Source organism: Streptomyces sp. NPDC053432 (genome assembly GCF_055585365.1).
In genome coordinates this window covers 7,173-64,381 of record NZ_JBVJKF010000006.1, presented here as the reverse complement: position 1 = coordinate 64,381, position 57,209 = coordinate 7,173, and the positions used below count along the sequence as shown (strand labels likewise).

General features: G+C 74.4%; 45 protein-coding genes, 1 tRNA gene and 2 pseudogenes (1 of these 48 only partly in view). 24 read left to right on the top strand and 24 right to left on the bottom strand.

Annotation, left to right across the window (positions count from 1 at the left end; all coding sequences use genetic code 11):
* From ACZ6Y1_RS12540 to zapE, 4 genes are all read right to left on the bottom strand, one after another.
* On the bottom strand, positions 1-281 hold the beginning of the coding sequence (locus ACZ6Y1_RS12540) for a polysaccharide deacetylase family protein (RefSeq protein ID WP_469626805.1). It extends 637 nt beyond the left edge of the window; only the first 281 of its 918 coding nucleotides appear in the window; its start codon is at positions 279-281; the stop codon falls past the left edge of the window.
* A 96-nt stretch (positions 282-377) separates the two neighbouring features.
* On the bottom strand, positions 378-1,739 hold the full coding sequence (locus ACZ6Y1_RS12535; protein ID WP_469626802.1) for an alkaline phosphatase PhoX: 1,362 nt from the start codon (positions 1,737-1,739) through the stop codon (positions 378-380).
* 190 nt (positions 1,740-1,929) lie between these two features.
* Entirely contained in the window at positions 1,930-2,355 is a 426-nt protein-coding gene (locus ACZ6Y1_RS12530; RefSeq protein WP_376656940.1) for an OsmC family protein, read from the bottom strand.
* A gap of 62 nt (positions 2,356-2,417) precedes the next feature.
* Positions 2,418-3,521 carry a cell division protein ZapE gene (gene zapE / locus ACZ6Y1_RS12525; RefSeq protein WP_469626799.1) on the bottom strand — a complete coding sequence of 368 codons (1,104 nt, stop codon included), beginning with the start codon at positions 3,519-3,521 and terminating at the stop codon, positions 2,418-2,420.
* 36 nt (positions 3,522-3,557) lie between these two features.
* On the opposite strand from zapE, the gene ACZ6Y1_RS12520 reads away from it, so the two are divergent.
* From ACZ6Y1_RS12520 to ACZ6Y1_RS12480, 9 genes are all read left to right on the top strand, one after another.
* Positions 3,558-4,340, top strand: a complete 783-nt coding sequence (locus ACZ6Y1_RS12520) for a pyrimidine reductase family protein (protein WP_469626796.1) — start codon at positions 3,558-3,560, stop codon at positions 4,338-4,340.
* Between the two features lie 149 nt (positions 4,341-4,489).
* Complete coding sequence (locus tag ACZ6Y1_RS12515; RefSeq protein ID WP_469626792.1) at positions 4,490-4,957, top strand: indole-3-glycerol phosphate synthase; 468 nt, start codon at positions 4,490-4,492, stop codon at positions 4,955-4,957.
* A gap of 85 nt (positions 4,958-5,042) precedes the next feature.
* Complete coding sequence (murC, locus tag ACZ6Y1_RS12510; RefSeq protein ID WP_469626789.1) at positions 5,043-6,437, top strand: UDP-N-acetylmuramate--L-alanine ligase; 1,395 nt, start codon at positions 5,043-5,045, stop codon at positions 6,435-6,437.
* 15 nt (positions 6,438-6,452) lie between these two features.
* Positions 6,453-6,860, top strand: coding sequence for a peptide-methionine (R)-S-oxide reductase MsrB (gene msrB / locus ACZ6Y1_RS12505; protein WP_469626785.1), 408 nt, complete (start codon positions 6,453-6,455; stop codon positions 6,858-6,860).
* Between the two features lie 114 nt (positions 6,861-6,974).
* Positions 6,975-8,765: a TerD family protein gene (locus ACZ6Y1_RS12500; RefSeq protein WP_469626782.1), complete on the top strand. Its 1,791-nt coding sequence runs from the start codon at positions 6,975-6,977 to the stop codon at positions 8,763-8,765.
* 303 nt (positions 8,766-9,068) lie between these two features.
* Positions 9,069-11,459: a sensor histidine kinase gene (locus ACZ6Y1_RS12495; protein ID WP_469626778.1), complete on the top strand. Its 2,391-nt coding sequence runs from the start codon at positions 9,069-9,071 to the stop codon at positions 11,457-11,459.
* Positions 11,456-11,875 carry a roadblock/LC7 domain-containing protein gene (locus tag ACZ6Y1_RS12490; protein WP_469626775.1) on the top strand — a complete coding sequence of 140 codons (420 nt, stop codon included), beginning with the start codon at positions 11,456-11,458 and terminating at the stop codon, positions 11,873-11,875. Before ACZ6Y1_RS12495 ends, ACZ6Y1_RS12490 begins: the two co-directional genes overlap by 4 nt.
* Positions 11,875-12,243 (top strand): DUF742 domain-containing protein, encoded by a 369-nt coding sequence (locus tag ACZ6Y1_RS12485; protein WP_469626772.1) that lies wholly within the window; start codon positions 11,875-11,877, stop codon positions 12,241-12,243. Before ACZ6Y1_RS12490 ends, ACZ6Y1_RS12485 begins: the two co-directional genes overlap by 1 nt.
* 1 nt (position 12,244) lies before the next feature.
* Complete coding sequence (locus ACZ6Y1_RS12480) at positions 12,245-12,823, top strand: GTP-binding protein (RefSeq protein WP_469626769.1); 579 nt, start codon at positions 12,245-12,247, stop codon at positions 12,821-12,823.
* 10 nt (positions 12,824-12,833) lie between these two features.
* Here the strand turns inward: ACZ6Y1_RS12480 and ACZ6Y1_RS12475 are convergent, their stop codons facing one another.
* Positions 12,834-17,204 carry an NACHT and WD repeat domain-containing protein gene (locus ACZ6Y1_RS12475; RefSeq protein WP_469626765.1) on the bottom strand — a complete coding sequence of 1,457 codons (4,371 nt, stop codon included), beginning with the start codon at positions 17,202-17,204 and terminating at the stop codon, positions 12,834-12,836.
* A 143-nt stretch (positions 17,205-17,347) separates the two neighbouring features.
* Between ACZ6Y1_RS12475 and ACZ6Y1_RS12470 the strand changes: the two genes are divergently transcribed.
* The gene (locus ACZ6Y1_RS12470) at positions 17,348-18,691 is read left to right on the top strand and encodes an esterase/lipase family protein (RefSeq protein WP_469626762.1); all 1,344 of its coding nucleotides are present in this window, start codon (positions 17,348-17,350) and stop codon (positions 18,689-18,691) included.
* A 121-nt stretch (positions 18,692-18,812) separates the two neighbouring features.
* Here the strand turns inward: ACZ6Y1_RS12470 and ACZ6Y1_RS12465 are convergent, their stop codons facing one another.
* From ACZ6Y1_RS12465 to ACZ6Y1_RS12430, 8 genes are read right to left on the bottom strand one after another with little or no spacing between them, the layout of a single operon-like run.
* Positions 18,813-20,144, bottom strand: a complete 1,332-nt coding sequence (locus tag ACZ6Y1_RS12465; protein WP_469626760.1) for a protein kinase domain-containing protein — start codon at positions 20,142-20,144, stop codon at positions 18,813-18,815.
* A complete protein-coding gene (locus ACZ6Y1_RS12460; protein WP_469626757.1) occupies positions 20,141-21,076 on the bottom strand; it encodes a PP2C family serine/threonine-protein phosphatase in 936 nt (311 codons plus the stop codon). The genes ACZ6Y1_RS12465 and ACZ6Y1_RS12460 overlap by 4 nt, the downstream gene beginning before the upstream one ends.
* A gap of 8 nt (positions 21,077-21,084) precedes the next feature.
* Positions 21,085-21,747 (bottom strand): vWA domain-containing protein, encoded by a 663-nt coding sequence (locus ACZ6Y1_RS12455; RefSeq protein WP_469627451.1) that lies wholly within the window; start codon positions 21,745-21,747, stop codon positions 21,085-21,087.
* A gap of 36 nt (positions 21,748-21,783) precedes the next feature.
* The gene (locus tag ACZ6Y1_RS12450; RefSeq protein WP_469626754.1) at positions 21,784-21,912 is read right to left on the bottom strand and encodes a hypothetical protein; all 129 of its coding nucleotides are present in this window, start codon (positions 21,910-21,912) and stop codon (positions 21,784-21,786) included.
* Positions 21,909-23,555: a TRAFAC clade GTPase domain-containing protein gene (locus ACZ6Y1_RS12445; protein WP_469626751.1), complete on the bottom strand. Its 1,647-nt coding sequence runs from the start codon at positions 23,553-23,555 to the stop codon at positions 21,909-21,911. The genes ACZ6Y1_RS12450 and ACZ6Y1_RS12445 overlap by 4 nt, the downstream gene beginning before the upstream one ends.
* Positions 23,552-26,146 carry a GTPase-associated protein 1-related protein gene (locus ACZ6Y1_RS12440; protein ID WP_469626748.1) on the bottom strand — a complete coding sequence of 865 codons (2,595 nt, stop codon included), beginning with the start codon at positions 26,144-26,146 and terminating at the stop codon, positions 23,552-23,554. Before ACZ6Y1_RS12440 ends, ACZ6Y1_RS12445 begins: the two co-directional genes overlap by 4 nt.
* Positions 26,143-27,429 carry a TRAFAC clade GTPase domain-containing protein gene (locus tag ACZ6Y1_RS12435; protein ID WP_469626745.1) on the bottom strand — a complete coding sequence of 429 codons (1,287 nt, stop codon included), beginning with the start codon at positions 27,427-27,429 and terminating at the stop codon, positions 26,143-26,145. The genes ACZ6Y1_RS12440 and ACZ6Y1_RS12435 overlap by 4 nt, the downstream gene beginning before the upstream one ends.
* A gap of 1 nt (position 27,430) precedes the next feature.
* Positions 27,431-29,875, bottom strand: coding sequence for a hypothetical protein (locus ACZ6Y1_RS12430; protein ID WP_469626741.1), 2,445 nt, complete (start codon positions 29,873-29,875; stop codon positions 27,431-27,433).
* Positions 29,876-30,061: 186 nt separating this feature from the next.
* Here ACZ6Y1_RS12430 and ACZ6Y1_RS12425 point away from each other — a divergent pair, with 186 nt between their 5' ends.
* The gene (locus tag ACZ6Y1_RS12425) at positions 30,062-32,122 is read left to right on the top strand and encodes a phosphocholine-specific phospholipase C (protein WP_469626738.1); all 2,061 of its coding nucleotides are present in this window, start codon (positions 30,062-30,064) and stop codon (positions 32,120-32,122) included.
* On the opposite strand, the gene ACZ6Y1_RS12420 is transcribed toward ACZ6Y1_RS12425, so the two are convergent.
* A complete protein-coding gene (locus tag ACZ6Y1_RS12420) occupies positions 32,109-32,819 on the bottom strand; it encodes a hypothetical protein (RefSeq protein WP_469626735.1) in 711 nt (236 codons plus the stop codon). The two genes, ACZ6Y1_RS12425 and ACZ6Y1_RS12420, sit on opposite strands and share 14 nt — an antisense overlap.
* A 73-nt stretch (positions 32,820-32,892) precedes the next feature.
* On the opposite strand from ACZ6Y1_RS12420, the gene ACZ6Y1_RS12415 reads away from it, so the two are divergent.
* A complete protein-coding gene (locus tag ACZ6Y1_RS12415) occupies positions 32,893-33,648 on the top strand; it encodes an alpha/beta fold hydrolase (RefSeq protein ID WP_469626732.1) in 756 nt (251 codons plus the stop codon).
* Positions 33,649-33,918: 270 nt separating this feature from the next.
* On the opposite strand, the gene ACZ6Y1_RS12410 is transcribed toward ACZ6Y1_RS12415, so the two are convergent.
* Positions 33,919-33,991, bottom strand: a tRNA-His gene (locus ACZ6Y1_RS12410).
* A 74-nt stretch (positions 33,992-34,065) separates the two neighbouring features.
* A complete protein-coding gene (locus ACZ6Y1_RS12405) occupies positions 34,066-34,815 on the bottom strand; it encodes a CTP synthase C-terminal region-related (seleno)protein (RefSeq protein ID WP_469626729.1) in 750 nt (249 codons plus the stop codon).
* Positions 34,816-35,421: 606 nt separating this feature from the next.
* Here ACZ6Y1_RS12405 and ACZ6Y1_RS12400 point away from each other — a divergent pair.
* Together ACZ6Y1_RS12400 and ACZ6Y1_RS12395 are read left to right on the top strand one after the other, a co-directional pair.
* Positions 35,422-36,273 carry a LysR family transcriptional regulator gene (locus ACZ6Y1_RS12400; RefSeq protein ID WP_469626726.1) on the top strand — a complete coding sequence of 284 codons (852 nt, stop codon included), beginning with the start codon at positions 35,422-35,424 and terminating at the stop codon, positions 36,271-36,273.
* Complete coding sequence (locus ACZ6Y1_RS12395; RefSeq protein WP_469626723.1) at positions 36,270-37,409, top strand: M24 family metallopeptidase; 1,140 nt, start codon at positions 36,270-36,272, stop codon at positions 37,407-37,409. The genes ACZ6Y1_RS12400 and ACZ6Y1_RS12395 overlap by 4 nt, the downstream gene beginning before the upstream one ends.
* Before the next feature lie 3 nt (positions 37,410-37,412).
* Here the strand turns inward: ACZ6Y1_RS12395 and treZ are convergent, their stop codons facing one another.
* Positions 37,413-39,164 (bottom strand): malto-oligosyltrehalose trehalohydrolase, encoded by a 1,752-nt coding sequence (gene treZ / locus ACZ6Y1_RS12390; RefSeq protein WP_469626720.1) that lies wholly within the window; start codon positions 39,162-39,164, stop codon positions 37,413-37,415.
* Between the two features lie 111 nt (positions 39,165-39,275).
* On the opposite strand from treZ, the gene ACZ6Y1_RS12385 reads away from it, so the two are divergent.
* Together ACZ6Y1_RS12385 and ACZ6Y1_RS12380 are read left to right on the top strand one after the other, a co-directional pair.
* Entirely contained in the window at positions 39,276-39,839 is a 564-nt protein-coding gene (locus ACZ6Y1_RS12385; protein ID WP_469626717.1) for an FHA domain-containing protein, read from the top strand.
* A 96-nt stretch (positions 39,840-39,935) separates the two neighbouring features.
* On the top strand, positions 39,936-40,415 hold the full coding sequence (locus tag ACZ6Y1_RS12380) for a GNAT family N-acetyltransferase (RefSeq protein WP_469626714.1): 480 nt from the start codon (positions 39,936-39,938) through the stop codon (positions 40,413-40,415).
* A 7-nt stretch (positions 40,416-40,422) separates the two neighbouring features.
* Here ACZ6Y1_RS12380 and ACZ6Y1_RS12375 read toward each other — a convergent pair whose 3' ends face one another.
* On the bottom strand, positions 40,423-41,688 hold the full coding sequence (locus ACZ6Y1_RS12375) for a M14 family zinc carboxypeptidase (protein WP_469626711.1): 1,266 nt from the start codon (positions 41,686-41,688) through the stop codon (positions 40,423-40,425).
* 581 nt (positions 41,689-42,269) lie between these two features.
* On the bottom strand, positions 42,270-44,543 hold the full coding sequence (treY, locus tag ACZ6Y1_RS12370) for a malto-oligosyltrehalose synthase (protein WP_469626708.1): 2,274 nt from the start codon (positions 44,541-44,543) through the stop codon (positions 42,270-42,272).
* A gap of 82 nt (positions 44,544-44,625) precedes the next feature.
* Here treY and ACZ6Y1_RS12365 point away from each other — a divergent pair, with 82 nt between their 5' ends.
* Positions 44,626-45,942, top strand: coding sequence for an MFS transporter (locus ACZ6Y1_RS12365; RefSeq protein WP_469626705.1), 1,317 nt, complete (start codon positions 44,626-44,628; stop codon positions 45,940-45,942).
* Here ACZ6Y1_RS12365 and glgX read toward each other — a convergent pair.
* On the bottom strand, positions 45,927-48,041 hold the full coding sequence (glgX, locus tag ACZ6Y1_RS12360; protein ID WP_469626702.1) for a glycogen debranching protein GlgX: 2,115 nt from the start codon (positions 48,039-48,041) through the stop codon (positions 45,927-45,929). The genes ACZ6Y1_RS12365 and glgX overlap by 16 nt on opposite strands.
* 276 nt (positions 48,042-48,317) lie before the next feature.
* Here glgX and ACZ6Y1_RS12355 point away from each other — a divergent pair, with 276 nt between their 5' ends.
* Positions 48,318-49,577, top strand: coding sequence for an SAV2148 family HEPN domain-containing protein (locus ACZ6Y1_RS12355; protein WP_469626699.1), 1,260 nt, complete (start codon positions 48,318-48,320; stop codon positions 49,575-49,577).
* 115 nt (positions 49,578-49,692) lie between these two features.
* Positions 49,693-50,406, top strand: coding sequence for an exonuclease domain-containing protein (locus tag ACZ6Y1_RS12350; RefSeq protein WP_469626697.1), 714 nt, complete (start codon positions 49,693-49,695; stop codon positions 50,404-50,406).
* Between the two features lie 36 nt (positions 50,407-50,442).
* Here ACZ6Y1_RS12350 and ACZ6Y1_RS12345 read toward each other — a convergent pair whose 3' ends face one another.
* On the bottom strand, positions 50,443-51,003 hold the full coding sequence (locus tag ACZ6Y1_RS12345) for a TetR/AcrR family transcriptional regulator (RefSeq protein ID WP_469626693.1): 561 nt from the start codon (positions 51,001-51,003) through the stop codon (positions 50,443-50,445).
* A gap of 95 nt (positions 51,004-51,098) precedes the next feature.
* Here ACZ6Y1_RS12345 and ACZ6Y1_RS12340 point away from each other — a divergent pair, with 95 nt between their 5' ends.
* A complete protein-coding gene (locus ACZ6Y1_RS12340; protein WP_469626690.1) occupies positions 51,099-51,701 on the top strand; it encodes a DUF2867 domain-containing protein in 603 nt (200 codons plus the stop codon).
* A 28-nt stretch (positions 51,702-51,729) separates the two neighbouring features.
* Here the strand turns inward: ACZ6Y1_RS12340 and ACZ6Y1_RS12335 are convergent, their stop codons facing one another.
* Together ACZ6Y1_RS12335 and ACZ6Y1_RS12330 are read right to left on the bottom strand one after the other, a co-directional pair.
* The gene (locus tag ACZ6Y1_RS12335; RefSeq protein WP_469626686.1) at positions 51,730-52,101 is read right to left on the bottom strand and encodes a hypothetical protein; all 372 of its coding nucleotides are present in this window, start codon (positions 52,099-52,101) and stop codon (positions 51,730-51,732) included.
* A 236-nt stretch (positions 52,102-52,337) separates the two neighbouring features.
* The gene (locus ACZ6Y1_RS12330) at positions 52,338-53,189 is read right to left on the bottom strand and encodes a phosphotransferase enzyme family protein (RefSeq protein ID WP_469626683.1); all 852 of its coding nucleotides are present in this window, start codon (positions 53,187-53,189) and stop codon (positions 52,338-52,340) included.
* 109 nt (positions 53,190-53,298) lie between these two features.
* On the opposite strand from ACZ6Y1_RS12330, the pseudogene mgt reads away from it, so the two are divergent.
* The 3 genes and pseudogenes from mgt (at position 53,299) to ACZ6Y1_RS12315 (ending at position 55,761) form a co-directional block, all read left to right on the top strand.
* A pseudogene (gene mgt / locus ACZ6Y1_RS12325) lies at positions 53,299-54,515 on the top strand (macrolide-inactivating glycosyltransferase).
* A 20-nt stretch (positions 54,516-54,535) separates the two neighbouring features.
* Entirely contained in the window at positions 54,536-55,084 is a 549-nt protein-coding gene (locus ACZ6Y1_RS12320) for a DUF1697 domain-containing protein (protein WP_469626680.1), read from the top strand.
* A gap of 152 nt (positions 55,085-55,236) precedes the next feature.
* The gene (locus tag ACZ6Y1_RS12315) at positions 55,237-55,761 is read left to right on the top strand and encodes a GNAT family N-acetyltransferase (protein WP_469626677.1); all 525 of its coding nucleotides are present in this window, start codon (positions 55,237-55,239) and stop codon (positions 55,759-55,761) included.
* 143 nt (positions 55,762-55,904) lie between these two features.
* On the opposite strand, the gene ACZ6Y1_RS12310 is transcribed toward ACZ6Y1_RS12315, so the two are convergent.
* Positions 55,905-56,444, bottom strand: coding sequence for a winged helix-turn-helix domain-containing protein (locus ACZ6Y1_RS12310; RefSeq protein WP_469626674.1), 540 nt, complete (start codon positions 56,442-56,444; stop codon positions 55,905-55,907).
* A gap of 221 nt (positions 56,445-56,665) precedes the next feature.
* On the opposite strand from ACZ6Y1_RS12310, the pseudogene ACZ6Y1_RS12305 reads away from it, so the two are divergent.
* Positions 56,666-57,209 (top strand): annotated as a pseudogene (locus ACZ6Y1_RS12305) (hypothetical protein); the annotation flags it as partial.

Below are 57,209 nucleotides of genomic sequence, written 5' to 3'. Positions count from 1 at the left end.
TGCTGCTTCGCACGCTCGAACACCGGGGTCAGACCGTTCGGGCCGGGCGCCAGCACCGGGGCCTTGGCGGGGGCTCCGGCCGGCGGGGAGGCCGGGGAGGAGGCGGCCGCCGAGGCGGCCCCCGAGGGGCCGGCGGCCGGCGCGGACGCCGCGGGGGTGCCCATGCGGGCCTGGGAACCGGTGCCGGCCGTACCGGTGGAGCCCCCGCACCCCGAGAGGCAGGCGCCGAGGGCGGCACCGAGGGCGGCCGCGACCGCCGCTTTGCGCACAGAAATGGTCACGCAGGCAAAATATATGACTATGTGGTGAGTGGCCGTCTGCGGCACTCCCGCCCGCCGAAGTCACCCTTCCGGCAGACGGCGGCCGGGGTCGCGGGGTCAGTGCCGCCAGGGCCCGGTCACCGCGAACGTCGTCCCGGGCGCGTACTGGTTGACGTACATCGTCCGCAGGCCGGGCGAGAAGGTGACCCCGGCGAACTCCCCGTACTCCGCGGGGCCTCCGGGCTGTCCGGCGTCCTCCGCGTTGCGGGCCACCGGGTAGACCTCGCCGCTCCGCGTCACACCGAAGACGTACTGGTCCCCGCCGCCGTCCTCGCACACCATCAGGCCGCCGTCCGGAGCCAGGCAGATGTTGTCCGGGGAGTCCCCGGGCAGCGCCACGTCCGAGGCCGGCCCGAAGCGCACCTCCAGCCGGACCGTGCCGCGCACCGGGTCGTGGAACCACACCTGGCCGTGGTGGTCGGCCGCCGAGCCCTCCCCGCTGCGGGCGAAGCTGGAGACGAAGTGGACCCCGCCGAGGGGCCCGCCGCCCCAGTAGCAGCCCTCCAGCTTCTGCGCGTGCGTGATCCCGCCCGGCCCGAAGTCCTGGTGGCGGACCGGGGTACCGGCCGCCGAGGGATCCGGAACCGGCACCCATTCCACCGGGAACTCCGCCCCGGGCTCCTCCACCACCGACAGGTCCGGCAGGCCGGGCACCCGCATGGCCTCCAGCAGGCCCCCGGCCCGCAGCGAGCCGAGTCCGCCGAGCGGCCGCTCCGGCAGGAAGCGGTAGAACAGCCCGAACGGCCGCACGAAGGCGTCCTCGGTCAGGTAGACCGCCCCCCGGTACGGGTCCACGGCGACGGCCTCGTGCGCGAACCGCCCCAGCGCGGTCAGCGGAACGGCGCCCGAGCGCAGCGGGTCGGCGGGGTCCACCTCGAAGACGTAGCCGTGGTCCCGGGTGTAACCGGAGGCGCCCGCCCGGTCCTCGGTCTCCTCGCAGCTCAGCCAGGTGTTCCAGGGGGTGCGGCCGCCCGCGCAGTTGACGGCCGTGCCGGCCAGCGCGACCCGCTCGGCCGTGACCCGCCCGTCCGGGCCGAGTTCCAGGACCGTGCAGCCGCCGAGCCCCTGGGGGTCGTACGTCATCCCCGGGACGGCGGGCACCCGCAGCGCGGCGCCGGCCCGGTTCTCGTGGTTGCGCACCAGCCGCACGCGCCCGCCCCCGGCGCCGAAGGCGGCCATGCCGTCGCAGTGGGCGGGGACGGCGCCCTCGCCGGAGCGCAGCGGGTCCCCGGCGCGCGAGAGCACCCGGTAGGAGAACCCGGCCGGCAGGTCGAGGAGCCCGCGCGGGTCGGGCAGCAGCGGCCCGTACCCCCGCTCGCGCGCCCGGGCGGTCCCGGCGTCGCCGGTGAACAGGGCTCCGAGGGCGCCGCTGAAGGCGATCCCGCCGGCGGCGAGCAGACTGCGTCGGGTGACGGACATCGGCAACTCCCGGCGGTGGCGCAGGACATGTGACCGGGTCGTCCTACCACGCGTCCCGCCGGGCGGCCCGCCGCCGCGAGCCACCGGCCCGCCCGGTCACCCGGGTGGGCTGCCGACGGCGTCCCGGCGCAGCCGCGGCCGCCGCCGGATCCGGTGCCCCGGTGGCGGCCGCGAGGTGCCGGGAACGGCGTCAGGCGAGCTTCGCGCTCAGGGTGATCGTCGTACCGGTCAGGGCCTGGCTGACCGGGCAGTTCTTCTTGGCGTCCTCGGCCGCGGCGACGAAGGCGTCGTTGTCGATGCCCGGGACCTCGCCCTCCACCGTGAGGTGGATGCCCGTGATGCCCTCGCCGGGCTGGAAGGTGACGTCGGCCTTGGTCTCCAGCTTGGTGGGCGGGGTGCCCTTGCCCGCGAGGCCGTGCGACAGCGCCATCGAGAAGCAGCTGGAGTGGGCGGCGGCGATCAGCTCTTCCGGGCTGGTCTTGCCGTTCGCGGCCTCGGCACGGGAGGGCCAGGAGACGTCGAACGAGCCCTGCCCGGAGGAGTCGAGGGTGACCTGACCCTTGCCCTCCAGCAGGTTCCCTTCCCAAACGGTGTGCGCGTGGCGTGTGGTGGCCATGGTGGATCCCTTCGCAGAAGTGGGAACGGCCGGGGACCCCGAAGGACCCGGCGGCCACCAACCTACTGGGACACCAGGGGCTTTGCGTCGCGTGCCAGCGCGGTGAGCCGCGAGATGGCGCGGAAGTACTTCTTGCGGTAGCCGCCGTTCAGCATCTCTTCACTGAACAGGCGGTCGAAGGCGACACCCGAGGCGAGCACGGGTATCTCACGGTCGTACAGCCGGTCCGCCAGGACCACCAGCCGCAGCGCCGTCGACTGGTCCGGCACCGCGCCCACGTCGGTCAGGCAGACCGCCGTGATCCCGTCGGTCAGCGCGCCGTAGCGGCTCGGGTGGACCCTCGCCAGGTGCTCCAGGAGGTGCGGGAAGTCGTCGAGGCTCGCGCCCGGGGTCGCGTACGCGGCCTTGGCGACCTGCTCGTCGGAGAACGGCGCCGGGGCCTCGGGCAGGCCGCGGTGGCGGTAGTCCTGGCCGTCGATGCGCAGCGGCCGGAAGTGCGCCGACAGGCCCTGGATCTCCCGCAGGAAGTCGGCGGCGGCGAACCGGCCCTCGCCGAGCTTGCCGGGCAGGGTGTTGGAGGTCGCCGCCAGCGCCACGCCCTGCTCGACGAGGCGGCTGAGGAGCGAGGACACCAGGACGGTGTCGCCCGGGTCGTCCAGCTCGAATTCGTCGATGCACAGCAGCCGGTGCCCGCCCAGGGTCTGCACGGTCTGCTGGAAGCCGAGCGCGCCGACCAGGTTCGTCAGCTCCACGAAGGTGCCGAAGGCCTTGAGTGCCGGCTCGGCCGGGGTGGCGTGCCACAGGGAGGCCAGCAGGTGGGTCTTGCCGACGCCGTAGCCGCCGTCGAGGTAGACCCCGCGCGGGGCGGCCGCCGTGTTCTTCGGGGCCCTGGAGAACCAGCGCTTCTTCGCGGCGCCGCTCGCGTGCGCCCCGCCCAGCCCCGCGGCGAAGCCGCTGAGCACGGTGACGGCCTCGGCCTGGCTCGGCTGGGTCGGGTCCGGGACGTACGTGTCGAAGCGCACCGAGTCGAAACGCGGCGGCGGGACCATCTCGGCCACCAGCCGTTCGGCGGGTACGTGCGGCTCGCGGGCGCACAGTGCCTGCGGGCCCGCGTCGGCTATCGGGGGCCGGGAGGCGGAACCGGGGGCGGAGAGTGATGTCGGCACAGCCCTTAACTCTACGGGGCGTGTCAGACTGCACCGATGCGACGCCTGCTCCCTGTGACCGATCAGACACCCGCCTCCCCGGAGGTCCCGGCCGACAGGGAGTGGTCCCTCGACGAGCTCGCGGAGGCCTACGCGTACCCCGCGCTCGGCCCGGGAGAGCACTGGCTGCGGGCGAACATGGTCTCCACCCTGGACGGGGCAGGCCAGCACGACGGCCGCTCACAGCCCATCTCCGGCGAGACCGACATGCGGATCTTCGGCACCCTGCGGGCCCTGGCCGACGTGGTGGTCGTCGGAGCGGAAACGGTTCGCCAGGAGGGCTACCGCCCGGCCCGGGCCCGGGAGGCCTTCGCGGCCCGCCGCGCGGCCGCCGGACAGGGCCCCGCCCCGGTCGTCGCGGTGGTCACCGCGAGCATGGACCTGGACTTCACGCTGCCGCTGTTCACCTCCCCGCTGGTGCCCACCCTGGTGCTCACCGGCGCCGCCGCGCCCGCCGGGCGGGTGGCCGAGGCGGCCGCGAGCGGGGCGGAGGTCGTGGTGGCGGGCGAGGGCGCCCGTGTGGACGCGGCCCGCGTCGTACGGGAGCTCGCCGCGCGGGGCCTGCGCCGCCAGCTCACGGAGGGCGGACCGAGGCTCCTGGGCCAGTTCGTGGCCGCCGACGTCCTCGACGAGCTGTGCCTGACGATCTCCCCGTTGCTCACCGCCGGTGATGCTCAGCGCATCGCCGGAGGGCCTTCCGTCACGGTTCCGCACCGGCTCGCGCCCGCCTGCGTACTGGAGGAGGCCGGGTTCCTGTTCACGCGTTACCGTCGGATCTGAACAAAGGCGGAATTTCTCGTTCCACTTAGCTTCCGCAGGGCACATTCCTGGGCACGTATATCTGCGTATGGCCCCGCGAGGGAGCGGGGCAGGATGGTTTCCGCAGGGGGCCGGCCGGCGGGCCTCGGCCCATGAAGGAGAGGGCGTCCGTGTTCACGAGCGTATTGATGATCGAGCAGCCCCTGACCGCGGTGGACGTGGACTTCGTCACCACCCTGCACGGGGACGACTCGGTCTCCTTCGTCGTCCTCATGCAACCCCGTGGCGACCAGGACCGACTGCTGCGCGCCATCGACGACGTAGCGCTCGGTGAGCTTCCCGAGGCCATCCACGAGGGCGACGAACCCGAGGGCGACGCCGCGCGGGGCCCAGCCGAGCAGGCGCTGGCGTACTCGATGGAGGCCCTGAGAAAGAAGGGCGCCAACGTCATCGGACAGATCATCGAGCGCCACCCGCTCGACAAACTGAAGTCGGTGGTGGAGGAGACCGGCGCCGACGAGGTGATCGTCCTGACCGCCCCGCACTTCGTGGAGGAGTTCTTCCACCGGGACTGGGCGTCCCGGGCCCGTCACAAGGTGGGCGTTCCGGTGCTCAAGCTCTTCGCCCACAACGAATAGGCTGGGGTCCGCAGGGCCCAGCCCGCAGAACCACCGCAGCAACCGCACAGCACCACACCGAGCACTCGATCCTGGAGCGACCTGAATGAAGCCCGGCCTGCCGACCGCGATGGAACGGCCCCACTTCATCGGCATCGGCGGCGCCGGCATGTCCGGCATCGCGAAGATCCTCGCCCAGCGCGGCGCCGAGGTGGCCGGCAGCGACTCACGGGACTCCGAGACCGCCCAGGCGCTGCGCGCCCACGGGGCCACGGTCCACATCGGACACGCCGCCGGTCACCTCGCCGAGGACTCCACCTGCGTGGTCGTCTCCAGCGCCATCCGTGCCGACAACCCGGAGCTGGCCCGCGCCGCTGAGCTCGGCATCCCCGTCGTGCACCGCTCCGACGCCCTCGCCGGCCTGATGGACGGGCTGCGGCCGATCGCGGTCGCCGGCACCCACGGCAAGACCACCACCACCTCGATGCTGGCCGTCTCCCTGTCCGCCCTCGGCCTGGACCCCTCGTACGCCATCGGCGGCGACCTGGACGCCCCCGGCTCCAACGCCCACCACGGCGAGGGCGACATCTTCGTCGCCGAGGCGGACGAGAGCGACCGCAGCTTCCACAAGTACGCCCCGCAGGTCGCGATCATCCTCAACGCGGAGCTCGACCACCACGCGAACTACGCGTCGATGGACGAGATCCACGAGTCCTTCGAGACCTTCGTCGGCAAGATCGTGCCCGGCGGCACCCTCGTCGTCGCCCACGGCCAGGAGGGCGCCGCCGAGATCGCCCGCCGCGTCGCCGGCCGCGAGGGCCTCACCGTCGTCACGTACGGCGAGGAGCCCGACGCCGACGTACGCATCACCAAGATCACCCCGCGCGGCCTGACCAGCGAGGTCACCGTCGTCATCGACGGCCGCATGCTCACCTTCACCGTCTCCGTGCCGGGCCGCCACTACGCGCACAACGCCGTCGCGGCCCTCGCCGCCGGTGTCGCCCTCGGCGTCCCCGCGCACAACCTGGCCTCCGCGCTCGGCAAGTACACCGGCGTCAAGCGCCGCCTCCAGCTCAAGGGCGAGGCGGCCGGCGTGCAGGTCATCGACTCGTACGCGCACCACCCGACGGAGATGACCGCCGACCTGGAGGCCATCCGCGGCGCCGCCGGGGACTCCCGCATCCTGGTCGTCTTCCAGCCCCACCTCTTCTCCCGCACCCAGGAACTGGGCAAGGAGATGGGCCAGTCCCTCTCCCTGGCCGACGCCTCCGTGGTCCTGGACATCTACCCGGCCCGCGAGGACCCGATCCCGGGCGTCACCAGCGAGATCATCATCGCCGCCGCCCGCGCCGCCGGCGCCGACGTCACCGCCGAGCACTCCAAGGAAGCCGTCGCCGACGTCATCGCGGGAATGGCCAAGCCCGGCGATCTCGTTCTCACGATGGGCGCGGGTGACGTCACGGATCTGGGACCGCAGATCCTCGCCCGCCTGTCGAGCTGAGGGAGCGGGAACGCCATGTCGTACGAGGTCCAGAAGACGGACGAGCAGTGGCAGGCCGAGCTGACCCCGTCCGAGTACCAGGTGCTCCGCCTCGCGGGCACCGAGCCGGCCTTCCGCGGTGAGTACACCGACACCAAGACGGAGGGCGTCTACTCCTGTCGCGGCTGCGGTGCCGAACTGTTCCGTTCCTCGGAGAAGTTCGAATCGCACTGCGGCTGGCCGTCGTTCTTCGACCCGAAGGACAGCGAGGCCGTCGAACTCCTCGCCGACACCTCCCACGGCATGGTCCGTACGGAGGTCCGCTGCGCGAAGTGCGGCTCCCACCTGGGCCACGTCTTCGAGGGCGAGGGCTACCCGACCCCCACGGACCAGCGCTACTGCATCAACTCGATCTCCCTGCGGCTGAAGCCGAACGAGGGCTGACGGCCGCCTTGGGCCCCGGACACCGATGGTCTCCGGGGCTCTCGCGCTGCGCGCCTTGTCCTGCCCGCCCGGAGGACCGAAGATCCCTTGAGTGATCGATTCAGGGGAGGGGTCATGATCAAGGGGGACAACGCGTTCGTGCCGAGCGTGCCGCTGCGGATCGCCGTGCGGAACGGGCTGGACGCGGTGGCGCTGCTGCTGACGGAGCAGGGCAGGGTCCGGGGGGACGCGGACATCGTGTTCCACGGTGCGCCGGTCCATCCGTCGGGGGCCGTGCGGCTGCTCGGGGACGAGAACGGCACGGCGTGGCTGGAGGCCGCCCTCCCGGCGGTCGAGGAGGAGGTCGTCCGTGTCGTCGTCGTCGGGTCGACGGAGCGCGGGACGATGCGGGACGTGCGCGGGCCGGCGGTGGAGGCGTTCGCGCCGGACGGGACGTCGGTCGCGGAGTACGAGGTGACCGACGCCGGCGGTGAGACGGCGATGGTGCTGGCGGAGCTGTACCGGCGGGCGGGCGGCTGGAAGTTCCGCGCGGTGGGTCAGGGGTATGTGAACGGCCTGGCGGGCCTGGTGACGGACCACGGCGTGGACGTCGCGGACGCGCCCCCGTCCCCGCCGGTCCCGCTCCCGTTCCAGCCGCAGCCGCCGACGCCGGCGCAGGCCCAGACCGCGGTACCGTTCCAGGCTCCGGCCCCGGCGCAGGGCCAGGCGCCGGTTCCGTTCCAGGCCCCGACGCCGGGCCAGGCCGCGGTGCCGTTCCAGGCCCCGGCCCCGGCTCCTGCCCATGTGCCGCCCCCGGCTCCGGTTCCCGGTGGGGTCCAGCCTCCGGCTCCGGTGTCGGCACAGGGCCAGGCCTCCGTGCCGTTCCCGGCCCAGGCCCCGTTCCCGGCCCCCCAGGCCCCGTTCCCGGCCCCGGCTCATGTGCAGCCCCCGGCTGCGGGTTCCGGTCAGGTCCAGCCGCCGGCCCAGGCGCAGGGCCAGGCGCCGGTTCCGTTCCAGGCCCCGGCCCATGTGCCGCCCCAGGCTGCGGGTTCCGGTCAGGTCCAGCCGCCGGTTCCGTTCCAGGCCCCGGCCCATCTCCCGCCCCCGGCTCCGGTCCCGGGTCAGGTCCAGCCACCGGTCCCGTTCTCCGCCCCGGCTCCGGTCCAGGCGCAGCCGTCGGCTCCGGCCCCGGTCCATGCGCAGCCGGCGGCCCCGGTCCAGCCGCAGCCGTCGGCCCCGGCCCCGGCCCCGTCGGACTGGGTGTTCGGGCCCGTCTTCGAGGCGTACGCGCAGAGCGGGCGGGACAACGACGTCATCACCGTCAACGGGCTGCCGCCAGGTCCCGTCGTCGTCGAGCTCGCCGTCCGCGGTGACGGGTACACCGGGCTGTGGCCCCTCACCCGGTTCAACAAGGAGGGCGACACCCTCGTCAACAGCTGCGAGGAGAACTTCCGGGGCCGGGTGCTCACGCAGGTCCCGTCGAGCGGGCGGCTGCGGCTGCAACTGAAGGCGGAAGGGCCCTGGCAGCTGCGGGTACTGCCGCTGGCCGCCGCGACGCGGCTGACCGAGGAGGAGATCGAGGGCGGCGGCCCCGACGTCCTGCTGCACACCGGCGGCACCGCCGACCTCCACCTGCGCTACCGCGGCGACGACAACCTCATCGTCAACCTCTACGAACTGGCGGACCACGACGACCCCGCCGAGCTCCCGACGGAAGAGAACGCCGTCAACGAGATCGGCAAGCGGCGCGAGACCGTGCCCCTGCCCGAGGGCCCGGTCATCGTGCAGCTGGAGAGGGCGGACGGACCCTGGCGCGCCCGGCTGAAGGACCTCCAGCCCCACAGCGGACCCTCGGGGCCCGGCGGCGTCGCGAAGGTGACCGACATCCGCGGGGGTCAGGGACGGTCCTGGTGGGGGCGGTCCTGAGCGGCCGCTGACGGGTCGACAGAGAGCTGAAATCGGAGGATATTTCGGGCTCGGACCCGGCCCCTGCGGCCGGACGGCGGCCGCAGGGGCCCGGCTTGGTGTCGGAGATGTCGCGGTTGGGTTCCGATCGGATCTCTCACGGGTGGTGATCCGCCGCCGATAGCACGCTTTGGGCTCGGAAGACACCTATCTGTTTCCTCGTGGTGGCTGGTTATGATCGGCACCCTCACATCCCGCCACAGTCGGAGCGGTTGATTCCGTTTCGGCTGCCGGCCGCCCCTGCCGCCACGTTCCCGAGGTCCGATGTCTGTCATAGAACCCGAAGGCGTACGCGGGCAGCCGACGGTCCGCCGACGCCGCAGGGTGCGCCTGCGCACCCTGCTCATCTGGCTGGCCGTGGTCCCCACCGTGGCGATGGGCACCCAAGTGGCGGTGACCGCCCAACGGTTGCTCGCGCAGGCGGAGCACCTGCGGGCCGACGTCGCGGCCGCCGAGCAGGTCGGCGCCCCGCTGTACACGCTCATGGTCGACATGCAGGCCGAGCGGACCATGACCGCCTCGCTGTGGGCCGGCACCGCCGGGGCCGAGGAGGAGCTGCGGATCCGGCGGGAGGCCACCGACCGGGGCGCGGCCGAATTCCGCCGGGTGGCGTCCGGCACGAACGCCTCCTTCCAGGAGGTGGAGCAGAAACTGGAGGGCCTGGCGGCGTTCCGTCAGCGCGCGGACGCCCGTACCGGCGCCCCCGACGGCACGCTCGCCTACTACACCGGGGTGATCGGCTCGGTCATCCAGGCCTACCAGCGCGAGTTCAGCCACGCCGACGACGCCGAGATCGTCCAGGAGAGCCGGCCCGTCGTGGCCATGCTCACCGCCACCGAGATGGTGGCGCGCGAGGACACGATCCTCTCCCTCGCCGGGCCGTCCCGGCAGCTGGACACCGCCGCGTTCGACCAGTTCATCAGCGCCCTGGGCGCCCACCGGCACCTGTACGAGACCTGGGTCGTGCCCTACCTCCCCGAGGTCGACAAGCGGTTCTACGACCGGATCACCGCCTCCTCGGACTGGCAGACGAAGATCCGCATCGAGAACGCCGTCGTCTCCAAGCACACCGACACCGGGTCCGGCATCAAGCTGCCCGCGGAAACGGCCCTCTGGCGCTCCGCGCACGAGAACTTCTCCGTGCAGATGGCCTCGCTCAACGTCGACCGCGCGAGGAAGGTGCTCACGAGCGGCGAGGCCAAGGCCGCGGAACTGGACACCGAGGTCGCCTGGCTCATCGGCGGAAGCTCCGGGGGGCTGCTGGTCGTCGTGCTCGTCGTCGTGCTCACCACGCGGTCCGTCCTGCGCCGTCTGCACGACCTCCACGCCCGCACGGTGGCCGTCGCCGAGGAGACCCTCCCCGAGGTCGTCGCCCGGCTCCAGCGCGGGCTGCCGGTCGACGAATCCGTCCTGCCGACGGTGCGCGGTGACGGGGACGAGGTCGGACGCGTCAGCGACGCGTTCGCCCGCGCCGTCGCCGTGTCCGTCGACGGGCACAGGCAGCTCGCCGACGAACGGCACGGGTTCGGCCTGTTCGCCACGGGCATCGCCTCGCGCACCGGGAACCTGGTCAGCCGCCAGCTGAGCCTCACCGAGGAGCTCCAGGACACCTTCGGCCACGACGAGGCGCTGCTGGCCCAGCTGATGCGCTCCGACCAGCTGACGGTGGGCATGCGGCGACAGATCGAGAACCTCCTCATCCTGGCGGGCGGCGAGGTTCCCGACCCGCACACCGAGCCCATGCGCATCGCCGACGTGCTGCGCGAAGCCGCCGCGGAGGTCGAGGACTTCCGCCGCATCGAGCGGCAGGCCCTGGACGAGACCAGCGTGGAACCCGGCGCGATCAGCCAGGTCAGCCACCTGCTCGCGGAGCTCCTCGACAACGCCACCCGGTTCTCCCCGCCGCGCTCCAAGGTGGTCATCCGCGCGGAACTCGTCACGGACGGGCTGTCCGTCGAGATCGAGGACCGCGGGCCGCGGGTGTCCCCCGAGCGGTACGAGGAGATGAACGGGCGCCTGCACGAGGCCCCGCCGTACTCCGTCCTGGCGCAGAACGCGCACCGGCTCGGCCTCTTCGTGGTCGGTCACCTCGCCGACCAGCTGCGGGCCAGTGTCACCCTGCGCCGCTCGGTGTACGGAGGGACCTCCGCCGTGGTGATCCTGCCGGCGGCACTGCTGGTGCCCACCACCACGGCGGCGCCGCGGCGCGAGGCCGTACCCGCTCCCGAGCCCGTACCCGCTCCCGACCCCGTACCCGTCCGCGAGCCCGGACCGGCCGCCCCGGCACCCGCCGACGCCGCCCCCGCGCCCCGCCCGTCCGGGGAACGGCCGTCCGAGCCCGTCGTACGCACGGCCGCCGGACTGCCGAGCCGCACCACGAAGGCGCAGGCGAAGGCCCACACGCAGCCGAAGGCCCACACGAAGGCGCAGGCGCAGGCGCACACGAAGGCCCCGGCCACCGTGCCCGGGGCCCGGCCCGCCCTGCCCGAACGCGTACCGCAGACCCACATCGCACAGCAGCTGCGCGAGCCCCGCGCCGCGGAAACGACCGTCCGGCAGGACGCGGCGACACCCGAAGAGGTCGCCGACGCCTGGGCGGACTACGAACACGGAACCCAGACAGTGGAAGAAGAGCTCCGACGGGATCGGCCATGACTACCTCACCGAACACTGCGACATCCAACGACGCGATCTACAGCGTCCTGGACAACAACCTGAACAGGATCGCCGGCATCCAGGGAGCGGTGCTCCTGTCCAACGACGGCATCAAGCTCAGCGCCTACATGCTCGACGAGCCCCAGGCCGAGCGCATGGCGGCCGCGGCCTCCGGCATCGCGGCCACGATGAAGGCGATATCCCGGGAGATCGACGGGGGCCGCGTCATCCGCCAGCTGGTCGAGATGGACGACAGGTACCTCTGCATCGTCGGATGCGGCGACGGCAGCACGCTCATCGTGGTGACCAGCCGCAAGGCGCGCCTCGGCGAGCTCGGCGGCGAGGCCGTGAGGACCGCCCAGGCGCTCGGCGAATGGCTGGGCACCCCCGAGCGCGGCCAGGTGCCGACCGCGTAATGCCGCAGGACGAGCCCCAGCCGGCGAACCGCCGCCGCACGCGGCTGTACGCCCTCACCGACGGGCGTACGGCCGCCGCGCACACCGTCCTGACCATGGACACCACGATCACGGCGGCGGTGCCCGAGGCCGCCCGGGCCGGGCTGCCCAGCGAGTGGCAGGAGATCCTCGCCATGTGCGCGGCGCCGGGCGGTCTCGCGGTCGCCGAGACAGCGGCGCGGATGCACATGCGCCTCACCCCGATGACGCTGCTCCTCGGCGAGCTCGCCGATCGCGGGCTGATCCACCACCGGGCGCCGCTGGCGGCGACCGAGACCACCGACGTCGACCTGCTCATGAGAATCAGGGACAGCCTTGCCCGGATATGACATGCCCGCCCCCCGGGATTCCGCCCCGGTCAAGATCCTCATCGCCGGTGGATTCGGCGTGGGCAAGACCACCTTGGTGGAGACGATCTCCGAGATCGAGCCGCTGCGCACGGAGGAACGGCTGACGGCCGCGGGCGTCGGCGTCGACGACCTCGACGGCATCGAGTCCAAGGCGGTCACCACCGTCGCCATGGACTTCGGCCGGATCACCCTCACCGACGCCGGAGTCGTCCTCTACCTGTTCGGCACACCGGGCCAGGAGCGCTTCTGGTTCATGTGGGACGACCTGCTGGCCGGGGCCCTCGGGGCGATCGTGCTGGTCGACACGCGGCGCCTCGACCGCAGCTTCCCGGCCGTGGACTTCTTCGAGAGCCGCGGCCTGCCGTTCGTGGTCGGCGCGAACTGCTTCCACGGCGAACAGCCGTACACCGCCGAGGAGATCGCGGCCGCACTGCACCTGCGCGACCCGAACACCCCCGTCCTGATGCTGGACGCCCGCTCCCGTACGGACGTCCGCGCGGCCCTGCTGTCCCTCCTCGACGTGCTCATCGTCAACGCGGAGGCCGCGGTCGGCGTCTGAAGCGGCTGGTTCAGGGCGCGCAGAGCGCGTCCAGGCGCGTCAGGCGCAACAGGGTCCAGTGCTCGTCGACCAGGACGCAGACCAGGCCGGGCGCGGCCGTGGTGAGGTCCTGGGCGGGGCCGGTCAGGGGGATCACCAGCGGCGGCCGGTCGAGGCGCACCGGGTTCCACACCCGCAGGAACTCGTCCTCGCCGGCGCCCACGATCAGGTCCTGGCCCTCGTGGTGCAGCGTGGCCCAGTGGGTGAGGGGACCCGGCAGTCCGAGCTCGGCGGTCTTCGAGCGGAAGGTCCCGAGCCCGTGGATCCGCAGGAGGGTGCGCCCGCCCGTCTCGTGCACGACGCCGAGCCGTGTGTCCCGTTTCCCGCTTCCGGTGAGCAACGCCAGGGGAGGCAGGTGGTCCGGGAGGGGGCCGACGCGCAGCCCCGCCGGCTTCCGGGGGCGCGAGTCGGGCGTATCGGTGTGGAGCCCGATGCCCCCGGCCCGGCCGACCCGCACGAACTGCAGCCTGCCGTCCGGGCCGAAGAACGGGACCAGTTCGGAACGTTCGCCGCCCGCGGGGTCGACGAACGACAGCATCGATCCGTCCTGCCGCCAGACCAGTGTCTGCGAACCGTGCCTGTGGAGGTTCACCACGAGCACGGCGGCCCGCCCGGGATCGGTGGCAGCCCTCAGCGAGCGGAGGTCGCCCCTGTACCAGCCGAATTCGGACGCGTCCGCGTCGTGCAGCTGCTCTCCCGTCCGCGCGTCCACCAGCCGGGCGTGGTGGTCGTCCTGGCCGAGCGCCACGACCGCCCGTCCGTTCGGCAGGGTGATCGCGGCGAGGCCCGTGACCCGCGCCCCCTGCGGCCAGGACTCCAGACGCCGTGTGGAGCTGCGGTTCGTCAGCCAAGCGCCGCCCCGCACCCCCGCCACGACCAGCGACCACTCCGGGCCCGTCGCCGGGCCGAGGACGACGATCCGGCGTGCGCGGCCCAGGTCGTAGTCCGGCTGCCCGGGCTTGCCGCCGCTGTCCGCGTCCCAGAGCCGCAGGGTGCCGTCCCACCCCGCGGAGGCGAGCAGCCGGTCGCCCCGGCCGGTGGCGAGCGCCACCATGGCGTAGGTCTCGTTGCGCAGGGGGACCGGGGTCGCGTACACGGGGCCGCTGCTGACGAGGCTCAGCTGCTGACCGACGGCGGTGTCCAACGCTTCCCGGTCGGAGGCCGGCGCCATCCGCGTGTTCAGCTGCCGTACGGGCCGTCCCGTGGCGGGGTCCACGATCCTGATCCGGGAGGCCCGGCCCGCCACGGCCAGCAGCGTACGGCCCTCCGACACGAACGGCACCACCGCGCGTACGCCGCCCACACCGCCCGGCACGACCCATGACGTGGTGCCCCGCTCCAGGTCCCACACCCGGACCGTGCCGTCGTCACCGCCCGACGCCGCGAGCTTGCGGCCGTCCGCCGAGTCGAAGCAGGCCAGGGCGTACACCGGACCGGTGTGACCGACCAGCACCGGGACCGGCTCCCGGGTGTCCGCCTCCCAGCGGCGGACCGTGCAGTCCGCACCACCGGACAGCACCAGACGGCGGCCGTCCGGTAGCACGGCCGCGGCCAGCGCGGCCACCGGCCCCAGATGCCCGGACAGCACCGTGCCCGTCCCGCGCTCCAGGTCCCAGAGCCGCAACGCCCGGTCCTTGCCCGCCGACACCAGCAGGGGCGGGCCGCTCCCGTCGAGTCCCGCCAGTGCGAGGACCGTGTCGCTGTGCCCGCGCAGCACCGCGACCCGCTCCCCGTCCGCCAGGTCCCACACCAGGATCTCCGGCCCGGCCGCCGCGGCGAGGAGACGGCGGCCCCGGGCGTCCGTCAGCCCCGCCAGCGCCGTCACCGTTCCGGCCCCCGTCAGCACCCGCCGGGTCTCACCCGTGTCCGGATCCCAGACCCGGACCGTCGTGTCGCCGCCCGCCGAGGCGAGCAGCTCCCGCCCGTCCGCCTCACGGCACACCGCCAGGGCCGTGACGGGTCCCGCGTGCCCGCGCAGCGCGATGCTGAAGTCGTCCGCCGCCGTCGACGACGCCTCCACCTGCGCCGGTACGGCCATCCGGCCCCCGAACCGGTCGAGCAGCCACGGCTCCTCGGACAGGGCCGTCATCCGGAGCAGGCGCAGCCGTGCCCGCGGATCGAGCCGTACGAGCCGGTGCGCGACCCGCAGGTACAACCGGGCGACCGGTTCGGAGAAGCGTTCCGGCAGGGCACGGACCGCCGCTTCCATGCGGGCCGGATCGGCGGTGCCGAGAAAACCCGGATCGCGCATCACTTCCGGGAGCAGCCCCCCGGCCAGCGCGTGCGAGGGCATGTGCCGGGGCAGATAGGGGTGCGCGCCCGCCCACGCGGCCGGTCCCGGCCCGCCCACCGTCGCGAGCAGCGCATGCGTGATCCGCGTCTGGGCGTCCCCCGGCGAGAGGGCCCGGAAGTGGTCGATGAGCGCCTGGTGGTAGAGCCGGTAGACCGTGTGCCCGGACTCGCCCGACTCCACGAGGTGGAACCCCGCGTGGGTCAGGGCCCAGCCGACGTCCGCGTCCGTGTACACCCGCCCGCCCTCCGCGAGCGCGGTCGCCAGGACCGGCCAGAGATCCCGCCGGGGCAGCCCGGCGCCCTCCGCCCAGGCCAGCGGTCGCAGCAGGTCACGGACCCGCCGGGGATCGGCGACGCGGGCGAACTCCTCGTCCAGGACGGCCGTGAGACCGCCGGACAGCAACCGGTCCAGGGCTCCGTCCCACGGCTCGCGGCCGTCGGCGACCGCGGTGAGGACCGCCCGGCTCGCCACCCGCGCGTAGAGGAAGATCCCGCCGCTCGCCTCCGCCACGCGGCGCGCCCACTCCCGGGCCTCCGGCTCGCGCCCGCGCAGCGGCGACCCCTCCGCGCCCAGCAGCCGGCGCAGCGCGTACGCGGTCAGGTCCGCGTCGGTGCCCGGCTCGTCGTCGAGGACCGCCGTCTCGTCGGCGGAGAGGGCCTGGAGCAGCGGCCCCCTTCGGTAGGCGTGCTCCCGGTCGCCCGCCCGGTGCGGGCGGGTGCCCACCAGCACGCGGACCCCGGGCAGGTCGGCGAGCGGGCGCAGCAGGTCCGCGGCGATCGGCACGGCCTCCGCGGGCTTGGCCTCGTCCAGCCCGTCCAGGACCACGGCGACGGGCCGCCCCAGCTCGCCCACCTGCTGCACGATCTGAGCGGCGCGCAGCCGGCCGTCGGCGGGCACGGGCAGCCGCAGCGCGTCGAGGAGCGCGAGCAGGCAGTCGTCCAGCGTCTTGTTGCGGCACGAGAGCGCGATGTCGATCGAACCGAGCGACGGCAGCGCCGCGTTGGGGGTGTCGTTGAGCACGCCCTCGGCCTCGGCGACCGCCCGCAGGTCCAGATCGGAGAGGGTGGCGATCCGGCCGAGCAGCGCCGACTTCCCGGTGCCCGGCGAGCCGGTCACCACGAAGAGCCCGCGCCCGGCCGTGTCCAGCCAATGGATCAGCCGCCGGATCAGCCGGTCGCGGCCGCAGAAGTACCAGCCGGTCTCACCGACCTCGATGCCCCGCGCGGACAGCACCAGGTGCTGGTCGATGTCCGCCGTGCGCTGCCGGCGCAGCCGCTTCGTCTCCACGTCCTCGTCGGGGATGGCGCCCGTCCGCGGATGCAGCGGATTGCGCAGCGCGGGCACGGGCGCGCCCCTGGCGACGTACGCCGTGCGCCCGTCGCGGCCGTCCATCACCCGCGCCATCACGTCGGCCAGCTCGTCCGAGCGGATCACCGCGTCGTGCTCGGTCCACCGCCGGTCCTCGGGGCCGCGGCGCACCACCTGTTCCAGGGTCTCGGCGAACACCCCGTCCTCGGCGCTGTCGTAGCCGCAGGCCGAGGCGATCACCGCGAAGCGGCGCTCGGGGCCCGCACTGCTGCTGTGGTCGATCACCTGCCCGATCTCGGTGGCCACCCGGGACGCGGCGGCCCCGCTCGCACAGCAGTCGATCAGCACCAGTACCTCGCGGAACTCCTGGTGGACCAGGAACCGGGCCAGCGCTCTCGCGGACACCGCGTTGAAATCGTCGAGCCGTGCGGCGGGCGTGTCCCCGGTCACCAGGAAGTGCTCGCCGGCGTCGACGCAGCCGTGCCCGGTCCAGTACAGGACGAGCCGCTCCCCGCCGGTGCGCCAGGCCTTCAGCCTCCGGGTGATGTGCGCCCAGTTGCCGCCCTCCGCGAGCTCGGGCAGATCCTGCGCGTACCCGAGGGAACCGAGCAGCCCGCGCAGCCGCTCCACGCTGCCCGGCACATGGCTCAGCGGCGACCAGGCGCTGTCCCGGTAGCCGCCGATCCCCACCGTGACGAAACGGCCGTCGAAGTCCCCGCCGTCGCGCCCCTCGTCGCCCATGCCCCGCGTTCTCCCGTCGCCGCCCCCACCGGACCCCACCGCCGCCGTAGCATGGACGTCATCGTCAACAGGCGGAAATAGTAAGGCGAAGCGACCGGCGAGGGGGCTCGGTGGCGGCAACTCCGGAAACCGCGGCGACTCCGGTGAGGGACCTCGTGGTGGTCCTGCCGGGCATCATGGGCAGCGTCCTGGCCCGCGACGGGCAGGAGCTGTGGAACCACACCACGGCCGTGCTCGGCCGGCACGCGTTCGGCCGGCTGCGCGCACTCGACGCGCTCGCCCTGCCGCCCGGCACCGGTGACGAGGACCCCCACGACGGGGTCGGGGCGACCGGTCTCATCCAGGGTCTGCACGTCCTGCCCGGGGTCTGCGCCATCGACGGCTACGGCACCCTGCTGGGCTTCCTCGGCCGCCGGCTCGGCCTGTCCACCGGGACCGGCCAGTTACTGCCCTTCCCGTACGACTGGAGGCTCTCGGTCCGCCACTCGGCGCGGCAGCTCGCGGCCCGGGTCGAACCCGCGCTGGCCGCGTGGCGCGAGCGCAGCGGCGATCCGGACGCCCGCGCGGTGTTCGTCGCGCACTCGATGGGCGGGCTGATCGCCCGCTACTACCTGGACGTACTGGGCGGCGGCCCCCTGGCACGCACCCTCGTCACCATCGGCACCCCCTACCGGGGGTCGGTCAACGCCCTCGACTCCCTCCACCACGGAATCGCCCCCCGGCTGGGCCGGCTCTCCGCCCCGCTCACCCGGCTCGCCCGCTCCATGCCCTCGCTGCACCAGCTCCTGCCCACCTGGCCCTGCGTCACCGGCCCCGACGGCCACCGCGCCGGCCTCGCCGCCGTACCGCTCACGGGCGCGGACGACACCCTCGTCGCCGACGCCCTGCGCCTGCACACCGAACTCGACGGCGCCCCGCCCGGCGGCTACGGCCTCCACGTCTTCGGCGGCTACCGGCAGCCCACCCGGCAGACCGCCCTGCACACCCCCGAGGGCCTGCGCAGCGCCCACCACCTGGACGGCACCGACCATCGCGGGGACGGGACCGTGCCGCGCTTCTCCTGCTTCCCCGCCCAGCTCGCCGACGACTCGACGGTGCGCTTCTTCGCCCAGAAGCACGGCGCCCTGCAGAACGAACCCGCGCTCCTGAACCAGCTGGAGGCCGTCCTCACCGCCCGCGACCCCCGCCGCTTCCTCGACGGCGCACGGGAGTTGTCCGTGGACGTCCCGGAGATCGCCGACGGCCGCAGCTGCCCCGTCGAGGCCACCGCCGACGACGACCGTCTGACCCTGACCGCCGTCGCCGAGGACGCGGAGACCGGTACGAGGACCCCGCCGCGCCCGCTGCGCAACCGGGGCGACGGCCGCTACGGCACCGAGCTGACCCTGCCCGGCCCCGGCGCCTGGCGGGTGACGGTGGGCGACCGGGTCAACCGGGGGCGGGTGCACGAGGTCAGCAGCGTGGTGCTGGCCGGCCCGGACGACTGACGCCGGCGACGGCCGCCGGCCACGCCTCGCGGGCCCCGGCCCCGGCCCCGGCCCCGGCCCCGGCCCCGGCCAGGAGGCCACCCGGCTGGTGGGCCGGCCTCCAGGGCCGGGGCCGCGCGTCTCACTTCGCCCGTACGACGGCCCGTGCCCCGCCGAAGTCCAGCTCCAGGCCCGAGCGCAGGGGCACGGTCTGGCCCGGCGCGATCTCCTGCGTGGTGCCGTCCGCCCTGGTGCCCGTCCACGAGCTTCCGGACCGGTTGGCCAGCCCGAACTTCCCCGGCCGCTGCGGATGCTCGGTCAGCTGCGCCACCAGCGTGGCGTCCCCGTAGTCGTGCCGGGCCGGCTCCGGAGCCAGGTGGTGCGCCTGCACCCGGGAGGTGCGGTGCAGCAGGATGTGGTGCTCGGTGCGCGGCGGGGGAGTGGTCAGCACCAGCCGGGGCGGCAGCACCAGTGCGGCGTTGCAGGCCCAGCAGTTGCCCGGGACAGCGGACAGCGGCTCGGTCATGTTCTGCTTGCCGCAGTGGGCGCAGTCCACCACCGCGTCGAGCACCGCCCGCAGGGTGTCCCGCCACTGAGATTCGCGCACCCGGGCCGCCGGATCGCGCAGTCCCGTCGTGAAGTTCTTGACGAACAGGTCGCGCAGGGAGGGCGGCGCCACCGCCCACGTGGCCAGGACCGTCGCGTGCTCCACGGGGTCCGGCGCGTTCGAGCGGTCCACCGGATCGAAGACGAACAGCGGCTGCTTCCCGTACAGCTTGCGCTCGGCGGCCTCGTCCAGGCAGCGGATCGCCAGCTCCAGCCGGCCCTTGAGCGGGTGATGGTTCATCAGGAGCATGAACAGCAGCACCGACAGGGAGTGCAGGTCGCTCTGGGTGCCGGGGGAGACCCCCGGGTCCCCGCGCACCAGCTCGGGTGCCATGAACTCCATCGTCCCCGAGATTCCGGTGCTGTCGCCCTCCACCACCGCGTTGTCGTTGTCGCAGACCAGCACCTCACCGCTGGCCGGGTCGAAGAAGATGTTGCCCCAGGAGATGTCCCGGTAGGCGATCCCCCGCGAGTGCAGCGCCTGGTACGCCTCGACGGTGTAGAGGCAGGCGGTCAGCAGCGCCCGGATGGACGTCTTCAACTGGCGCCGGAACAGGGCCGGGAGGCCCTTGAACCGGTCCGGCCGGATGTCCATCAGGTACCCGAGGCCGCCGCGCCCGTCGGACACGAAGTCCCGCGGCCACAGGAAGCGGTCGTCGTCGAAGTCCCGGTCCACCAGCTGGCGCACGATGTCCTCCTGCGCCGGGGTCGCGCACGTCGGGTAGTACCACTTCAGCGCCCGCTCCCCGGCGGGGGTCCGGACCCGGTACACCTCCCCCTGCCCGCCCGCGCCGAGCAGGTCGGCTACCTCCACACTCGTACCGCTGTCGGCCGTCAGCCGGGTGCCGCTGTCGAGCATGCCGCTCATTCATCGCTCCTGTACGGGTCTCGCAGGTCTTCCATGTCTACGGGGCTCACGGGCTCCGCGCCGCTCACCGCGTCCGCCCCCGGCGCCGGCTCGTCCCCCGCGTGCCAGGCCGCCACCAGCGTGGTGTCGTCCCCCGAGTGCTGCGACGCCTTGGCCAGCCACTCCGGCAGCACGGCCCGGACGGACTCACCGCCCTCCGCCGACAGCCGCTCGTCCAGCCCGGCCATGAACTGCCGGAACCCCTTGTCGGAGGCGAAGCTCTTGGACAGCCCGTCCGTGGACAGCGCGACCAGCCGGGGCGCCCGCGAGGGCGCCGTCACCGGCGCCCAGTGCGTCCGCACCCGCAGCCACGCCTCCGGGGTGCACAGCGATTCCGTCTCGTCGCCCAGATCGGCCTCCTTCGGCGCGAGCGGCACGCTCACCCGCCCGCCCTCGCCGACCAGCGTCAGCTCGCCGTCGCCGAGCTGCCAGGCCGCGAAGACCCGGGGCGTCAGCACGGCGCCGATCAACGTGCTCCCGTACAGCAGCAGCTTCTCCTCGTCGGGCACCGGCGGCTCCCCGGGCGCCCTGCTGCGCTCCCAGTTCCCCAGCACCTTCTCCCGCCAGGCGCTGACCAGCTGGCGCGGGAAGGCGTACTCGGCGTACCGCATCAGCCAGGCCAGGCTCGGCGGCCGCACCTCGCCCCGGGGCTGGGCGAGCGAGGCGAACAGCCGCGCCTCCTGGACGAAGAGGTCCACGGCGAACCGGGACCCCAGATGGCTGCGCGCGTGCACCGCCGAGCCGTGGCCGTCGGCCACCGCCATGATCAGCGGAGCTCCGGCCGTGCCCAGGCCCTCCACCTCGTAGCGGTCCTGGTTGCGCGTCTTGTTCACGCCCTGGACGCTGCCGTACAGCGATTCCCACAGCGGCGTCACGGATCCGTCGGTCGGCAAGGGCCCGCTCACCACACGTCGTCATCGTCGTCGGCGAGCGCGGGCGGAGCGTACGGCGGCTGCTTCACGATCGTGTCCGCGGTGCCCGCCATCGGCTGGGAAGCCGCCTTCACCGCCGCCGTCGAGGCCCAGCGGATCGCCGCCGCCAGTTGCTTGGGGCTGTTCGCGTCCAGCGGCTGGAGCTCGGGATTGCCCAGGAACTCCTGGAGCACCGTACGGTCCGCGTCCGCGCCGATCGCGATGGCCACCCGCACCGCCTTGCGGCCCCACGGGGTCGCGTCCACCGCCCGCAGCCCGGCCTTCCAGTCGTCCGTCGGCACCCCGTCGGAGACCAGCGCCAGCACCGGCTTCAGCGCCCGCTGCGGCATCGGCGGCGTGTCCAGCTCGCGCGAGACGAGGTGGAGCGCGTCACCCAGATTGGTCATGCCGTCCACCTGCACGTCCTGCCAGGTGAACTGCTCCACCGGCACCGGGTCCTGGTGGTGCCAGCGCGCCGTCGTGGAGAACGTCATCGTGCGCAGCAGCAGTTGGGCCGCCGGATTGTCCTGCGCGACCGACCGCATGGCCGGAACGGCCTCTCTGATCGCGTAGTTGAGCTGACCGATCTTCTCGCCCTGCATCGAGTACGAGCAGTCGAGCAGCCAGATGAAGTGGACGGGCCTGTTCGCCATCGGCCCGCCGGGGATGTCACTCACCGCATGTCTCCTTCAACTCCCGGTCCATTGCGGCACGAACCGCACCAGCGCGGCCACCGCGGCGGCGGCCGTCACCACGAACGCCACCACGAACAGGGCCAGCATCAGCCACCGGCCCCGCGCGATCTGCGGTGTGATCATGGAGTCTTGCTCCCTTCCGACGCGGTCCGGTCCGCCGCCGGCGGCGGGGCGCCGGGCAGCCCGCCCGCCGTCAGCCCCCCGACGCGCAGCCCGCTGCGGGACAGCAGCCACAGCACCGGCTCCGCCGCCCGCAGCCGCTCGGAGTCCAGCGCTCCCGCCCCCGTCGCCGCGCGGGCGCTCACCGCCCAGTAGCGGGCCGCCGCGAAATCGTGGCGGAAGCTGCGCACCAGGTCGTCGAGGCCGATGCCGTCCAGCCAGGCGTCGACGGGTTCCGCGGGCCGCGGCAGGGAGGTCAGCCGGTCCAGGGTGTCCCGCTTGGTCACCACCGCCGCCACCGCGAGGCGCCCCCGGCGCCCGCTGAGCCCCTGCAGCTCCCCGGCCAGCACCGCGTACGTGTCCACGGGCCCGAGGGCGGCCGGCCGGGCGGCCGCCGCCAGCCCGGGGTCGCCCGCGCGCAGCGTGCGGCGTACGGCGGGCGAGGCGAGCACGTCGGCGACGAACAGGATCCCGTCGGCGTGCGCGAGGTAGCCCTGGAGACGGGTGTCGCCCGCGTCGTGCAAGGACTCGCCCATGGGGTCGTACAGGTAGAGCAGCCTGCGCCGCAGGCCGCGACCCACCAGCAGCATCAGGGCGCGCGGCTGGCCGCCCTGGGTCTTCAGTGTCCACCCCGAGTCCCTCAGCTGCCTGCCCAGCGCGTTGGCCTCGCGCAGGTCGTCCGGGGAGGCGAACTCCACCTTCAGCGAGGACTGGTGCGACCAGGACCGCAGGCCCTCCAGGACCGCCGCCATCAGCATGGTCTTCCCGGCGGAGGTGCCGCCGACCAGCGGCAGGTGCACCACCCGGGTGGTGCCGACGGCCGGGGGCAGCGGCCGGTCGCAGTGCGGACAGTGCGCGGTGAGCCCCCGCCGCCCGGTCAGCGCGGTGGTCGGCAGTGCCCGGCCGCAGCGGCACACGTGCCGCCAGGCGCCGAAGCCGCCGGGCCGCAGCTCGCGGTGGGCCGCCCCGCAGCCCGGGCACAGGTGCACGGCCAGCGCGAACGGCCGGTAGCAGCGCGGGTAGGGGCACTTCATGCGTACGCCCCGGACCAGCTTCCACAGCCGCTCCGCACCCCGCCCGGCGGCGACGGCGGCGAGGGCCGCGACCGCGACCAGGGCGAGCTGGGCGGCGAAGACCAGCGCCGTGCAGAGCAGCAGCGCCGAGGCGAGCACCGCGGACAGCACGGCGGCCAGCGCCGTACCGGGGGCGAGCAGGCGGTGCAGCAGCCGGCCCAGGCCGTTGTCGGGCCGCTCGCCGGTCCGGCCGCTGCGGCCCTGGAGCATCCGGTCCCGCACCACCCTGCCGAGCCAGTGCCGGGTCAGCAGGTAGCGGACGGTGCGCGAGGCGAACAGCGCGGCGTACCCCGAGTCCTGCCACATCTGGGAGGCCCAGTACGCGCGCCGGGCCGGCTCGCCGCCGGGGTACGGGACGACCCGCTGATCGGCGTCCCCGGGCGTCCGCGGCCCGAAGGCCCGCCAGGCCGCCACCAGGGCCAGCCCGAGGAACCGCCACAGGCCGTACCCGAGGCACAGCCCGGCGGCGACGGCCCCGGTCCCGTAGAGGAGTACCCGCAGGACGAGCCCGACGGTGGGCGCGTCGGTGTTCACCCCGCGCCCCCCCGGTCTCCGGAGCCGCCCGGACCGCGGCCGTGGCCGCCCGCAGCACCCGGGCCCGCGTGCCCGCCGGGGGCGCCGGCGGCCTCGGCGCCGGTTCCCTCCCGGCCGGAGCCGCCCGGAGCGACCGTGCCTCCCGTACGGGAGGTTCCGCCCGCCCCCGGCCGGGAGGCGGCGGACCGGCGTCTGAAGCGGTCGCGCAGGCGGCCCATCGCCGTCGGGCGCTGCCAGGTGCGGAACTCGTCCGCCCAGCGGCCGCCCAGCCGGGCCAGGGCGTCCTCCACCGACGAGAGCTCCGAAGCAGCCATCTCCCGTACGACCGGCCGCAGCACCCCTTCGAGCAGGTCCGTGCGCGCCTCCTGCCAGACCGGGCCCGCCTGCGGCTGCGAGGACCACACCGTGAAGCAGTCCGCGGCGAACGCGGGCACCAGCCGCAGCCGGGCGGTGACCTCCGCCTCCCGCGCGGCCAGCCGGTACGCGGCCAGCAGTTCCGCGTCGTCGCTCTCGATCAGGGCCCGCAGCTCGTGCTCCGGCCGGTCCTCGGCCAGCAGCAGCCGCGCGGACAGCGCCGCGTACGCCTGCGCCCGCGCCCCCGGCTCCGGGCCGGTCGACCCCAGGTCCAGGACCTGGCGCACCCAGCCCGGGCCCGCCGTGCCCGCCCGCAGGTTCCGCGCCAGCTCCAGGATCAGCAGCGAGGGCCGCAGCGGGGCGGGGAGTTCCTCCTGGAAGCGGTTCAGGAGCTCCGGCGCCAGCTCGGCCGCCGCCGGGTCCCCGGCCGGGGACCCGGCGGCCGCCCGCGCCAGCAGCTCCCAGGTCCCGGCCTCCCGGTGCACCTTCGCCCCCGTCTCCCCGAGCACCGTCGCGGCCTCGCCCGCGCCCGGCGGCTCCCCCTCCCACACCAGCCGCATCGCGGTCCGCAGCACCAGAGGCTCCGCGTACAGCGAGACCCCGGACTCCGCGAGCAGCGCGTGCAGCGCCGCGACCCGGTCCGGGGCGGCCGCGACCACCCCCGCCGCCGAGGCGCACATCCGCAGGTGCGGGCGCGCGTCGGCGGCCGTCAGCCGCAGCCCGGTACGGGCGAACAGCGTTTGCCCCGCGGCGGGATCGCCCGCCGCGAGGGAGTCCAGCCGGTCGAGTACGAGGGCCCGCAGCGCCGGCAGCTCGGCGAGCGCGGCCCGCACCCCCTCGCCGTACACCCGCTCCGGATCGGCGAGCAGCGCCAGCGCCAGCTGCCGGGCCGCCCCGGGCAGCAGGTCGGCCGTGTCCGCGCCCAGCACCGAGGCGATCCGCAACAGCCCGGCCCGGTCGGCCGGCGGGGTCTGCGCGGCCGCGAGCGCGGCCCGCAGCTCCCGCTCCAGCGCGGCGGCGAGCCGGGCCCGCGCGGGCCCGCCCAGTGCCGCGGCCGAGGGCAGGGCCGCGGGCACGGTCCGGCCGCGCACCGCCTCGGCGAGGGCCCGCTCCGCCAGAGGCTCGCACACGGCGGCCGGGGCCCAGCCGTCCAGGGCCGCCAGCAGCCGCCCGCACGCGGAGGCCTCGGCCGCGTCCCGCTCCCCGCCCGGGGAGACGGCCCCCGCACCCAGCGCCAGGGTCAGCGCGTGCAGCCGGGCCCGGTCCAGGCCGTCCCGGTGAGCGGCGGCCCAGTCCGCGGCGGCGGCCCGGCCCGGGGAGGGCAGCGGGATGTCCGCGGCGAGGGCGAGCGCGGCCAGCGGGCCCGCGTCGTACGGGTCGGAGCCGAGCCGGCGGACCTCCGCGAACAGCTCCTGGCGCCGCGCCTGCCAGATCCGGGCGGCGGTGTCCGCCCACGCGTCGGCGGCCCCGGTGGCGGGCGCCGACTCGCGCGGGACGTCGTACACCCGGTAGCGGTGCTCCTGCCCGGCGAGGCCGGGGCCGTCCTCGGGGACCACGCCGATGATCTGCTGCCGGGCCAGCTGGGGGCGCCGGGTGTAGGTGGTGAAGGTGAGCCACTGGCCGCGCTGGTGGGGCAGCACGCTGCACGCGAGCATGATCCAGCGGGACACCGCCTCGCTGTCCGCCTCCACGAGCACGATCTGCGGGGCGTTCGGGTCCTCGCCGAGCCTGCGCACATCGGCGAAGAACCCCGCGAGCCACGGTCCCCGGCCCTCGACGAACCCGGCCAGCCCCGCCGGGTCGTGCGGTCCCGGAACGGGCACGGCCGCCAGCGCGGGCGCTCCGCCCGCCGGGGTCTCCACGGCCCACTGCGGTGACCCCCAGGAGGTGATCGGCAGCGCGCCGACGGCCGGACCGGAGCCCTCCTGTTGCGGCAGGTGCACCGCGTGCGCGTGGAAGTTGCCCCAGCGGCCGCTGTAGTCGGCGCCCGTGTACACCGAGCGGGCCAGCAGCCGGCTCCCGTCGGCGAGCACGCTCAGGCTCAACGCCTGAGGAAAGGAGGCCAGTTCCTCCGGAGTCGGCCGGGGCGGCGCCTCCCGGGGCGGCTCGTAGCCGATCAGCTGCTCCGCCTCGCGCAGCAGCGCGGCCGGCACCCCGGGGGTGACGGCGGTGAACCGGAAGCCCGAGCCGTCGGGTCCGGGCGGCGCCGAGGTGTAGTGCAGTTGCGCGAGGTTCACGCCTCTCCCTCCACCCGGCCGCGGCCGCCCGTGCGCGCGGCGCCGGAGGCCTGCGGCAGCAGACCGCCGAGCCCCAGCAGCCACAGCAGCGGATCCTCCACGCGCAGCGGCTGCGGACCCGACTTCGGGGCGTCGGCCGGCGCGTGCGCGGGCGGCGGCGAGCCGAGCGCCGACAGCCCGAACAGCGACAGCTGCGCGAAGTCCCGCTCCAGCTGCCGCAGCAGCGCACCCGAGTCCCAGCCGTCCAGCAGCGAGCGCATCTCCTCGTGCACCGCGAGCCGGTCGTCCTCGTCCACCGCGCCGGACCGGTGTCCGGCGTTGCGCAGCAGCGGGGAATGCGGGTCCAGCAGCGGGGCGAGGGAGTCCGTCTTGGTCACGGCCACCGCCACCGGGGTGGTGACCCGGCCCCGGGAGGAGCCCCGGCCGCGGGCCCGCAGCTGCGCCGCGAGGTCACCGGCGATCTGCTGCGGCGGGGTCTCCACGACGGGCAGCGACAGCTCGGCGTCGGCCGGCAGCCGGTCGCGCACCGCGCGCATCTGCAGGGGATCCACCAGCACGATGATCCCGTCGGCGGCGGCCAGGTAGGTCGTGTACCGGTCCATGGCCTCGGCGCTTCCCAGGTCCTCGCCCGCCGCGTCGAAGAACACCAGCGCGATGTGCCGGCTGCCGTCCCCGAGCAGCCGGCGGCGCAGCGGCAGGCTCAGCCGGTACAGCAGCGGGTCGTTGAAGCCGAGCGCGGCCGGCCGGGTGGCGCCGGGCAGCCGCAGCCGGTCGTAGAGGTCCTCGGCCATCTCCCGGTCCCGGCGCTGGGTCTCGCCGCCCATCGGGGTGAGGGAGGCCCCGTAGGCCCGGCCCACCCTGCCGCGCAGCTCGTTGACCAGTACGGAGACGTACGTGCTCTTGCCCGAGCCCTTGGGACCGAGCAGGGCGATGATCCGGGTGTCCTGGTCACAGTAGTCGCTCGGGAAGTCGCTGTGGCACCGCCGGCACACCCGCACCGGCGTGGACACCCCGCACGCGGGGCAGTCCGCACGGGACCCCCCGCCGCCGAGCGGCAGCTGCCGCGGGATCCGCCCGCCGAGCCCGCGCGGCGCGGCGAACACGGGCCCGCGCATCCGCAGCGCGGGCGGCACGGCCGGCCCGATGAACTCGGCCCACACCGTGTCGAGTTCGGCGGTGCAGGGCTTCCCGCCGCGCACCCCGGTGGGGGACATCTGGCAGCGGTAGGGGAGCTTGGCGGCCGGTGACCGGTCGAAGCAGTAGGGGCAGACGACGGAGGTCACGTCAGCGCACCACCAGGGAGTGGATCGGGGGCTCTTCGAGCCGGACGGAGGCGGCACGGCCGCCGAGGAGGAAACCGCGGACGGCGTACGGACGTCCGGGCGCGGTGGCGGGGTCGATCTCGCGCTCCAGCGTTCCGGCGGCGGCGAGTTCGTCGCCGGTCAGGCGGCACAGGGCGGTGCCGGCGGTGGGGCCGGGCGGGCGCTGCGGGTTGCGGCCCCCGTCGCCGCGGGCCACCAGCACGAAGCCGGGGAGCTCCGCGGCGCCGCCGGGGGCCCGTACGGTGACCCGCAGGACGGCGGGTCCGCGGCGCAGGCCGCGCCGTGCCCCCGGCAGGAGTTCGTAGGCGATGGCGACGTCGGCGGGCAGCCAGGCCCGCGCGTCGCCGGAGCCGGCGGCGAGCACGGACCGGGTGCCGCGGGGCGCCGCGTAGGCGTCGACCCGCAGGGCGGAGGGCGCGACCGGCAGCCGGAGTCCCTCGCGCAGGAACACGCTGCGGGCCACGGTGTGCTCGGTGACGCGGCCGTCCTGGGTGACGGCGGCGGTGACGGCGCCGGTTCCGCCGGGCCAGTCGAAGGTGAGCCGCACCTCCCCGGGCGAGGTCCGCCGCACCGCGAGCCCGGTCACCGGCAGCGGCGCCTCGACCAGCACCCCGGGCCCGGCCACGGCCCGCTCCCCGAGCACGGCCACGGCCGTCACGGTCAGCAGTGCCCCGGCGGGCGGCCGCCCGGCCAGGCGGTGCCCGGCCGACTCCGAGCCCTGCCCGACCGGTCCGCTCCGCTCGCCGCGGCCGGGCCCGGCCGGGCCGGTCGCGCCGCGCGAGCCCGGCGAGCCGTCCTGGCGGGCCGATGCACCGGCACCGGCCGGTCCGGTCCGGCCGCCGTGGACCGGCCCGGCCGGGCCGGGAGTGCCGTACGGCCCCGGCGGGCCGTCGGCGTCGTCCGGCGCGGGCGCGTCGGCCGGGGTGATCCAGTCCGGTGCGGGCGGCAGGTCCGCCGTCCTCAGTTCCGTGCCCGGCGCGGGCGGGGCCGTCGCCCACTCCAGCAGGCGCACCTCGCAGCCCGCCGCCCCCGTCGCGCGGAACAGCACACCGTGCGCCTCGTCGGGGGCCGCCGTCACGGTGCGCACGGGGGCCGGCCAGGGGTGGACGGTCGCCGGGGCCGATACCGGCGCCGACACAACGGCGTGGTCGGGGCGGCCGGCCGGCGCCGTGTACCGGGCCCGGACCGTCAGTTCGTAGGCGCCCGGCTCCAGGCCGTCCAAGCGCAGGCTCGGCCCGGTCGCGTCCGTCACGCGGCGGCCCGCGGGCCCGGTGAGGGTGACCTCGGTCGCGGCCGTGCCCGCCGGGGCGGTCCAGGAGGCCTCGATCCACCCGTTGCCGTCGGCGACGCGCACCCCCGTCACCCCCGGGGCGACGGCCACCGGGGCCCCGATCAGCGGCGGCCCGTCCACCGCGCCGTCGGCCCCGAGCGGCAGGGCCACATGACGTACGAGCACCCCGGTCCCGGTGTCCCGGTCCAGCAGGACGCCGTCGTGCGGCTGCCCCGGCAGCTCGGCGAGGGGCGCGCCCGCCGGCTCGCCCCGGGTGAGCCGTACGACCCGCCAGGCCCGGCCGGTGAACGCCCGCCGGGGCCAACGCACTTCGACGCCGCCGGGGACGAGGACGGATTCCAGCGGCCCCGGATCGCCCGGCTCCGCCCGGTAGGTGCGCACCAGCCCGCGCACCGCGCGCGGGCAGTCCCCCGCGAGCCGGACCGCCTCCTCGTAGCGGACGCACGCCCCCTCCGGATCGCCCAGCTCCTCGTGGCGCCGCGCCGCGGCGAGCGCGGTGTCGGCGGCCCCGGCCCGGTCGGCCAGCTCGGCCAGCCGGGCCTCCAGGGTGCCGTCCCCGCCGCCCGCGGGAAGTAAGGCCGCCTTCCGCAGGGCCGCGCGCACCCGCCGGCTCAGCCGGTCGTCCTCCAGGCCCTCGGCGGCGGCCCGCTGCCCCGCGTCCAGCCGGGGCCGCACGGCGGCGGCGTGGACCAGCGCGGAGGTCTCCGCCGGGTCGACGCCCAGGCCGGCCGCGGTGGCGGGCAGGTGTCCGGCCGGGTGGTCGTGGAGCAGCTGGGCGAACTGGTACAGCAGGATCCGCCGCAGCGCCGCCGGGTCCTCGTCCTGGATCCCCGCCAGCCGGTCCAGCAGCCACGCCGCCTCGGGCCGGTCCACGCGCATCCCGCGCAGCACGCGGGCGTTCACGTGCGCGCGCCGGCCGGGCCGCTCGACCCGGAAGACCCCGTCGAGGACGCGTAACCGGCCACCCCCGGGAGTCAGGAGTTCGCCCAAGTGGCTCAAGCCGAGGGTCTGTTGCGCGGAGACGAGTTCCCCGTACCCTCCCACGAGCGGCGAGAGCGGCAGACCGGAGAGCGCGCGGGACAGCCCGAGGGCATGCCCGAAGTCGTTCCCCGCCATCCGTTCCTGCGCCCCCCGTGCACGTGTGTGGGAGGTCATTCCAGCAGATACGAGGGCCGTCCGGGAGAGCTTTCGTTCTCCAGGTGTACGGCGCACCGTCACGAAGTGATCTCCGTCCGGTACCCCGGGGGCGCTGTCCTTGGGGCGCCCCCCGACACCCCCCTCACCCGCAGAGGACGTCACTCCATGACCGAAATCAATCGGCGCAGGTTCCTGCAGATAGCCGGTGGAACCGCCGCCGTCGCGATGCTCAACGACAGCATCGCCCGCGCGGCCGCCATCTCGGCGCAGGGCACCACGGGCACGATCCAGGACATCGAGCACATCGTCGTCCTCATGCAGGAGAACCGGTCCTTCGACCAGTACTTCGGGACCATGAAGGGTGTCCGCGGCTTCGGCGACCCCCGTCCGGTCCTCCAGGACAACGGCAAGTCCGTCTTCTACCAGTCCAACGGGACGAAGGACATCCTCCCCTTCAACCCGCAGGTCGACGACCTCGGCATGCAGTTCGTCGAGGGCCTCAACCACGACTGGGCCGGCGGCCACGCCGCCTACAACAACGGCAAGTACGACAAGTGGGTCCCGGCCAAGACGGCCACGACGATGTCGTACATGACCAGGGGCAACATCCCCTTCCACTACGCGCTCGCCGACGCCTTCACGGTGTGCGACGCCTACCACTGCTCCTTCATCGGCGCCACGGACCCCAACCGCTACTACATGTGGTCGGGTTACACGGGCAACGACGGCGTGGGCGGCGGCCCGGTCCTCGGCAACCAGGAGGCCGGCTACGGCTGGAAGACCTACCCGGAGCGCCTGGAGGCGGCCGGGGTGTCCTGGAAGGTCTACCAGGACATCGGCGACGGGCTGAACGCGGCCGGTTCCTGGGGCTGGATCAGCGACGCCTTCCGCGGCAACTACGGCGACAACTCGCTGCTGTACTTCAACAACTACCGCAACGCCCAGCCGGGCAGCGCCCTGTACGAGAAGGCCCGTACGGGCACCAACGTCAAGGCGGGCGACGGCTACTTCGACCGCCTGCGCGCGGACGTCGCGGCCGGAACCCTCCCGCAGGTCTCCTGGATCGCCGCCCCGGAGGCCTTCAGCGAGCACCCGAACTGGCCCGTGAACTTCGGCGCCTGGTACATCTCGCAGGTCCTCGACGCGCTCACCTCGAACCCGGCGGTCTGGGCGAAGACGGCGCTGTTCATCACCTACGACGAGAACGACGGCTTCTTCGACCACGTCGTCCCGCCGTACCCGCCGGCCTCCTCGGCGTGGGGCCTGTCCACGGCGAGCGTCACCGGCGACCTCTACAACGGGGGCGGCGGCTACGCGGCCGGCCCGTACGGTCTCGGCCCGCGCGTCCCCATGATCGTGGTCTCCCCGTGGAGCAAGGGCGGTTACGTCTGCTCCGAGACCTTCGACCACACCTCGGTGATCCGCTTCATGGAGAAGCGCTTCGGCGTGCAGGAGCCCAACATCTCGCCGTGGCGCCGCGCCGTCTGCGGTGACCTGACCTCGGCCTTCGACTTCACGCGGGCGGACGCGACCCCCGCGTCGCTCCCGTCGACGGACGCCTACCTCCCGCCGGACCACAACGCGCACCCGTCCTACCACCCGGTCCCGCCGGCCACCGGCACGCTGCCGAAGCAGGAGGCCGGGTCCAAGCCGACCCGCGCGCTGGGCTACAGCCCGTACGTGGACGGCCGGGCCACCACCTCCACCGGCAAGTTCACCCTGACCTTCTCCTCCGGCCCGGCCCTCGGCGCCCACTTCCACAGCACCTCGGGCAACCGTACGGACGGCCCCTGGCCCTACACGGTCGAGGCGGGCAAGACCCTCTCCGACACCTGGTCCACGAGCAGCTCGACCGGCAACCAGATCAACCTCACGGTCTGGGGCCCCAACGGCTTCCTGCGCACCTGGAAGGGCCCGGCGAAGAAGGCCGGCCCCGAGGTCACGGCCCGCCACGACGGGGCCACCGGGAACCTGAAGCTGACCCTGACCAACTCCGGTTCGGCGGCGGTCAACCTGACGGTGACCAACTCCTACAACGGCGCGGCCCAGACCCTGCGGGTCGCGGCGGGCGGCACCGCCGCGTACACGGCGGACCTGGGCGCGACGGGCCGCTGGTACGACGTCACGGTCGTCTCGGACGCGGACGCCACGTTCCTGCGCCGCTTCGCGGGCCATGTGGAGACGGGCGCCCCGGGCGTCTCCGACCCGGCGATCAAGACCGTCTGACCCGGTCCTCCGCCGCACGCAGCAGCCGCCGCTCCAGGACCGGGAGGTCCCCGGGGCGGTGGCCGCGCGCGTGCCGGAGCAGCAGGTCACGGGCCGTGTCGGGGACCCGGCGGCGCTTGGGGTGGCGGGTGGTGAACTCCTCACTCGCGAAGAACCGCACCGCGCCCTCCAGGCCCGCCCGGTCCGTCTCCCGCACGGCCCAGGCCAGTTCCTCGGTCGGCCTTCCGGCCAGCAGTCGCGCGGGTGCCCGCTCGGCGAGCAGCCACGCGGCGTCGCGGGGCTCCTCCCGTACGGCGCCCAGCCAGCTGAACGCGACCCCCAGCGGCACCCCGCGCGGCAGCTGAGGCTCCTCCGCGCCCCCGGCCAGGGCTTCGGCGTACTCCCGCAGCCCGTCGGGCGCGGCCGCCGCCCACCGGGCGCGGTGCCGGGCGGGGATGCCCTCGGGGGAGAGCGGGTCGAGCAGGAGATCCGACTCGGGGGTGGGGTGCAGGTTCCCGTCGTCCCCGCAGGAACAGGTGAAGGTCGCCAGTGCGGCCGGGTCGGCGCGTTCCAGGCCGAGCCTCCGCACGGCCAGCACCTCGGCGATCTCGGCGGGGTCGCTGACCGTGTAGCTCCGCGGATGGTGCGGGTGGCGCGCCCCGTCGTCCCGCGAGTAGTCCCCCATGACCAGCGGCTCGGCGCCCGATGTCGGATTCACGGTGTGATGGTAGGCGCGCGGGGCAGAACGTACGGCGGTAACAGTCCCCGCCTCCGTCACCGAGGGAGAACGCATGGCCATCGCCCACCGCAGGATCGGTACCGGACCCGTACGTGTCATCGTGCTGCACGACTGGTTCGGGACGTCCGCGAACTGGGGCTCCGTACTGGACTACCTCGACCCGGAGGAGTTCTCGTACGCCTTCCTCGACTACCGGGGCTACGGCGAGCGCCGGGACGTGTCCGGCCGTCACACCCTCGCCGAGATCGCCGACGACGTCCTGGAACTGGCCGACCAGCTCGGCTGGGACACCTTCTCCCTCCTCGGCCACTCCATGGGCGGCAAGGCGATCCAGCAGGTCCTCGTCCGCGCCCCCCAGCGGGTGGAGAAGCTGATCGGGCTCACGCCCGTGCCGGCCGCCCCGTACGAGATGGACGACACGACCCACGCCCTCTTCTACGGCGCCGCCGAGGACCCGGCCAAGCGCCGGACCATCCTCGACCTGGTCACCGGCAACCGCGCGAGCCGCCACTGGCTCGACGGCATGGTCGAGCACTCCCTCAGCGTCTCCCGCCCCGAGGCCTTCGCCGGGTACCTCGCGAGCTGGCAGCCGCTCGACCTGTCCTCCGCGGTGAAGGGCAACACCGTCCCGGTGCTGGTCCTGGTCGGGCAGTACGACCTCGCGCTCACCGCCGACGTGATGCGCGCCACATGGCAGGCCTGGTACCCGAACTGCCGGATCGTCACGATTCCGGGCGCCGGACACTATCCGCCGCACGAGACGCCGGTGGCCTTCGCCACGGAGGTCGAGGCCTTCCTGAGGGCGTGATGCCGGCGGGTTGTGGGCGGCGTGTGGGCGATCTGTCGGTGACCGCCGCGAGGGTGGTGCCACGAGCCCGTCCGGGCCCCGCGGCCCCCAGTTCATGTCCCGCTTCCGGGCCCTGCGCGAGCACGGGCAGCGGCTGGAGGACGGACGACCCTCGACGCTGGTGCGCGAGTTCTCCTTGGAGCTCGCCGCTGCTGAGCCTGATTCAGACGCAGGCGCAGAAAAGCCCGTGAGGGGTACGAGGAAGACCTCGTACCCCTCACGGGACTGCAGGGTGAGTGACGGGACTCGAACCCGCGGCCACCTGGACCACAACCAGGTGCTCTACCAACTGAGCTACACCCACCACGAAGGGCGGCGGACCACCCCTTCGACGTGCACGCACAGCATAGCCGATCGGCGGGGTGGCCCTGCGACCCGTTATTCCGCCGGGGCGGCGGCCGGGCGGGCGGTGGTGGCGTGGGTCACAGCGGCCACCGCGAGGGCCCGGACGATCGGGTGCGGCACCGTCCCGTCGCCGTGCAGCTCCGGCTGGAACAGGGTCGCCAGGAAGAAGGGGTGGCCGGGCAGCTCCGCGATGCGCACCTGCCCGTCCTCGTCGTGCCCCGACAGGCGCAGCCCGTGGGCGGCCAGGGTGGGCAGGTGGCGGGGCTCGGGGCCGTAGTTGCAGTGGTAGCGCTCCATGGACCGCTCCGCGCCCAGCGCGGACTCGGCGAGCGAGCCGGGCTCGGCGCGGACGAGGCCCTGGTGGCCGACGAGCGAGCAGGCGAGCGGCGTGATCAGCGGGTCCGCCGCCCCTGGGTCGTTCTCGGCGTGCGCGGCGTCGGCCAGGCCGCACACCGAGCGGGCGTACTCCAGCAGGGTGTGCTGGAAGCCGCCGCAGGTCCCGAGGAAGGGGATGCCCTCCTCCCGGGCCACCCGGATCGCGGCCAGCACCCCGGACTCGCTGGCGTACGGACTGCCGGGCAGCACCCACACCGCGTCGAACCGGGCCAGCGCCCCGGAGGCGGCCTCGGCCGCCGCGTCGCCGGTGGGGATCCAGTAGGCGTCGAGCACGAGTCCTTCGCGCGCGGCGAGGGCGTCGAGGAGGAGGGGGATGCGGACGTGTGACTTCACGTGCGGAGAGCGGTCGCCGACGAGGGCGATCCGCGCGGTCTGTGCGGTGGTCATGCGGATCATCCTCCGCCGACACCCCACTTCACCGCCAACGATGGTTCCTGCACGCTCGATAAGCCCCACTGATGAGCGGGCCGTTCGGCCTGTCCGGGCGGAGCCCCGAGTCTTCCAGCCCCCGCCGGCGCCTGAGGCGCGGGGCCTTGGGCGGAGCCGCGGCCCTCGCAGCCCGTCCGGCGTTTGAGGCGCGGGTCCGGGCGGAGTGTCGGCCTCCCAGCCCGTCCGGCGTTTGAGGACCGGGTCCGGGCGGAGCCCGGTTTCGGGAAGGGGCGGGGTGGGGGACGGCTCCGCGCAGCGGCCCTCCCGTACGGGCCGGGCCGGGGTGCCGCTGCGCGGGGCTGGTCCCCTACCCGCCCTTCCACCGTTCCCCGGGCTCCGCCCGGACCCGTTCCTGGGGCTCCGCCCCGGACCCCGCGCCTCAAACGCCGGCGAGGCTGGAGCGGACCCCGGGCCTCAGGCGCCGGCGAGGCCGGAGCGCCCGGACCCCGCCTCAGGCGTCGGCGAGGCCGGAGGGGGGCGGGCGCCGTGTACACCGGGGCGGGGGTGTGCAGGGGCGGGGGTGTGCAGGGTGGGCGCCCCGCAGGGGAGGGGCATGCTGGGGCGATGGATCCGCATCTGCTCCGTACCTTCGTCGCCGTCGTCCGGCTGGGCTCCTTCTCCGCCGCCGCCCGGGAACTGGGCTACACCCAGTCCGCCGTCTCCCAGCACATCGCCGGGCTGGAAGCCGACCTGCGGACCGAACTGCTCACCCGCCGGCCCGTCGCGCCGACCCCGGCGGGGACGCGGCTCCTGGAGCACGCCACCCCGCTCCTGCTGCGGCTCGACGCCGCGCGGGCCGACGTGCTGCGGCTGGCCGCCGCCCCGCCCGGCCGGGTCACCCTCGCCGTGTCCCCCCTCGCCGTCGGACCCGCGCTGCTCACGGCGCTGCCCGCCACCGGGGTCACGCTGCGGATCCTGCCCCCGGCCGAGGTGCCCGCCGCCGTCGCCACCGGCGGCTGCGACCTGGGACTCGTCGACGGCCCCGCCGCGCCGAGCGACCCGCTGCGGCTGCCCGACGCGGCCCCGCTCACCGTGACGGGCGTGGGCGAGGAGGAGGTCGCCGTGCTGCTGCCCGCCGGACACCCCCTCGCCGGGCGGGCCGCCCTGCGGCTCGACGACCTCGTCGACGCGCGCTGGCTCGACGCCCCCGGCCTGTGCACCCCGCCGCTCGCCCCCGCCCGCTCGGCCTCCCTGCGCTACGACGGCACCGACCTGCACGGGCTCTGCGCCCTCGCCGCCGCCGGCCACGGCCTCGTGCTGCTGCCCCGCCGCGTCGCCGAGGGCGCCGGTGCGGGGGTCGCCGTACCCCTGTCCGCACCCCGCCTGGTGCACCGTACGGAGCTCCTCTCGCCCGGCAGCCCGACCGGCGCGGCCGCTGCGCTCGCCGCGCGCCTCACGGCAGGATCGCCCGTATGACTCGTGACGCCACATCCCACGACGCGGCACCCTTCACGGCCGAGGACTACGCCGCCCGGATGGCCTCCGCCGCACAGTCCGCCGCCGACGCGGGACTCGCCGGGCTGCTCATCGCCCCCGGGCCCGACCTCGCCCACCTCACCGGATACCGCCCCACCGCCGAGACCGAGCGCCTGACCCTCCTCGTCCTGGCCGCCGGACAGGACCCCGTCCTCGTGGTGCCCGCCCTGGAGGCCCCCGACGCCGCCAAGGCCGCCGGCGCCCCCGCGCTGACCCTGCGGGACTGGGCCGACGGGAAGGACCCGTACGCCGTGACCGCCCCGCTGCTCGACGTCGCCGGCCGCTTCGGCGTCAGCGACAACACCTGGGCCCTGCATCTCCTCGGACTCCAGCGGGAGTTGCCCGCCACCTCCTACGTGCCGCTCACCGACTCCCTGCCGATGCTCCGCGCGGTGAAGGACGAACGGGAACTGGAGTGCCTGGCGGCCGCGGCACGAGCCGCCGACGCCGCCTACGAGCAGATCCTGCACGTCCCCTTCGCGGGCCGCCGCGAGAGCGACCTCGCCGAGGACCTGGCCGCCCTGCTGCGCGCCCACGGGCACTCCCAGGTCGACTTCACCGTCGTCGGGTCGGGGCCCAACGGAGCCGACCCGCACCACGAGGCCGGCGAACGGGTCATCCGGCGGGGGGACATGGTCGTCCTCGACTTCGGCGGCCTGCGCAACGGCTACGGCTCCGACATCTCCCGCACCGTGCACGTGGGCGAGCCGACCCCCGAGGAGCAGCGCGTGCACGACATCGTCCGCGAGGCCCAGCAGGCCGGCTTCGCGGCGGTCCGCCCGGGCGTCTCCTGCCAGGAGGTGGACCGGGCGGCCCGCGCCGTGATCACCGAATTCGGCTACGGGGACCGCTTCATCCACCGCACCGGCCACGGCATCGGCGTCACCACCCACGAGCCCCCGTACATGGTCGAGGGCGAGGAGCAGCCGCTCGTCCCCGGCATGTGCTTCTCCGTGGAGCCGGGCGTCTACCTGCCCGGCCGGTTCGGCGTCCGCATCGAAGACATCGTGACCGTCACCCAGGACGGCGGGCGCCGCCTCAACGACGCCCCGCGCGAGCTCGCGATCGTCGAGTAGCGGTCACGGTCCCAGTACGACGGCCGATTCGCCCGGTACGTGGATCCGCCCGTCCGCACCCGGGTGGTCGACGGGCTCCCAGGCGGCCAGCACCCGGACCCCGTTGCGGCCGAGCGCGATCGTCACCGGCTCCGGGGACAGGTTCACCGTGACCCGGACGTCCCCGCGCCGGAAGGTGAGCCAGCGCCGCTCCTCGTCGTACGCGACCCGGACCGAGGCCAGGTCCGGGTCGCGCAGGTCCGGATGGGTGCGGCGGAGCGCGACGAGGGTGCGGTACCAGGCCAGCAGGCGGGCGTGCGCGGCCCGCCCGGGTTCCGCCCAGTCCAGGCAGGAGCGGTCCCGGGTGGCCGGGTCCTGCGGGTCCGGGATCTGCTCCGCCTTCCAGCCGTGCGCCGCGAACTCCCGGCGGCGGCCCGCCCGCACGGCCTCGGCGAGCTCCGGATCGGGGTGGTCGGTGAAGTACTGCCAGGGCGTCCCGGCCCCCCACTCCTCGCCCATGAACAGCATCGGCACGAACGGCCCGGTCAGGGCCACCGTCGCGGCGCACGCCAGCAGGCCGGGGGAGAGGGAGGCGGAAAGCCGGTCGCCGAGTGCCCGGTTGCCGATCTGGTCGTGGGTCTGGGTGTATCCGAGGAACCGGTGCGCCGGGGTCCGGCGCCGCTCCACCGGGCGCCCGTGGGTGCGGCCCCGGAAGGACGACCAGGTGCCGTCGTGGAAGAAGACCCGGGTCATGGTCTTGGCGAGCGCGGCGAGCGGGGCCCCCGCGAAATCGCCGTAGTAGGCCTGGGACTCACCGGTCAGCGCGCAGTGCAGGGCGTGGTGGAAGTCGTCGTTCCACTGGGCGTGCAGCCCGAGCCCCCCGTCGGCGCGCGGGGTGACCGTACGCGGGTCGCACCGGTCCGACTCGGCGATCAGGAACAGCGGCCGCCCGCTGTCCGCCGCCAACGCGTCGACGGCCGCGCCGAGTTCCTCCAGGAAGGTCAGCGCCCGGTCGTCGGCGAGCGCGTGCACCGCGTCCAGCCGCAGCCCGTCGATCCCGTAGTCCCGCAGCCAGGCCAGCGCACTGCCCAGGAGGTACGCGCGGACCTCGTCCGAACCGGGCGCGTCCAGGTTCACGGCCGCGCCCCAGGGCGTGTGGTGCGTGTCGGTGAAGTACGGGCCGAAGGCGGGGAGATGGTTGCCGGAGGGGCCGAGGTGGTTGTGGACCACGTCCAGCACCACGCCCAGCCCGGCCGCGTGCGCGGCCTCCGTGAACCGGACCAGCCCGGCGGGGCCGCCGTAGGGCTCGTGCACCGACCAGGGCGCGACCCCGTCGTACCCCCAGCCGTGCCGGCCGGGGAAGGAACACACCGGCATCAGCTCCACGTGCGTCACGCCGAGGGCGGTGAGGTGGCCGAGGCGGGCGGCGGCCGCGTCGAAGGTGCCCTCGGGGGTGAACGTGCCTACGTGGAGCTCGTACAGGACGGCGTCCTGGAGCGGGGTGCGGGACGGCGGGGCCGGCGCCGGGGAGGCGAGGGCCGCGAAGTCGACGACGGCCGACAGCCCGTCGGGGCCGTCCGGCAGCCGCCTGCCACGGGGGTCGGGCCGCGGTGCCGGGTCGGCGTCCAGCAGGAACCCGTACCGGCTGCCGTCGCCGGCGGGTGCCTCCACCGCCCACCAGCCGTCACGGTCCGGATCGCGCGTCATGTCGTACGTCGTGTCGTCGAGTCGCAAGGCGACACGACCTGCCAGTGGTGCCCACACCTCGAACTGCACGGACGGGTCCCCTCGTCTCCGGCGGTGTCCAGCATGCGTATCGTGCCCATCATTCCGGGCGTGGCGGGGGAGTTCTGGACACTCCGCCCCCGACGGGCCGACAATCACCCTGTGACGTCGAGTTTCGAGTTCCCCGCCTACCCCGTGCCGCGGCTGTCCGACGCCGAGCGTGACCGGGCGCTGGGGCAGCTCCGGGAGGGCGCGGCCCTCGGGAAGCTGTCCCACGACACGTTCCTGCGCCGGATGGAACTCGCCCTGGTCGCACGCCGCTCCGAGGACCTCGCCGTCCTCACCGCCGACCTCCAGACCAGGACGGGCACGGAAAGCGGCTGGACCCGTCGGCTGTTCGGCTGGGTCGGCCGGGTGTCCGCCGTGAGCGTGGGCGTCCGCCGTGCCTGGGCCGCGGAGAAGCTCCCCAAACTGCTGCTCCCGCATCCCAGCTCGATGCCCCTGCGGATCGGCCGTGACCCGGGCAACGGGCTGCGGCTCAGCCACGAGACGGTGTCCCGGGTGCACGCCGAACTCGCCATGCAGGGCGGGGTGTGGGTGGTCCGGGACCTCGGCTCCACCAACGGGACCACGGTCAACGGACTCCGGGTCACGGGCACCGCGGTGGTCCGCGACGGTGACCAGATCAGCTTCGGGAAGATGGCCTTCCGCCTCTCGGCGGGCTAGCGCGGCGGCCGCTGCGACACGGCCATGTTCTTCCCCCGCGACCGCGTCGGCCACCTGCTCCTGACCAACGGCTGCCCCTGAGGCAGCATGGGCGCCATGGAACCGGAACACGCCCCCGTCATCCGCCGGGCACGCCCCGACGACCTGCCGCGCCTGGTCGAGCTGATCCACGAGCACGTCGCCTACGAGAAGTCCGCGCCGCGCCCGCCGGGGCTGGGCGAGCGGCTCGGCCCGCAGCTGTTCGCCGACGGTGCCCGGCTGTGGGTGCTGCTGGCCGAGACGCCCGGCGGCGAGGTCGCCGGATACGCCGCCTGTTCGGCCGAGTTCGCCTTCTGGGACGGCCGCCACTACCTCCACATGGACTGCCTCTACCTCGCCGAGGAGGCCCGGGGGCACGGTCTCGGAGCCGCCCTGATGGACGCCGTACGGGACCTGGCCCGCGAGCTCGGCCTCGGCCACGTCGAATGGCAGACCCCCGAGTGGAACGAGGGCGCCATCCGCTTCTACGACCGGCTCGGCGCCACCGGCCGGCCCAAGCGCCGGTACGCGCTGCCGACGGACCCCGCCGGAGCCTGAGCACGGGCTACCGTCCGGCCGCGACGAGGCGCTCGTACGCCGCCAGGACCGTACGGGACTGGTGCTCCACCTGGGTGGCCACCGGGACCCAGCGGGCCCCGAAGCGGGCCGAGAACTCCTCGCACCACCCCGTGACCAGCCGGTCCAGCCCCGGCGCCGCCGGACGGCCCTGCGCGCGGAGCACCCTCAGCAGCATCGCGGCCGCGCGCAGCGACAGGCGCCGCCCGAACGCGTCGATGCTGGCGATGTACGCGGCCGTCGCCTCGGCGGGCGCGCCCGCGCCGGTCCACTCGGCGGCGATCCGGGGGATCAGCGCGAGCGTCCAGTCCACGGCGCGCAGCAGCGCCCGGGCCGTCGGGTCGGACCCGGCGGCGGCCCCCTCGCGCGCCCGGGTCACGGGCGCGGCGTCCGCGGTGAGCCGGCCGGCCAGCAGGCGCAGGGCGCCGCGCGGGTCGGGGTGCGGGGCGGGATCGTCCACCAGGTCCGAGGCCCACATGGGGACTTCGACGATGGCGGTGGTGCCCGCGTACCGGTGCGCGTGGTACCAGGTGCTGAGCCGGGTGTCCTCCGGGTGGAAGGCCCCGGCGGCCTCGCTGCCCGGCTCCGGGATCACGAAGATCCCCGGCCCGGGCGAGGGCCAGCCGGCGGCGTCCGAGGCCCCGTTCTCCACCGGGATGCGCAGTTCGGCGGCCGATTTGCCGAAGGGCTCGGCGAGACCGGGGATGTCCCGGGTGAGCTGCACCCAGGTGCCTCCGAGGTCCGTCGCGTGCAGGGAGACCTGCAGGACGGGGCGGAGTTCGTCGATCAGGGCGGTCAGGGCGAGGGTCTCGGGCGGCAGCCGGTCCGGCGCCAGTAAAGACGGCGCCCACTCGGGCTGTTCCGGCCCGGGGGGCCGGTAGAAGCTGCGGTGGTAGTCGAGGAGCGAGTAGGGGCGGGGCGTGCGGTGCAGGGCGGCCCCGTCGGGGTCGGCGCAGAGCAGGAAGTGCCAGCCGCAGCCGGCCCGGGGCGCGGACTCGCGGAGCAGCCGCCGCGCCAGGGCCAGCGAGGTGGCCCCGCCAACGGGCTCGTTGGCGTGCGCTCCGGCGACGACGAGCACGTTGCGGGCGGTGCGGGGCCGTGTGGGCGCGAGGGACAGCACCCACAGGGGCTGCCCGCCCCGGGAGGTTCCGATCCGGCGGAGCCGGGCGTCGGCGGGGTGCTCGTCGGCCAGGGCCCGGGCGGTCAGGGTGAGTTCGTGCGGTGTGGGGTAGCGCGTGTCACGAAGGAGGGTCACAAGTGATGCCATGCCCGCCGGGGCGGCCGGCTACTGCTCCGCGGGCCCCGAACTTCCCCGGGTGAAACCCCTGGCCAAGGCCGTGCCCCGGCGGGGTGCCCCCGCATGGCATCGAACGCTGCTGCCGGCTCTCTCACCGTGCTCTCCCTCCGAGCCGCGCCCCCGGGCGAGCCCGATCCAGCCCCGCCGGCATTCGAGGCGCGGGGCCAGATATAGCCCCGCCGGCGTTTGAGGCGCGGGGTCTGGGGCGGAGCCCCAGGGAACGGTGGAAGGGCGGGTAGGGGACCAGCCCCGCGCAGCGGCACCCCGGCCCGGCCGGCGCGCATCGGCACCCCGGCCCGGCCCGCCGGCATCGTCACCCCGGCCCGCCCCGCACGCAGGGGCCGCCGGGCCCGGCCGCGCACCGGCGCACCTCCTCGGGCGTCGAACCTGCAGAGGCACCGGCAAGCAGAACGTTGTCGCGTTCGACGCCCTGCGGGGGCACCCCGCCGCACACCCGACCCCGCCGGGGCGGGGGTGGCAGCGGGGGCCGGCCCGCAGGCGCGCGGGGTCACCCCGCCGTACACCCGGCCCCGGCGGCGCTAGTCGGTGCGGACCAGGGCTGCCACCGGCCGGCCGGCCAGGAGGCCGGACAGGTCGGCCTCGCCCGAGCAGGGACCGTGCGGAGCCCCGTCCGTCAGCGGCACCCACCGCCCCGGCGGCAGCGGCAGGACCGTCCCGCGCCAGCCCCCCGCCCCGGCCAGGCGCAGCGAGAGGCGGGTGGCGACCGCCACCAGTCCGGCCGGCCGGGCGAAGGCCAGGCAGTGCTCCGCCGCGGGGCCCCGGGCCGCCAGCGGGGCGTAGCCCGTGAAGAGGTCCGGGCGGTCCCGGCGCAGCCGGAGCAGGGTGGACGTGAGGGCCAGTTTCTCCTCGGCGGGTCCGACGGCCGGGGCGCCCGCCCGCAGCCGGGCCAGCGCCTCCCGGGGGAACACGGCCGGACGGCGGTTGTCGGGGTCGACCAGCGCCCGGTACTCGGTCTCCGAACCCTGGTAGACCTCCGGCACCCCCGGCATCGTGAGGTGCAGCAACGTCATCCCGAGCAGGTTGGCCCGGGCCGCCTCCGCCAGCTCCGGCGGCAGGTCCGCGCCGGCCGGGGCGTAACCGGCGACGCCCGCCTCGTAGGCCTCGTCCCGCTCGGTCCAGCTGGTGTGCAGTGCGGCCTCGCGGACCGCCTTGAGCAGGGCGCCCGCCAGCCGGGGCGCGGCGTCGGGAACCGGCCCGAGACCCAGCGCGGTCTGCCGCGCCACCCACGACAGCTGGGCGTCGGGGCCGCCGCCGGGCGGGTCCGCCGCGGCCGGCGCCTGGGACAGCACCGAGATCCGGGCACGTACGTCCGCGCTGCGCTTCGTGTCGTGCGTGGACAGCACCGTCCCCGAGCGCGGCCAGTCCCGCTCCAGCTCCGCGCAGTACGCGTGGAACTCCGCCACCGGCACCGCCGGCCGCCCCGGATCGCCGCCGACCTCGGTCGCCGACAGCAGCGGCGCGTACCGGTAGAAGGCCCGGTCCTCCAGGGATTTGGCGCGCAGGGCCGCCGAGGTCTGGGCGAAGCGGGCCGCGAAGGCCGGGTCCCGCGCCAGCAGCTCCCGTACGCCGTCCACCGCGCCCGCACCCGCCACCGCGGCGGCCCGCTCCAGCGCGGCCGGGGCCGGCTCCGGATCCCCAGGGTACGGCCGGTACACGGGGTAGGCGATGAGCAGCTCCCGCACCGCGTCCGCCAGCTCGGGCCCGGCCCAGCGCTCCAGCGCCGCGAGCTCGGCGGCCAGGTCGCCGGTCAGCACCTCCCGCGCGCAGGCCGCCGCCGTCCGCTCCCAGTCGGGCCCGCCGGTCAACTCCTCGTACCGGTGGGCCAGTTCCGTGGCGCCCGCGGGGTCCGTGAACACCCCGTCCACCCGGTGCAGCGCGTCGTAGCCGGTGGTCCCGGCCACCGGCCAGCCGGAGGGCAGCCGCTCGTCGCGGGCCAGGATCTTCTCGACGACCACCCAGCAGCCCCCGCCCACCGCGGCTCGGAGTCTGCGCAGGTAGCCCTCCGGGTCCGCGAGCCCGTCCACGTGGTCGATCCGCAGGCCCTCCACGACCCCGTCCCGGACGAGTTCGAGCACCTTCGCGTGGGTCGCCGTGAACACCTCCGGGTCCTCCACGCGGACCCCGATCAGATCCGAAATGGTGAAGAAGCGACGGTAGTTGAGTGAGGTACGGGCCTCCCGCCACCAGGCCGGCCGGTACCACTGCGCGGCCAGCAGCTCGGCCCGGGCGAGCCCGGCGGTCCCCTCCCGCAGCGGGAACTCGTGCTCCCCGCAGCGCAGGACCTCCCCGTCGGCCTCCAGCGCGCAGGACTCCGCAGGTCCCGCGAGCACCGGCAGCAGCAGCTGCCCGCCGCCCGCCTCCCAGTCGATGTCGAACCAGCGCGCGTACGGGGAGTGCGGGCCCTCCCGCAGCACCTCCCACAGGGGCCGGTTCAGCCGCAGCGGTGTCGGCACCGCCATGTGGTTCGGGACGATGTCGAGCACCAGCCCCAGCCCGTGCGCCCGGGCGGCCGCGCCCAGCGAGCGCAGCCCGGCCTCGCCCCCCAGCTCGGCCCGCACCCGGGAGTGGTCGGTGACGTCGTACCCGTGCGCGGAGCCCGGCACGGCCTCCAGGACGGGGGAGAGGTGCAGGTGCGACACGCCGAGCGAAGCGAGGTGGGGCACGGCCTCCTCGGCCGCGGCGAAGGGGAACTCGGGCCGCAGCTGGAGCCGATAGGTCGAGGTCGGTGTGGTGGCGGCGACGGCGTTCGGGACACCGGAATCCGATGGAATGACTGACGGCGGCTGGCTCATGAGAACGTACGTACCCAGTCAGCCGGATTCCGTGCCATGGCCCAATGCATACGGGTGACCGCGCCCGCTTAGCGTGGCTCGGGTGGTTTCAGCCGTCGACACCTATCGAAGAGTCATCGCCCTGACCGGGCCCCTCCTGCCGTTCTTCTCCTTCTTCGCCCGGCTGCCCGTCGCCATGACCCAGTTCGGGAGCGTCCTGCTGGTCGCGGAGACCAGCGGATCCCTCGCCGCCGCGGGCATCGTCGGCGGCGTCCTGTCGGCCGGGCAGGTGCTCTTCGGGCCCGTCCTGGGCCGGCTCGCCGACCGCCACGGGCAGCGGTCCGTCGTGCTCGCCGCGGCCGCCGTCAACGCCGTGGCGACCACCGGGCTCGTGGCCGGCGCCCTCGGCGGGCTCGGCACCGTCCCGCTCGCCGCGATCGGCGCCGTCACCGGTGCCTCCGTACCGCTGATCGGGCCGCTCGCCCGGACCCGTTCCGTCGCCCTCGCGCACCGTGCGCGGGCCGACGAGGGCGTCATCGGGGCCGTCCACTCCATCGAAGGGACGATGGACGAGGTCTCGTTCGTCATCGGCCCCGCCCTGGTCGGACTGGCCGCCCTCGTCGCCCACCCCGCCGTCGCCCTCGGCGGCGCGGCCGCGCTGGTCGCCGTCTTCGGCACCGCCTTCGCACTGCACCCGACCGCCGCCGCCGTGGCCGGCGGCCCCGCGCCCGGACGCGCGAAGGGGGTGCGCCGGGCCCGGCCCGCCGGGGTGGTGCACTCCGTGCGCGCCTCGCTCTTCCTGCAGGGTGCCATGTTCGGCGGCCTGCAGGCCGGGATCGCCTCACTCACCGAGGAGTTGGGGGTGTCCGGCCAGGCCGGCCTCGTGTACGCCGCCAACGGCGTGGTCAGCGCCGCGGTGGGCCTCTCCCTGGGCGCGCTGCCGGCCCGGTTCGGGCTGCGCCTGCGCTGGCGGGCGGCCACCGCCGGAGCCCTGCTGCTCTCCGCGCCGCTGCTGGTCACCGGCAGCCTGTGGGGGCTGTACCTGATCGTGACCCTCCTCGGCGCGGCCGTGGCACCGCACCTGATCACCGCGTTCGCGCTCACCGAGCGGCACGTGGAGCCGGCCCGGCTCGCCGAGTCGATGGCCTTCGCGACCAGCTCGCTGGTGGCGGGTCAGGCGGTCGCCCTGGCCCTGTCGGGCCGGCTGGCCGAGTGGTACGGACCCGCCGGGGCCTTCGCGGTGTCCGTGGGGGCGAGCGCGTCCGCCCTGGTGATCGCCTTGTGCACCAGGGTGCCCGCCGGCCGCGTCACCGAGTCGGTGCCCGGGCCGCGGGGAGCCGGCGCCAACCCGTCCGCCGGCCCCGCCGGAGGCCCCGCCCCCGACGCCGCCGACCCCGCCCCGGGCTACGCCGGCCGCTGAAGCACCACCAGGCTCCGCCCGATCAGCGTCACCCGGTCCCCGGCCGCGAACTGCGGCCCGGTACCGGGCGGCGGCACCTGCGCCCGGGCGGTGTCCACCACCAGGCGCCACTGGTCGCCGTGTCCGGCGGGCAGGGTGAACTCCTGCGGCTCGGCGCCGCAGTTGAACATCAGCAGGAAGGAGTCGTCGGTGATCCGCTCGCCGCGCGTGCCCGGCTCGGAGATGGCCTCACCGTTGAGGAACACGGTCAGCGCGCGGGTGCTCTGCGCCTGCCAGTCGCGGGCCCGCATCACCTCGCCGTGCGCGGTGAACCAGGCGATGTCCGACAGCTCGTCGTGCGTTCCCTCCACCGGCCGCCCGTGGAAGAACCGGCGCCGCCGGAACACCGGGTGGTCGCGCCGCAGCCACACCATCTGCCGGGTGAACTCCAGCAGTGCGGGCGCCGGCTTGCCCGGCACCGGCCAGTCCACCCAGGACAGTTCGTTGTCCTGGCAGTACGCGTTGTTGTTGCCGCCCTGGGTGCGGGCGAACTCGTCGCCGTGGCTGAGCATCGGCACGCCCTGAGACAGCATCAGCGTGGCGATGAAGTTGCGCATCTGCCGCTCGCGCAGCTCCAGCACCTCGGGGTCGTCGGTGGGGCCCTCCACCCCGCAGTTCCAGGACCGGTTGTGGGTCTCGCCGTCCCGGTTCCCCTCCCGGTTGGCCTCGTTGTGCTTCTCGTTGTACGAGACCAGGTCGTGCAGGGTGAACCCGTCGTGGCAGGTGGCGAAGTTGATCGAGGCCAGCGGCCGCCGCCCGTCGTCCTGGTAGAGGTCCGAGGAGCCGGTGAGCCGCCCCGCGAACTCGGCCAGCGTGCGCGGCTGCCCGCGCCACAGGTCCCGCACGGTGTCCCGGTACTTGCCGTTCCACTCGGTCCACAGCGGCGGGAAGTTGCCCACCTGGTAGCCGCCCTCGCCCAGGTCCCACGGCTCGGCGATCAGCTTCACCTGGCTGACCACCGGATCCTGCTGGACCAGGTCGAAGAACGAGGACAGCCGGTCCACCTCGTGGAACTGCCGGGCCAGCGTGGCCGCCAGGTCGAAGCGGAAGCCGTCCACGTGCATCTCGGTGACCCAGTAGCGCAACGAGTCCATGATCAGCTGGAGCACGTGCGGGGAGCGCATCAGCAGCGAGTTCCCGGTGCCCGTGGTGTCCATGTAGTGCCGCGGGTCCTCCGTCAGCCGGTAGTACGAGGCGTTGTCCAGCCCGCGGAAGGACAGCGTCGGGCCCAGGTGGTTCCCCTCGGCGGTGTGGTTGTAGACCACGTCCAGGATCACCTCGATCCCGGCCTCGTGCAGGGCCCGCACCGCCGACTTGAACTCCAGCACCTGCTGCCCGCGGTCACCCGAGGCGTAGCCGTTGTGCGGGGCGAAGAAGCCGATCGTGTTGTAGCCCCAGTAGTTGCTCAGCCCGTCGTCGACCAGCCGGTGGTCGTTGACGAACTGGTGCACCGGCATCAGCTCCAGCGCCGTCACACCGAGCTTGGCCAGGTGCCCGATGACCGCCGGGTGCGCGAGCGCCCCGTAGGTGCCGCGCAGCTCCTCCGGCAGGTCCGGGTGGCGCATGGTCAGGCCCTTGACGTGGGCCTCGTACAGGACGGTGTGGTGGTACTCGTGGCGGGGCGGCCGGTCGTTGGCCCAGTCGAAGTACGGGTTCACCACGACCGAGCTCATGGTGTGCGGGGCGGAGTCCAGGTCGTTGCGCGAGTCGGGGCGGCCGAAGTGGTAGCCGTAGACCTCCTCGCCCCAGTCGACGCTGCCGCTGATCGCACGCGCGTACGGGTCGAGGAGCAGCTTCGCCGCGTTGCAGCGCAGACCCCGCTCGGGCTCGTACGGGCCGTGCACGCGGAACCCGTACCGCTGGCCCGGCATCACGCCGGGCAGGTACGCGTGCCGGACGAAGGCGTCCGTCTCGCGCAGCTCGACGGCGGTCTCCGACCCGTCGTCGTGCAGGAGGCACAGCTCGATGCGCCGGGCGGCCTCGGAATAGACCGCGAAATTGGTGCCGGCGCCGTCGTAGGTGGCGCCGAGCGGATACGCCTGTCCAGGCCAGACTTGCATGGATAACGACTCTTCCCGTCCATCTGCGGCTGATCCGGCGTGGACCACGTCACTGGCAGATCTTCCCCGAAAGAGGGGCTCCACACGGGGACTTGGACGGGGTCCTACCGGGTGACCCGCAGACCTGATATGCGGGTCAGCGGACTGTCAGTGCATCGGATAATGGGTCAACGGACAACCGGTGTAAGGCTCATCGGGCTGCAGTGGGCCGCGCGCGCGGAGTACCCTTCCGTGATCACTGGAGACGGGCGTCCAGACGCAGAAGGCGGTGCACGGGTGAGCTCGGGAGGTCTGGAGCTGCCCCCTGGTGACAGCGGTCACGAGGGTGGCCCGGCGGACGCCGTGGGCGCGGCCCCCGGCGGGACGGCGGCCGCGGCGGTGTCCCTGGCCCCGCAGGCGGCCGGGAGCCTGCGGGCCGGCGCCGAGCTGGACTGGGGCACGGAGGCCTGGAGCGAGGTCCGCACGCGGGCGCAGCGCGCGGGCCGTGCGTACATCTGGCTGAACCTGATCGAACAGCGGCTGCGGTCGGTGGTCGGTGCGGTACTGCGGCCGATCTACGAACCGGTGCACGGCGAGGACGACTGGGTGGTGGCGGCCGCGGGGCCCGCCGGGCAGGAGTGGGTGCAGCGGGCGGTGGCCGTGCGCGAGGTCAGCCGGCGCAAGGGCTACCTGCTCGACCCGGCCGACGACAACGTGCTGAGCTTCCTGACCCTGCCGCAGCTGCGGGAGCTGATGGTCCAGCACTGGCCGTGCTTCGAGCCGTACTTCGACGACCGCCGCGAGATCGAGCTGGCCCTGGACGAGCTGGAGGTCACCCGCAACGTGGTCTCCCGCAACCGGGCGCTGTCGCGGGCCGTGCTGGAGCAGGCGGAACGGGCCTCGGCGCGGCTCCTCGACGTACTGGGCGGCGGCGCCGGCTCGCCGGGGGCCGACCGGCTCCCGATCGACGCGGTCGAGGACCTGGTGGGCGACCGGTACGCGGACGTGGTCTCCGTCCATCCCGACCGGGTGCGCCTGCAGCGCCAGCTCCCCGCGGAGGACCTGTTCGGGGGCGCGCGGCGGCTCGACGCCATCGGCATAGGCCTCAACCTCCTGGTGCAGAACTTCTCCGGCCGAAGACTCGTCCGGCTCACCGAGGCCGGCTGCCGGGTGCGGCTGCTGTTCCTGAACCCGGCGAGCAGCGCGGTGAAGCGGCGCGAGCGGGAGCTGGGGCTGCGCAAGGGCGAGCTGAGTCGCTCGGTGGAGATGAACATCCTGCACGTCCGGCGGGTCCGGGCGGGCCTGGGTGACCCCTCGCGCTTCGAGATCCACGTCTTCGACGAGACCCCCCGCTTCACCGCGTACCTGGTGGAGGGCCAGTCCTCGGGCATCGCGGTCGTCCAGTCGTACCTGCGCCGCGCCCGCGGCATGGAGGCCCCGGTCCTGGTGCTGCGCGGCGGCGGCCGGGGCGTTCCGAAGGACGCGGACCACGGGCTGTTCACGACGTACCGGGAGGAGTTCGAAGCGGTGTGGGAGGACTCCCGGCCGGTGTCCTGACCCCGTCGGGATCCCTGCCCCGGACCCGGGAGACGGCTTGTCAGTGGGGCGTGGCAGGCTGAAAGCCGTTGAAGGAAGGCGTACGGGGGAGAGGCATGACATGGGGGGATCGGGGATGAGCTGGGTCAGCGGGCCGATGGTGGCCTTCGACCTGGAGACCACGGGGACCGACATCGAGAAGGACCGGATCGTCACGGCCGCGGTGGTGACGATGGAGCCGGACGGGCGGGTGTCGCGGGAGCGGACGTGGCTGCTCGATCCGGGGGTGCCCATTCCGGAGCAGGCCTCGGCGATCCACGGGATCTCCACGGAGCACGCCCGGGCGAACGGATCCCCGGCCGCGTCCGCGGTCGAGGAGATAACGGGGACCCTCGCGCGGGAACTGGCCGCGGGCACCCCGCTCGTCGTGATGAACGCGCGGTACGACCTGACCCTGCTGGACCGCGAGTGCCGCCGCCACGGGCTCGTGCCGCTGGGGCGGCGGCTGGCGGGCCGGCCCGCGCCGGTGATCGACCCGCTCGTCCTGGACAAGCACGCCGACCGCTACCGCAAGGGCCGCCGGACCCTCCAGGCCCTCTGCGAGCACTACGGGGTCACGCTCGACGCCGCGCACGACGCGGTCGCGGACGCGTTGGCGGCGGCCCGGGCGGCCCGGCGGATGGGGGCGCGGCACGCCGCCATAGGGTCGGTGGGGCTGGCGGACCTGCACGACCTCCAGGTCCGTGCGGCGGCGGAGCAGGCGGCGTCCCTGCAGAGCTACCTGCGGCGCACCTCGGATCCCGAGGCGGTCGTGGAGCGGGCCTGGCCCGTGGTCCCGTACCGGGTCTGAGCGGCCGACAGCCGGCGGCCGGCCGCCGGCGGCCGGTCAGCGCAGGAGCCACCGCTTGGTCAGGTCCATGACCTCCGCACGGCTGTGGGCGCCGTGGTCGGCGGCGACGACGTAGCTGCCGAGCCGCACCGAGAAGGTCAGCATGCAGCGGACCTCGACGTCGTCCTCGTCCGGGCAGAACTCGCGGAACAGCGAACGCAGGTAGTCCATGCGCCGGTTGTCGACGCGGCGCAGCCGCTCGGCGACGTCTTCGTCGCGCCGGGCCCAGTCGCGGATCGCCAGGTCGAGCGGCACACCCGTCGCCGCTCCGTCGCCGATCTCCGCGACGAGGGTGAACAGCCGCTCCAGCCGGGCCCTGGCGTCCCCGCCGCCGCTCTCGACCTGCTCGATCACCGCCTCGGTGACCGCGCGCTCCCACGTGTCGAGCATCTCGCCGAGGAGGGCGCCGCGGCCCTGGAAGTAGCCGTAGAACCCGCCCTTGCTCACGCCGAGCGCCTGCGCCAGCGCCTCGACCCGGACGGCCTCGGGCCCGCCGGCGGCGAGCGCCCGCAGGCCCTCCTCGATCCACTTGCCGCGTGGTGTGCGGGTCACGCCCACGGTGTGTCTCCCCTCACGTCCATCCCTCTATACGCCACCGTATAGACGAGTGCTAGCCTTCTTCTATACGGCATCGTATAGACAGGAGCTTGCTCGTGAGACTCCCGAAAACCGCGCACACCTCCCGCCCCTGGCGGATCCACGAGATCGCGGGCGACTTCGACGTCGAGGACGTCTGGGCACTGCCCACACCGGGCGGAGCGGACGACCTGGCCCTGCTCGTGGACCAGTTCGCGAACGGCGAGGGCGACCCGGTGCCCTCCCCCCTGGGCCGCGCGCTCTTCGCGCTCCGCTGGAAGCTCGGCGCCCTGCTGGGCTGGGACAAGCCCTCCGACGGCCTCGGCGCCCGGGTTCCCACACTGCGCGACCGGCTCCCGGCGGACCTCCGCGAGGGCCCCCGGGGCCCGGACACCAAGTCGGTCCCGTTCACCTCCGTCTACCTCACCCACGACGAGTGGGCGGCGGAGATGGCCAACCGGACCGTGCACGGGGTGATGCACATCGGCTGGGTCCCGGACGGATCCGGCGGCTACCGCGGCCAGATGGCCGTCCTGGTCAAGCCCAACGGACGCCTCGGCTCCCTGTACATGCTGGGCATCAAACCCTTCCGCTACCTCGGCGTGTACCCGGCACTGATCCGCGGCATCGGCCGCGAATGGCAGCGCCGCACCGCGACGAGGAGCGCGGGGGCGTCCTGAGAACCGCCCCGGAGGGCTCATGCTCCCGTCAGCCGGTGCCCGCGAGGGCCGTCGCGACCAGGAGTGCCAGCAGTGCGGCGGCCCGGCGGCCGTGGCGCCTCCCGTTCAGCAGCACCTGGGCCGCCGCGCCGGCGAAGAGCGGCATGAGCAGGGCCCGGGCCGTGTCCCGGTCCAGGGACACCCGCTGGTCCGTGAGCAGCACCCCGGCCGCGAAGCCGAGCAGCGTGGCGAGGACCACCGGCAGCTCGAACGAGGGCTCCGCCCGGCGGATCCGCCGGGCGTCGCGGGAGCGGACCGCACGGAAGTGCCGTACGACGCACGCCCCCACGGCCAGCGCGGTGACGGCCGTGGCGAGGAACGCCGCGCCTTCCCAGAGGCTGGGCGGGGGAGTGCGGTCCATGGTGCTGCCGGCTTCTCGAGTGACTGGGGGCGCGACGGGCCGCTGCCGCGACCCCGTACCGGAACCTTCGGGTCCGGCACGTGATGGTCACACGCCGCCCGCGGTGCGTTGACAGCGGGGTGCCGGAGCGGGGGCGCGGCCTTCACGTCCGGGGCGCCCGGCAGGGCGGATCGACGTGAACCGGACGCGGGGAGCCACCGGTATGAACTCCCGCGGGGGGCCTCGGCGGGCGCCGCTCAGAAGGAGTGCCAGCGGGTTTCCCGGTCGCCGGCCCGCAGGGAGGCCACCCGGCGGCGGAATTCGGCCCGGGCCTTCGGGTTGGCGGGGGCGTGCTGGGAGACCCAGGCGCAGCTGGCCGTCTCGCGGGCGCCGCGCAGGACCGCGCAGCCCTCCCAGTCGCGGACGTCCCAGCCGTACCCCGCCGTGAAGGCCTCGTACGCGTCGGCGGGCAGGCCGTACCGGTCGCGCTGGAGGGCCATCACCACCAGGTCGTGCTCGCGCAGATCGGCCGACACGGTCTCCAGGTCGACCAGGACCGGGCCTTCCGGGCCGACATGGACGTTGCGCGGCAGGGCGTCGCCGTGGATCGGCCCCCGGGGCAGGTGCGGGGTCAGGGCCGCGACCTCGCCGGCGTAGGCGTCGCGCCGCGCCCGCAGGTACGCCGCGTCCGCCGGGTCGACGGCCTCCCCGGCCAGCCGCAGCCAGCGTTCGACCCCGCCGAGCAGGTCCCGCGTGGGCAGTTCGAACGGCGCCGCGGGCAGGGCGTGGAGCCGTCGCAGCAGCGCCGCCAGGTCCTCGGGGCCGGCCGGCCGGACCGCGTCCGGGAGCCGGTGCCACAGCGTCAGCGGGTGTCCGTCCACCAGCCTGGGCTTCGGCTCGGCCGCGCGCACCGCCGGGACCCCGCACTCCGCGAACCACCCCGCCACCGCCAGCTCCCGCTCGGCGCGCTCCAGCAGCGCCGCCTCCCGCCCCACCTTCACCACCAGGCCGCCGACGGCGAAGACGGCGTTCTCCCCGAAGGAGAGCAGCGCGGCGCCGCCGTCCAGGCCCGCGGTGGCCAGTACGTCCCTGGCCCGCGCCTCGTCCATGTGGTCCTCCGCATCCGGCTCGTCGGCAGTGCGCCAAGTCTCCCATCCGGATCACGGTAGCCTCGTATTAGGCGTTGCACGAGACGTATCGTCTCGCTACCGTGAAGGCATGACCTCAGCAGCCGAGCCCGCACACATCGCCATGTTCTCGATCGCCGCCGACGGCCACGTGAACCCCAGCATCGAAGTGATCCGGGAACTCGTCGCCCGGGGCCACCGCGTCAGTTACGCCATTCCCGCCGCCTTCGCCGACAGGGTCGCGGAGACCGGCGCCACACCCGTGGTCTATACCTCCACCCTCCCCACCGGCGACGAACCCGAGGCCTGGGGCACCGAACTCATCGACCACCTCGAACTCTTCCTGGACGACGCCGTCCAGGCCCTCCCGCAGCTCGCCGAGGCCTTCGCGGGCGACGAGCCGGACCTGGTCATCCACGACGTCACCTCCTACCCGGCACCCGTCCTGGCGCACCGCTGGGGAGTCCCCGCCGTGTCCCTCTCCCCGAACCTGGTCGCCTGGGAGGGGTACGAGGAGGAAGTGGCCGAGCCGATGTTCGCCGGACTGAAGGCGTCCGAGCGCGGAAAGGCGTACTACGCCAAGTTCGCCGCGTGGCTGACCGAGAACGGCCTCGGAGACCAGGTCGACCGCTTCCAGGGCCGCCCGCGCCGCAGCCTCGTCCTCATTCCCCGGGCACTCCAGCCCCACGCGGACCGGGTGGACGCGTCCGTGCACACCTTCGTCGGAGCCTGCCAGGGGGACCGTTCGGCCGTGCAGGGCAGATGGCACAGGCCTGCCACCGCCGAGGGCCGCAAGGTGCTCCTGGTCTCGCTGGGCTCCGCCTTCACCAGGCAGCCCGCCTTCTACCGCGCGTGCGTGGAGGCCTTCGGAGACCTGCCCGACTGGCACGTCGTGCTGCAGATCGGCCAGTTCACCGACGAAGCCGAACTGGGCCCGGTTCCGGCCAACGTCGAGGTGCACCGCTGGGTCCCCCAGCTGGACATCCTGCGCCAGGCCGACGCCTTCATCACCCACGCGGGCGCCGGCGGCAGTCAGGAGGGCCTCGCCACCGCCACCCCGATGGTCGCCCGCAGGCCGTGGACCAGTTCGGCAACGCCGACATGCTGGCCTCCCTCGGCGTGGCCCGGCACGTCCCCATGGAACGGGCGGACGCGGTGACGCTCCGGGAGGCGGTGCTCGGACTCCTCGCCGACCCCGGGGTCGCCGCCCGCGCCGAAGCCGTCCGCGCCTCGATGGCCGCCGAGGGAGGCACCACCCGGGCCGCCGACCTCATCGAAGCCGAGCTGTCACAGGCCTCGTTGTCGTAGCCGCGGCCTACCCTGCCCCCATGGCGAAGAAATACGCGGCGCTGCTGCGCGGAATCAATGTCGGCGGGAAGAAGAAGGTCCCGATGGCCGAGCTGCGCTCCGTACTGGAAGGGCTCGGGCACGAGGACGTCCAGACGTACCTCCAGAGCGGCAACGCCGTCTTCAGCAGCACGCGGGGGGAACCGGCCGCGCTCGCCCGGGAGCTGGAGAGGGCCATCGAGGACCGCTTCGGCTTCCCCGTGGCCTGCCTGGTCGTCGACGGTGACTACCTGCGCGCCGTCGCCGAGGCCTGCCCCTTCCCCGCCGCCGAGCTGGAGGGCAGGCAGCTCCACGCCACGTTCCTCTCCGAGGACCCCGGCGCGGACCGCTTCGCCGCGATCGACGCGTCCGCCTACCTCCCGGAGGAGTACCGCCTCGGCGACCGCGTCATCTACCTCTACGCCCCGAACGGCCTGGGCCGCTCCGAACTGGGCGTGGCCCTGCACCGGCCCTCGCTCCTCAAGGGCCTGGACGCCACCACCCGCAACTGGAACACCGTCGTCAAACTCGTCGAACTGACCGGCGCGTAGCCCCGGAGCCCACGCGGACGTGCACCGACGGACATGGGCTTCGATGCGCACGCCGGCGGACCAGTACGGTGACGAGAACGCCCGCCCGGTGGTCCGGTTCGGCCGAGCCCGCCCGCCCCGGCGACCCCGTCGACGCCAAGGAACGAACGACAGTGATCACCACAGAGCGCCTCCGGCTGCGCCCGCTCACCGAAGCCGACACCGACTGGTGGGTGGATCTCCACGCGGACGAAGAGGTCAACCGGTTCGTCGGCGGCTACACCCGGGACCAGGCCGCGGTACGACTGCGCGCGATACAGCAGCAGTGGGCCGAGCGCGGTCACGGACTGTGCGCCGTCGAACTGCGCGGCACCGGCGAGCTGATCGGGCGTTCCGGCCTGAACTGGTGGGAGCAGTTCGACGAGACCGAGATCGGCTGGACCTTCGCCCGCGCGCACTGGGGCCACGGCTACGCCACCGAAGCGGCCCGGGCGGTGCTCGCCTGGGGCTTCGGCGAGCTGGGGCTGGAGCAGATCACCGCGATGATCCACCCGGCGAACACCGCCTCGGCCGCCGTCGCCCGGCGCCTCGGGTTCACGCGACTGCGCGAGGACACCGTCCTCGACCGCCCCTGCACCGTCTACGGCCTGACGGCCGGCCGGGCCGACGGCGGCGGGATGTCTCGGCCGGGTCGCTGACGGCGCGGCGGGTCAGGCCCCCAGTGGTCGAAGCCGTTCTCCGCCACCTGGCGGATCACGAGGGGGCCCAGTCGTAGATCCCCTCCCCTGCGCACTCTGCCCGCCTGATGCGGCGTTCCTCCAGCCATATCCAGGCCAGGGTGTCAATGGCTGAGGCCTCCGTCCGCGGATGGGTGCACGGACAGCGGACCGATGACCTCGCGGCGGCTCGCCGCGCTCTGCAGCCACGTCTCTTTGACCCAGCCGCTGATGGTTTGCGTGTGGCCGGCCGGGCGGGGCGGAAGGCAGCAGAACCCACCACGCAAGAGGAGCTTGCGCACACCCTGCACCGTGTAGGTGACGTTGAACCGCCGAGAGATCAAGATCTTGATGCGTGCCAGGGTCCAGTGCTGCTCCGGCCAGCCGTGGGCTATGGGTCCCTTGGCCAGTTCCGCGTCCAGAGCCAGGATTTCGGACTCCGTGAGTCGCGGTTGGGATGACGGGCCCTTCGACTGCACGCCCTGCTGCCCCTCCTCGATCCAGGCCCGTCGCCAGCGCTGTACCGACCGAACGCCGACGCTCAGTTCCTTGGCGATGACCGAACTCGGGGCCCCTTGCGCAAATCGGCGGACGGCGATCATCCGAATGTCCTGCCGGAGCCAGCGCCGGTCGTCTGTTAGGCCGCCCCCCTGCGCATATCTCATGGCGAGGGCCTATCGCGGCGACGTTGCTCGTCAGAAGGTGCGACATCGCGAGTTCAAGATCGTTCGGATGCGAACTCGCTGTGCAGGGAGGCCCTTCTGCGGTGGCGAGGCTCTCAACTCCGGCCTAGCGTCGGATTTGTCCGTAATAGGTCCGGGGAGGCAGTCCGCCCCGATCGAGCGACATACTGCTTGTCGCGCTCACTCCCAGGAGGTCCATCTTCATGAGCGTCTACACGCCTCCGGCCGCAGCGGCCCAGACCGCAGCACCGGCACAGCAGCCGAACGCCCCCCAGTCCCAGCCCTGGTCCCCGCAGCAGCAGAACGTCCTGGCGTCGCTGCCCTATCTCGCCACGCTGCTCAGCGCCGCTCCCACGGGCGCGCAGGCGCCGGGACAGCAGAGCCAGCCGCAGATGCAGCCGCAGATCCAGCCGCAGGGGTTCAGTCTGCCGTTCAACATCAACGACGTTGTCAGCGCCGTCAACACCGTGGCCGGCGTCGCCAACCAGCTGGGGCAGATCGCCCACCAGGTCGGCCTGGCCAGCGCCTCGCCTGCCGGACAGCCCGCCCAGCCGCAGATGCAGCCTCAGTCGCTCTTCGGGATCCCGGACCTGAGTGACGTCATCAAGTTCGGGATCCAGACCGCCGCCAGGCTCGCGAGCGCGTCCCCCACCGGACAGCCCGCCCAGCCGCAGATGCAGCCTCAGTCGCTCTTCGGGATCCCGGACCTGAGTGACGCCATCAAGTTCGGGATCCAGACCGCCGCCA

Bases quoted from the DNA above. Each gene is read 5' to 3' on its own strand.
- ACZ6Y1_RS12535 (WP_469626802.1), bottom strand. From the start codon at position 1,739: ATGTCCGTCACCCGACGCAGTCTGCTCGCCGCCGGCGGGATCGCCTTC.
- ACZ6Y1_RS12530 (WP_376656940.1), bottom strand. From the start codon at position 2,355: ATGGCCACCACACGCCACGCGCACACCGTTTGGGAAGGGAACCTGCTG.
- ACZ6Y1_RS12520 (WP_469626796.1), top strand. From the start codon at position 3,558: ATGCGACGCCTGCTCCCTGTGACCGATCAGACACCCGCCTCCCCGGAG.
- murC (WP_469626789.1), top strand. From the start codon at position 5,043: ATGAAGCCCGGCCTGCCGACCGCGATGGAACGGCCCCACTTCATCGGC.
- msrB (WP_469626785.1), top strand. From the start codon at position 6,453: ATGTCGTACGAGGTCCAGAAGACGGACGAGCAGTGGCAGGCCGAGCTG.
- ACZ6Y1_RS12500 (WP_469626782.1), top strand. From the start codon at position 6,975: ATGATCAAGGGGGACAACGCGTTCGTGCCGAGCGTGCCGCTGCGGATC.
- ACZ6Y1_RS12495 (WP_469626778.1), top strand. From the start codon at position 9,069: ATGTCTGTCATAGAACCCGAAGGCGTACGCGGGCAGCCGACGGTCCGC.
- ACZ6Y1_RS12490 (WP_469626775.1), top strand. From the start codon at position 11,456: ATGACTACCTCACCGAACACTGCGACATCCAACGACGCGATCTACAGC.
- ACZ6Y1_RS12485 (WP_469626772.1), top strand. From the start codon at position 11,875: ATGCCGCAGGACGAGCCCCAGCCGGCGAACCGCCGCCGCACGCGGCTG.
- ACZ6Y1_RS12480 (WP_469626769.1), top strand. From the start codon at position 12,245: ATGCCCGCCCCCCGGGATTCCGCCCCGGTCAAGATCCTCATCGCCGGT.
- ACZ6Y1_RS12475 (WP_469626765.1), bottom strand. From the start codon at position 17,204: ATGGGCGACGAGGGGCGCGACGGCGGGGACTTCGACGGCCGTTTCGTC.
- ACZ6Y1_RS12465 (WP_469626760.1), bottom strand. From the start codon at position 20,144: ATGAGCGGCATGCTCGACAGCGGCACCCGGCTGACGGCCGACAGCGGT.
- ACZ6Y1_RS12455 (WP_469627451.1), bottom strand. From the start codon at position 21,747: ATGGCGAACAGGCCCGTCCACTTCATCTGGCTGCTCGACTGCTCGTAC.
- ACZ6Y1_RS12450 (WP_469626754.1), bottom strand. From the start codon at position 21,912: ATGATCACACCGCAGATCGCGCGGGGCCGGTGGCTGATGCTGGCCCTG.
- ACZ6Y1_RS12430 (WP_469626741.1), bottom strand. From the start codon at position 29,875: ATGGCGGGGAACGACTTCGGGCATGCCCTCGGGCTGTCCCGCGCGCTC.
- ACZ6Y1_RS12425 (WP_469626738.1), top strand. From the start codon at position 30,062: ATGACCGAAATCAATCGGCGCAGGTTCCTGCAGATAGCCGGTGGAACC.
- ACZ6Y1_RS12415 (WP_469626732.1), top strand. From the start codon at position 32,893: ATGGCCATCGCCCACCGCAGGATCGGTACCGGACCCGTACGTGTCATC.
- ACZ6Y1_RS12405 (WP_469626729.1), bottom strand. From the start codon at position 34,815: ATGACCACCGCACAGACCGCGCGGATCGCCCTCGTCGGCGACCGCTCT.
- ACZ6Y1_RS12400 (WP_469626726.1), top strand. From the start codon at position 35,422: ATGGATCCGCATCTGCTCCGTACCTTCGTCGCCGTCGTCCGGCTGGGC.
- ACZ6Y1_RS12395 (WP_469626723.1), top strand. From the start codon at position 36,270: ATGACTCGTGACGCCACATCCCACGACGCGGCACCCTTCACGGCCGAG.
- ACZ6Y1_RS12380 (WP_469626714.1), top strand. From the start codon at position 39,936: ATGGAACCGGAACACGCCCCCGTCATCCGCCGGGCACGCCCCGACGAC.
- treY (WP_469626708.1), bottom strand. From the start codon at position 44,543: ATGAGCCAGCCGCCGTCAGTCATTCCATCGGATTCCGGTGTCCCGAAC.
- glgX (WP_469626702.1), bottom strand. From the start codon at position 48,041: ATGCAAGTCTGGCCTGGACAGGCGTATCCGCTCGGCGCCACCTACGAC.
- ACZ6Y1_RS12350 (WP_469626697.1), top strand. From the start codon at position 49,693: ATGAGCTGGGTCAGCGGGCCGATGGTGGCCTTCGACCTGGAGACCACG.
- ACZ6Y1_RS12335 (WP_469626686.1), bottom strand. From the start codon at position 52,101: ATGGACCGCACTCCCCCGCCCAGCCTCTGGGAAGGCGCGGCGTTCCTC.
- ACZ6Y1_RS12330 (WP_469626683.1), bottom strand. From the start codon at position 53,189: ATGGACGAGGCGCGGGCCAGGGACGTACTGGCCACCGCGGGCCTGGAC.
- ACZ6Y1_RS12320 (WP_469626680.1), top strand. From the start codon at position 54,536: ATGGCGAAGAAATACGCGGCGCTGCTGCGCGGAATCAATGTCGGCGGG.
- ACZ6Y1_RS12310 (WP_469626674.1), bottom strand. From the start codon at position 56,444: ATGAGATATGCGCAGGGGGGCGGCCTAACAGACGACCGGCGCTGGCTC.